Source organism: Saccharopolyspora sp. NPDC000359, from assembly GCF_040300525.1.
Taxonomy (GTDB): domain Bacteria; phylum Actinomycetota; class Actinomycetes; order Mycobacteriales; family Pseudonocardiaceae; genus Saccharopolyspora.
Genome location: NZ_JBEPDU010000005.1, coordinates 57,672 through 113,896 on the forward strand (window position 1 = coordinate 57,672; position 56,225 = coordinate 113,896).

Annotated in this window: 55 protein-coding genes, 3 tRNA genes and 1 other RNA gene (2 of these 59 cut by a window edge); 25 read left to right on the forward strand and 34 right to left on the reverse strand. The window is 70.4% G+C overall.

From position 1 onward, the window contains the following. On the reverse strand, window positions 1–223 hold the 5' portion of the coding sequence (locus ABT324_RS05290; RefSeq protein ID WP_351171967.1) for a MerR family transcriptional regulator. It extends 200 nt beyond the left edge of the window; only the first 223 of its 423 coding nucleotides appear in the window; its start codon is at window positions 221–223; the stop codon falls past the left edge of the window. A gap of 55 nt (window positions 224–278) precedes the next feature. Between ABT324_RS05290 and ABT324_RS05295 the strand changes: the two genes are divergently transcribed. Further along, complete coding sequence (locus ABT324_RS05295; protein ID WP_351171970.1) at window positions 279–1,238, forward strand: SDR family NAD(P)-dependent oxidoreductase; 960 nt, start codon at window positions 279–281, stop codon at window positions 1,236–1,238. 4 nt (window positions 1,239–1,242) lie between these two features. Here ABT324_RS05295 and ABT324_RS05300 read toward each other — a convergent pair whose 3' ends face one another. The 3 genes from ABT324_RS05300 to ABT324_RS05310 form a co-directional block, all read right to left on the reverse strand. Then, window positions 1,243–1,617: a hypothetical protein gene (locus ABT324_RS05300; protein ID WP_351171973.1), complete on the reverse strand. Its 375-nt coding sequence runs from the start codon at window positions 1,615–1,617 to the stop codon at window positions 1,243–1,245. A 45-nt stretch (window positions 1,618–1,662) separates the two neighbouring features. Further along, entirely contained in the window at window positions 1,663–2,091 is a 429-nt protein-coding gene (locus tag ABT324_RS05305; RefSeq protein ID WP_502949698.1) for a hypothetical protein, read from the reverse strand. A 110-nt stretch (window positions 2,092–2,201) separates the two neighbouring features. Further along, window positions 2,202–2,444: a hypothetical protein gene (locus ABT324_RS05310; RefSeq protein WP_351171975.1), complete on the reverse strand. Its 243-nt coding sequence runs from the start codon at window positions 2,442–2,444 to the stop codon at window positions 2,202–2,204. A gap of 149 nt (window positions 2,445–2,593) precedes the next feature. On the opposite strand from ABT324_RS05310, the gene ABT324_RS05315 reads away from it, so the two are divergent. Both ABT324_RS05315 and ABT324_RS05320 read left to right on the forward strand, forming a co-directional pair. Beyond that, window positions 2,594–3,508 (forward strand): AurF N-oxygenase family protein, encoded by a 915-nt coding sequence (locus tag ABT324_RS05315; RefSeq protein WP_351171978.1) that lies wholly within the window; start codon window positions 2,594–2,596, stop codon window positions 3,506–3,508. A gap of 128 nt (window positions 3,509–3,636) precedes the next feature. Next, window positions 3,637–5,079: an FAD-dependent oxidoreductase gene (locus tag ABT324_RS05320; protein WP_351171981.1), complete on the forward strand. Its 1,443-nt coding sequence runs from the start codon at window positions 3,637–3,639 to the stop codon at window positions 5,077–5,079. Window positions 5,080–5,081: 2 nt separating this feature from the next. Here ABT324_RS05320 and ABT324_RS05325 read toward each other — a convergent pair whose 3' ends face one another. From ABT324_RS05325 to ABT324_RS05350, 6 genes are all read right to left on the reverse strand, one after another. Further along, window positions 5,082–5,414 (reverse strand): glyoxalase superfamily protein, encoded by a 333-nt coding sequence (locus ABT324_RS05325; RefSeq protein ID WP_351171984.1) that lies wholly within the window; start codon window positions 5,412–5,414, stop codon window positions 5,082–5,084. 8 nt (window positions 5,415–5,422) lie between these two features. After that, window positions 5,423–5,923, reverse strand: coding sequence for a uridine kinase family protein (locus tag ABT324_RS05330; protein ID WP_351171987.1), 501 nt, complete (start codon window positions 5,921–5,923; stop codon window positions 5,423–5,425). A gap of 195 nt (window positions 5,924–6,118) precedes the next feature. Then, window positions 6,119–6,247 (reverse strand): hypothetical protein, encoded by a 129-nt coding sequence (locus ABT324_RS05335; RefSeq protein WP_351171990.1) that lies wholly within the window; start codon window positions 6,245–6,247, stop codon window positions 6,119–6,121. Between the two features lie 81 nt (window positions 6,248–6,328). Next, window positions 6,329–6,886 carry a DUF305 domain-containing protein gene (locus ABT324_RS05340; RefSeq protein ID WP_351171993.1) on the reverse strand — a complete coding sequence of 186 codons (558 nt, stop codon included), beginning with the start codon at window positions 6,884–6,886 and terminating at the stop codon, window positions 6,329–6,331. Window positions 6,887–6,942: 56 nt separating this feature from the next. Next, entirely contained in the window at window positions 6,943–8,313 is a 1,371-nt protein-coding gene (locus tag ABT324_RS05345; RefSeq protein ID WP_351171996.1) for an LVIVD repeat-containing protein, read from the reverse strand. A 184-nt stretch (window positions 8,314–8,497) separates the two neighbouring features. Then, window positions 8,498–9,085, reverse strand: a complete 588-nt coding sequence (locus ABT324_RS05350) for a TetR/AcrR family transcriptional regulator (RefSeq protein ID WP_351171998.1) — start codon at window positions 9,083–9,085, stop codon at window positions 8,498–8,500. A gap of 123 nt (window positions 9,086–9,208) precedes the next feature. On the opposite strand from ABT324_RS05350, the gene ABT324_RS05355 reads away from it, so the two are divergent. The 3 genes from ABT324_RS05355 (at window position 9,209) to ABT324_RS05365 (ending at window position 11,211) form a co-directional block, all read left to right on the forward strand. Beyond that, entirely contained in the window at window positions 9,209–9,970 is a 762-nt protein-coding gene (locus tag ABT324_RS05355) for an SDR family NAD(P)-dependent oxidoreductase (protein ID WP_351172001.1), read from the forward strand. A gap of 413 nt (window positions 9,971–10,383) precedes the next feature. Next, window positions 10,384–10,602 (forward strand): hypothetical protein, encoded by a 219-nt coding sequence (locus tag ABT324_RS05360; protein WP_351172004.1) that lies wholly within the window; start codon window positions 10,384–10,386, stop codon window positions 10,600–10,602. Window positions 10,603–10,674: 72 nt separating this feature from the next. After that, window positions 10,675–11,211, forward strand: a complete 537-nt coding sequence (locus ABT324_RS05365) for a GAF domain-containing protein (protein ID WP_351172007.1) — start codon at window positions 10,675–10,677, stop codon at window positions 11,209–11,211. Between the two features lie 64 nt (window positions 11,212–11,275). Here ABT324_RS05365 and ABT324_RS05370 read toward each other — a convergent pair whose 3' ends face one another. After that, the gene (locus ABT324_RS05370; RefSeq protein ID WP_351172010.1) at window positions 11,276–12,742 is read right to left on the reverse strand and encodes an acyl-CoA dehydrogenase family protein; all 1,467 of its coding nucleotides are present in this window, start codon (window positions 12,740–12,742) and stop codon (window positions 11,276–11,278) included. Between the two features lie 585 nt (window positions 12,743–13,327). After that, a tRNA-Ala gene (locus tag ABT324_RS05375) sits at window positions 13,328–13,400 on the reverse strand. A gap of 182 nt (window positions 13,401–13,582) precedes the next feature. On the opposite strand from ABT324_RS05375, the gene ABT324_RS05380 reads away from it, so the two are divergent. Beyond that, entirely contained in the window at window positions 13,583–14,890 is a 1,308-nt protein-coding gene (locus ABT324_RS05380) for a phenylacetate--CoA ligase family protein (protein ID WP_351172012.1), read from the forward strand. A 3-nt stretch (window positions 14,891–14,893) separates the two neighbouring features. On the opposite strand, the gene ABT324_RS05385 is transcribed toward ABT324_RS05380, so the two are convergent. The 4 genes from ABT324_RS05385 to ABT324_RS05400 form a co-directional block, all read right to left on the reverse strand. Next, the gene (locus tag ABT324_RS05385) at window positions 14,894–16,234 is read right to left on the reverse strand and encodes an NAD(P)/FAD-dependent oxidoreductase (RefSeq protein ID WP_351172015.1); all 1,341 of its coding nucleotides are present in this window, start codon (window positions 16,232–16,234) and stop codon (window positions 14,894–14,896) included. Next, window positions 16,227–16,466, reverse strand: coding sequence for a DUF6158 family protein (locus tag ABT324_RS05390; protein ID WP_351172018.1), 240 nt, complete (start codon window positions 16,464–16,466; stop codon window positions 16,227–16,229). The genes ABT324_RS05385 and ABT324_RS05390 overlap by 8 nt, the downstream gene beginning before the upstream one ends. 144 nt (window positions 16,467–16,610) lie before the next feature. Then, a complete protein-coding gene (locus ABT324_RS05395) occupies window positions 16,611–17,756 on the reverse strand; it encodes an MFS transporter (protein WP_351172021.1) in 1,146 nt (381 codons plus the stop codon). Window positions 17,757–18,447: 691 nt separating this feature from the next. After that, the gene (locus tag ABT324_RS05400) at window positions 18,448–19,269 is read right to left on the reverse strand and encodes a GNAT family N-acetyltransferase (protein WP_351172024.1); all 822 of its coding nucleotides are present in this window, start codon (window positions 19,267–19,269) and stop codon (window positions 18,448–18,450) included. A 112-nt stretch (window positions 19,270–19,381) separates the two neighbouring features. Here ABT324_RS05400 and ABT324_RS05405 point away from each other — a divergent pair, with 112 nt between their 5' ends. Both ABT324_RS05405 and ABT324_RS05410 read left to right on the forward strand, forming a co-directional pair. Beyond that, window positions 19,382–21,043 (forward strand): DUF885 domain-containing protein, encoded by a 1,662-nt coding sequence (locus ABT324_RS05405; RefSeq protein ID WP_351172027.1) that lies wholly within the window; start codon window positions 19,382–19,384, stop codon window positions 21,041–21,043. 127 nt (window positions 21,044–21,170) lie between these two features. Further along, window positions 21,171–23,126, forward strand: a complete 1,956-nt coding sequence (locus ABT324_RS05410; protein WP_351172029.1) for a UvrD-helicase domain-containing protein — start codon at window positions 21,171–21,173, stop codon at window positions 23,124–23,126. On the opposite strand, the gene ABT324_RS05415 is transcribed toward ABT324_RS05410, so the two are convergent. After that, window positions 23,116–23,766 carry a TetR/AcrR family transcriptional regulator C-terminal domain-containing protein gene (locus tag ABT324_RS05415; protein WP_351172032.1) on the reverse strand — a complete coding sequence of 217 codons (651 nt, stop codon included), beginning with the start codon at window positions 23,764–23,766 and terminating at the stop codon, window positions 23,116–23,118. The genes ABT324_RS05410 and ABT324_RS05415 overlap by 11 nt on opposite strands. An 85-nt stretch (window positions 23,767–23,851) precedes the next feature. Between ABT324_RS05415 and ABT324_RS05420 the strand changes: the two genes are divergently transcribed. From ABT324_RS05420 to ABT324_RS05435, 4 genes are all read left to right on the forward strand, one after another. Next, window positions 23,852–24,289: a hypothetical protein gene (locus ABT324_RS05420; RefSeq protein WP_351172035.1), complete on the forward strand. Its 438-nt coding sequence runs from the start codon at window positions 23,852–23,854 to the stop codon at window positions 24,287–24,289. 80 nt (window positions 24,290–24,369) lie between these two features. Beyond that, window positions 24,370–25,023: a hypothetical protein gene (locus ABT324_RS05425; protein ID WP_351172038.1), complete on the forward strand. Its 654-nt coding sequence runs from the start codon at window positions 24,370–24,372 to the stop codon at window positions 25,021–25,023. 93 nt (window positions 25,024–25,116) lie between these two features. Next, window positions 25,117–25,980, forward strand: a complete 864-nt coding sequence (locus ABT324_RS05430) for an AAA family ATPase (RefSeq protein WP_351172041.1) — start codon at window positions 25,117–25,119, stop codon at window positions 25,978–25,980. Beyond that, the gene (locus ABT324_RS05435; protein WP_351172044.1) at window positions 25,977–27,350 is read left to right on the forward strand and encodes a vWA domain-containing protein; all 1,374 of its coding nucleotides are present in this window, start codon (window positions 25,977–25,979) and stop codon (window positions 27,348–27,350) included. Before ABT324_RS05430 ends, ABT324_RS05435 begins: the two co-directional genes overlap by 4 nt. Window positions 27,351–27,365: 15 nt before the next feature. Here the strand turns inward: ABT324_RS05435 and ABT324_RS05440 are convergent, their stop codons facing one another. Continuing rightward, window positions 27,366–28,751: an amino acid permease gene (locus ABT324_RS05440; RefSeq protein ID WP_351172047.1), complete on the reverse strand. Its 1,386-nt coding sequence runs from the start codon at window positions 28,749–28,751 to the stop codon at window positions 27,366–27,368. A 181-nt stretch (window positions 28,752–28,932) separates the two neighbouring features. Here ABT324_RS05440 and ABT324_RS05445 point away from each other — a divergent pair, with 181 nt between their 5' ends. Continuing rightward, window positions 28,933–29,631, forward strand: a complete 699-nt coding sequence (locus ABT324_RS05445) for a TetR/AcrR family transcriptional regulator (protein WP_351172050.1) — start codon at window positions 28,933–28,935, stop codon at window positions 29,629–29,631. A gap of 444 nt (window positions 29,632–30,075) precedes the next feature. Here ABT324_RS05445 and ABT324_RS05450 read toward each other — a convergent pair whose 3' ends face one another. After that, window positions 30,076–31,722 (reverse strand): amidohydrolase, encoded by a 1,647-nt coding sequence (locus ABT324_RS05450; RefSeq protein ID WP_351172053.1) that lies wholly within the window; start codon window positions 31,720–31,722, stop codon window positions 30,076–30,078. A gap of 120 nt (window positions 31,723–31,842) precedes the next feature. On the opposite strand from ABT324_RS05450, the gene ABT324_RS05455 reads away from it, so the two are divergent. Genes ABT324_RS05455 through ABT324_RS05465 form a run of 3 tightly spaced genes read left to right on the forward strand, consistent with a single transcriptional unit; the run spans window position 31,843 to window position 34,522 of the window. Then, window positions 31,843–32,235, forward strand: coding sequence for an acyl-CoA thioesterase (locus tag ABT324_RS05455; protein WP_351172056.1), 393 nt, complete (start codon window positions 31,843–31,845; stop codon window positions 32,233–32,235). Window positions 32,236–32,258: 23 nt separating this feature from the next. Beyond that, window positions 32,259–32,996: an enoyl-CoA hydratase/isomerase family protein gene (locus tag ABT324_RS05460; RefSeq protein ID WP_351172059.1), complete on the forward strand. Its 738-nt coding sequence runs from the start codon at window positions 32,259–32,261 to the stop codon at window positions 32,994–32,996. Continuing rightward, a complete protein-coding gene (locus ABT324_RS05465) occupies window positions 32,993–34,522 on the forward strand; it encodes an AMP-binding protein (RefSeq protein ID WP_351172062.1) in 1,530 nt (509 codons plus the stop codon). Before ABT324_RS05460 ends, ABT324_RS05465 begins: the two co-directional genes overlap by 4 nt. Window positions 34,523–34,528: 6 nt before the next feature. On the opposite strand, the gene ABT324_RS05470 is transcribed toward ABT324_RS05465, so the two are convergent. Beyond that, window positions 34,529–35,341 carry a DUF899 family protein gene (locus ABT324_RS05470; protein ID WP_502949699.1) on the reverse strand — a complete coding sequence of 271 codons (813 nt, stop codon included), beginning with the start codon at window positions 35,339–35,341 and terminating at the stop codon, window positions 34,529–34,531. A gap of 305 nt (window positions 35,342–35,646) precedes the next feature. Between ABT324_RS05470 and ABT324_RS05475 the strand changes: the two genes are divergently transcribed. The 3 genes from ABT324_RS05475 to ABT324_RS05485 are packed head-to-tail and all read left to right on the forward strand — an operon-like array spanning window position 35,647 to window position 38,720. After that, on the forward strand, window positions 35,647–36,588 hold the full coding sequence (locus tag ABT324_RS05475) for a ParA family protein (RefSeq protein ID WP_351172309.1): 942 nt from the start codon (window positions 35,647–35,649) through the stop codon (window positions 36,586–36,588). After that, window positions 36,588–37,313: a hypothetical protein gene (locus tag ABT324_RS05480; protein ID WP_351172068.1), complete on the forward strand. Its 726-nt coding sequence runs from the start codon at window positions 36,588–36,590 to the stop codon at window positions 37,311–37,313. Before ABT324_RS05475 ends, ABT324_RS05480 begins: the two co-directional genes overlap by 1 nt. Window positions 37,314–37,319: 6 nt before the next feature. After that, entirely contained in the window at window positions 37,320–38,720 is a 1,401-nt protein-coding gene (locus ABT324_RS05485) for a CBS domain-containing anti-phage protein (protein WP_351172071.1), read from the forward strand. A 538-nt stretch (window positions 38,721–39,258) separates the two neighbouring features. Here ABT324_RS05485 and ssrA read toward each other — a convergent pair. The 7 genes from ssrA to ABT324_RS05520 all read right to left on the reverse strand — a co-directional run bounded on the left by ssrA (window position 39,259) and on the right by ABT324_RS05520 (window position 44,729). Next, window positions 39,259–39,629: a transfer-messenger RNA gene (gene ssrA, locus ABT324_RS05490) on the reverse strand. 83 nt (window positions 39,630–39,712) lie between these two features. Further along, window positions 39,713–40,615, reverse strand: coding sequence for an amidohydrolase family protein (locus tag ABT324_RS05495; protein ID WP_351172074.1), 903 nt, complete (start codon window positions 40,613–40,615; stop codon window positions 39,713–39,715). Beyond that, entirely contained in the window at window positions 40,612–41,088 is a 477-nt protein-coding gene (gene smpB / locus ABT324_RS05500) for an SsrA-binding protein SmpB (protein WP_351172077.1), read from the reverse strand. The genes ABT324_RS05495 and smpB overlap by 4 nt, the downstream gene beginning before the upstream one ends. A gap of 71 nt (window positions 41,089–41,159) precedes the next feature. Next, window positions 41,160–42,062, reverse strand: coding sequence for a permease-like cell division protein FtsX (gene ftsX, locus ABT324_RS05505; RefSeq protein WP_351172080.1), 903 nt, complete (start codon window positions 42,060–42,062; stop codon window positions 41,160–41,162). A gap of 61 nt (window positions 42,063–42,123) precedes the next feature. Beyond that, window positions 42,124–42,813, reverse strand: coding sequence for a cell division ATP-binding protein FtsE (gene ftsE, locus ABT324_RS05510; protein ID WP_150065356.1), 690 nt, complete (start codon window positions 42,811–42,813; stop codon window positions 42,124–42,126). A 204-nt stretch (window positions 42,814–43,017) separates the two neighbouring features. Further along, window positions 43,018–44,124, reverse strand: coding sequence for a peptide chain release factor 2 (prfB, locus tag ABT324_RS05515; protein WP_351172084.1), 1,107 nt, complete (start codon window positions 44,122–44,124; stop codon window positions 43,018–43,020). 107 nt (window positions 44,125–44,231) lie between these two features. Next, complete coding sequence (locus tag ABT324_RS05520; protein WP_351172087.1) at window positions 44,232–44,729, reverse strand: PadR family transcriptional regulator; 498 nt, start codon at window positions 44,727–44,729, stop codon at window positions 44,232–44,234. A 390-nt stretch (window positions 44,730–45,119) separates the two neighbouring features. Here ABT324_RS05520 and ABT324_RS05525 point away from each other — a divergent pair, with 390 nt between their 5' ends. Continuing rightward, window positions 45,120–45,290 carry a hypothetical protein gene (locus tag ABT324_RS05525; protein ID WP_351172090.1) on the forward strand — a complete coding sequence of 57 codons (171 nt, stop codon included), beginning with the start codon at window positions 45,120–45,122 and terminating at the stop codon, window positions 45,288–45,290. A gap of 138 nt (window positions 45,291–45,428) precedes the next feature. Here ABT324_RS05525 and ABT324_RS05530 read toward each other — a convergent pair. The 3 genes from ABT324_RS05530 to ABT324_RS05540 form a co-directional block, all read right to left on the reverse strand. Beyond that, window positions 45,429–45,502, reverse strand: a tRNA-Met gene (locus ABT324_RS05530). A 401-nt stretch (window positions 45,503–45,903) separates the two neighbouring features. After that, window positions 45,904–45,977 (reverse strand) — tRNA-Met (locus ABT324_RS05535). A 153-nt stretch (window positions 45,978–46,130) separates the two neighbouring features. After that, complete coding sequence (locus ABT324_RS05540) at window positions 46,131–49,031, reverse strand: UPF0182 family protein (protein ID WP_351172093.1); 2,901 nt, start codon at window positions 49,029–49,031, stop codon at window positions 46,131–46,133. A 193-nt stretch (window positions 49,032–49,224) separates the two neighbouring features. Here ABT324_RS05540 and ABT324_RS05545 point away from each other — a divergent pair, with 193 nt between their 5' ends. Further along, window positions 49,225–49,752, forward strand: a complete 528-nt coding sequence (locus tag ABT324_RS05545) for a PPA1309 family protein (RefSeq protein WP_351172096.1) — start codon at window positions 49,225–49,227, stop codon at window positions 49,750–49,752. Between the two features lie 77 nt (window positions 49,753–49,829). On the opposite strand, the gene ABT324_RS05550 is transcribed toward ABT324_RS05545, so the two are convergent. Continuing rightward, window positions 49,830–50,855, reverse strand: a complete 1,026-nt coding sequence (locus tag ABT324_RS05550) for a YlbL family protein (protein ID WP_351172099.1) — start codon at window positions 50,853–50,855, stop codon at window positions 49,830–49,832. Between the two features lie 105 nt (window positions 50,856–50,960). Here ABT324_RS05550 and ABT324_RS05555 point away from each other — a divergent pair, with 105 nt between their 5' ends. After that, window positions 50,961–52,376, forward strand: coding sequence for a zinc-dependent metalloprotease (locus tag ABT324_RS05555; protein WP_351172102.1), 1,416 nt, complete (start codon window positions 50,961–50,963; stop codon window positions 52,374–52,376). A 152-nt stretch (window positions 52,377–52,528) separates the two neighbouring features. Here the strand turns inward: ABT324_RS05555 and ABT324_RS05560 are convergent, their stop codons facing one another. Next, window positions 52,529–53,083 carry a M48 metallopeptidase family protein gene (locus tag ABT324_RS05560; protein WP_351172105.1) on the reverse strand — a complete coding sequence of 185 codons (555 nt, stop codon included), beginning with the start codon at window positions 53,081–53,083 and terminating at the stop codon, window positions 52,529–52,531. Window positions 53,084–53,311: 228 nt separating this feature from the next. On the opposite strand from ABT324_RS05560, the gene ABT324_RS05565 reads away from it, so the two are divergent. Both ABT324_RS05565 and ABT324_RS05570 read left to right on the forward strand, forming a co-directional pair. Then, window positions 53,312–53,461 (forward strand): DUF5679 domain-containing protein, encoded by a 150-nt coding sequence (locus ABT324_RS05565; RefSeq protein ID WP_010693945.1) that lies wholly within the window; start codon window positions 53,312–53,314, stop codon window positions 53,459–53,461. A 395-nt stretch (window positions 53,462–53,856) separates the two neighbouring features. Continuing rightward, window positions 53,857–55,167 (forward strand): ABC1 kinase family protein, encoded by a 1,311-nt coding sequence (locus tag ABT324_RS05570; RefSeq protein ID WP_351172108.1) that lies wholly within the window; start codon window positions 53,857–53,859, stop codon window positions 55,165–55,167. A gap of 10 nt (window positions 55,168–55,177) precedes the next feature. Here ABT324_RS05570 and ABT324_RS05575 read toward each other — a convergent pair whose 3' ends face one another. Continuing rightward, window positions 55,178–56,053, reverse strand: coding sequence for a class I SAM-dependent methyltransferase (locus tag ABT324_RS05575; RefSeq protein WP_351172111.1), 876 nt, complete (start codon window positions 56,051–56,053; stop codon window positions 55,178–55,180). 120 nt (window positions 56,054–56,173) lie between these two features. Further along, window positions 56,174–56,225, reverse strand: partial view of a hypothetical protein gene (locus ABT324_RS05580; protein ID WP_351172114.1) — the 3' portion only. It continues 104 nt past the right edge of the window; only the last 52 of its 156 coding nucleotides appear in the window; its start codon lies beyond the right edge, outside the window; the stop codon is at window positions 56,174–56,176.

Consider the following 56,225-nt stretch of genomic DNA (forward strand, 5'->3'; position numbering starts at 1 on the left):
CGGCGAACCGCTTGAGGTCGGCCAGCGGCATCCCGGACTCCCGGAGCTTGACGCAGATCTGCAGCCAGTCCACGTCGGAAGCGGTGTATCGGCGCCGCCCACCCGCGGTGCGGTGGACCGGCCCGACCAGCAGGCCTTCGCGCTCGTAGAAGCGCAGCGCGTGCACGCTGAGCCCGGTCCGCTCGGCCACGTCACCGATGCTCAAGGACTCGGCAGTCGTCATACCCGCCAGCCTAGGACTTGATCTAGAGCGTGCTCTAGCTCGTAGCTTCGGCGGCATGACTGATCAGCAGCCGCTCGGCTCCCCCTTCACCGCCGCCAGCACCGCCGAGGAGGTCGTGGCCGGGCTCGACCTCACCGGCAGGACGGCTGTCGTGACCGGCGGATACTCCGGGCTCGGCCTGGAGACCACCCGGAACCTGGCGGCCGCCGGTGCCCGGGTCATCGTCCCGGCACGCCGCCCGGACACCGCCCGCGCCGCCCTCGCGGACACCGCGGGCTGCGAGGTCGTCCCGCTGGACCTGACCGACCTCGGCAGCGTGCGCGCCGCCGCCGCGCTGATCCGCGAGTCCGTCGACCGGCTCGACCTCCTGATGGCCATCGCGGGTGTGATGGCCACCCCGGAGCGGCGCGTCGGCCCCGGCTGGGAGGGCCAGCTCGCCGCCAACCACTTCGGGCACTTCGCCCTCACCTGCGAGCTCTACCCGCTCCTGGCGGCCGGAGGTGCGCGCGTCGTCGTCAACAGCTCCGCCGGGCACACCCTGACCGGCATCCGCTGGCACGACCCGCACTTCCGCACCGGCTACGACAAGTGGCTGGCCTACGGCCAGGCCAAGACCGCGAACGCCCTGTTCGTGGTGCACCTGGACGCCCTCGGCCGTGGCGACGGCGTGCGGGCGTTCGCCCTGCACCCGGGCAAGATCATCACCGGTCTCCAGCGGGACATGACGCTCCAGGAGCAGGTCGACCGGGGCTGGGTGGACGAGCACGGCACCGTGGTCGGCGCCGACTTCAAAACGCCCTCCCAAGGCGCCGCCACCGGCCTGTGGGCAGCAACCTCCCCGCTCCTGGCCGACCGCGGCGGCCTCTACCTCGAAGACTGCGAAGTCGCCCGCACCTCCACCCCCGACCAACCGATGGACGAGGGCGGCGTGCGCGAGCACGCCACCAACCCCGACTCGGCCGCCCGCCTCTGGGGCGTGACCCTCGCAGCAACCGGGGCCACACCCCTGCCCTGAAGGATCAGGCGCTTCCGCCCAGGCGGTGGAAGCCGACGAGGTGCGGTGTGAACTTCGTCTCCGGGCGCAGTCCGGAGCGCACGCGGTCGTCCGGATCGCCGAAGACCTCGAAGTCCTGGACGACGCAGTGCTCCATCACGCCCTGGATGTAGGGGTCGGCGAGCTCCCAGTGGCGCAGGACCGCGTCGGAGTCGGCGTAGAGCTGGAAGCTGGTGCACTCCATGCGGTCCTCGTCGATGAAGACCTCCACCGCCAGCTGCGGCCCGTGCTCGGTGGCGAAGTCCAGCGCCTTGCCGATCGCGGCCTTGTACTCCTCGAGGTGGCCGTCGGTGATCCGCATGGTGTTCCGGAACAGGATCGGCGCGTTCGTGCTCGTCATGCGCCCATCCTGAAACCTCCACCAATGTGGAGGTCAACACCTCCGTCAGTGGTCGTCGTCGCGGAAGAACATCTCCTCGAGGTGGTCGGCTGTTTCGGCGACGAAGTTCAGCGGGTCGGTGAACTCGTTGATGTCCAGGTTCAGCAGCGGGACCGAGTGGCGGAGCAGGACGTGCTCGCCGACGATCACCGCGCCGCACACCACCGAGACCTGGCCCAGCTCCCACAGCAGCTTCTGCAGGTCCACCTCCGCCGCGCGGCCGATCACTGAGACGACCTGGACCCAGTCCTCGCGGCCGTCGAGCTCCTCGCGGCAGATGATGACGATCTGGCTGCGGTCGTCCTCGTACTCGACGAGCACCCGGATCTCGTCGTCGCTGTCCTCGATGATGCGGTACTCGGTCTCGGTCTCCAGGTCCTCGGCCACGGCGTACTCGGCCCGGACGAACGCGGCGAGATCTTCCCAGGTCGCCAACGCAACCTCCCCAGTCGCAAAGCGCGCTCCCGCGCGATTTCCGCCCGCGATCGTGCCACGGCTCCCGGTGGCGCGGGGCCGTTTTCCGCCCATGCGGTGACGGCGGCGGATCAGACCCGGGCGAACAGGACGTAAGCCTCCACGCAGCCCTTGTCGTTGGCGGCGGTGGAGAAGTGCTCAACCCGCCAGCCGGCCGCCTCGATCGCCTCGATCCGCTCCGCCCACGGGTCGACCGCGTCGTCCTTGCCGCTGCTCAGCGCGATCAACCGCGCCACGAACCTGACCCGCCCCTTGGCGCGGGCCTCGACCGCCATCTCGACCAGCTCGGCCGCGCTGTTCTTGAAGAGCCCCATGCCGACATCCAACCAGTCCCCGCCACCCCACCGAACTTGCCAATGGCCATTGACACGATCGCTGATGTCATCGATCCTGGGAGCCGTTACTTCGAGTAACACCTACCCACCGGGTGGGGATGCCGTCGTCACCCCGCAGGGAGCACCCCATGACCAGCACCACCAAGGACGAGCCGACCCCGCAGCAGGAGGACCGCCACGAGATGGCGGACCGGCTGCTCCGCTCCTCGGAGACCCTGTCCTACGACCCGATCAAGGAAGTGGACTGGGAAACCCCGCTCGACACCGACTACCACGGCACCAGTCCCGAGTGGAGCACGCTGTACGGGACCGCGTACTGGGCGGAGATGACGCCGGAGCAGCAGCGCGAGCTGACCCGCCAGGAGGCGGCGTCGGTGGCCAGCACCGGCATCTGGTTCGAAATGATCCTGCAGCAGATGGTGCTGCGGGACTTCTACGCCAAGGACCCGACCGACCCGGCCTTCCAGTGGGCGCTGACCGAGATCGCCGACGAGTGCCGCCACTCCATCATGTTCGCCCGCGGCGCCGCCAAGCTGCGCGCCCCCGCCTACCGGCCGCCCCGCCCGGTGGTGGAGCTGGGCCGCATCTTCAAGACGGTCGCCTCCGGCGAGGCCGCCTACGCCGCGATCCTGGTCGCCGAGGAGGTCCTCGACGTCATGCAGCGCGACTGGATGCGCGACGAGCGGGTGGTGCCGTTCGTGCGGACGGTGAACAACATCCACGTCGTGGAGGAGTCGCGGCACATGAAGTTCGCCCGCGAGGAGACCAAGGCCCGGCTCGCGGGGGCGGGCTGGTTGCGGCGGCAGGCCCAGGCCGTGGTGGTCGCCGGGGCGTCCTACTTCATCGTCACCAGCATGTGGAACAAGAAGGTGTACGAGAACGCGGGTCTGGACGTCAAGCGCGCCGTCCGCGAAGCCAAGGCCAACGAGCACCACAAGTCCATGCTGCGGTCCAGCTGCGCGGGCCTGATGGAGTTCCTCAACTCGGCCGGGCTGCTCACCAAGGCCTCGCACTGGTTCTACAAGCGCGCCAACCTGATCTGACCTCGCGTGGTCGCGCGGACCTCAGGCGTCGCCCGGCATCCCGCCAGCGGGGTTGCCCCGCCGGGCGGCGCCTGAACCCGCAGCAGCGCGTGCGGTGCGCGCTGCATCCCGAAAGGACTCCCGACCCCATGCCGTACGCGATCACCCAGACCTGCTGCAACGACGCGACCTGCGTGAAGGTCTGCCCGGTCAACTGCATCCACCCCACCCCGGACGAACCGGACTTCGGGACCACCGAGATGCTGCACATCGACCCGGCCACCTGCATCGACTGCGGCGCGTGCGCCGACGCGTGCCCGGTGGAGGCGATCTTCCCGGTGGAGCGGTTGACCAAGCAGCTGCGGCCGTACGCCGAGGTCAACGCCGCTTACTTCGCGGACCGCAGCCCGCAGCAGCCCGATCCGGCGCCGAACTTCCACCGCTGGGCTCCGCCGGTGTTCCACCGCAACATCCCCAGCGACTTCGCGCCGCTGGACGTCGCGGTGGTCGGCACCGGCCCGGCGGGCATGTACGCGGTGGAGGACCTGCTGCTGCACACCAACTCCCGCGTCACGCTGATCGACCGGCTGCCGGTCGCCGGTGGCCTGGTGCGCTACGGGGTCGCACCGGACCACCCGTCCACGAAGAAGATCGGCGAGACCTTCAGCCGCTTCCACAGCCACCCGCGGTTGCGCATGCGGCTGGGCGTCGAGGTCGGCAAGGACGTCAGCACCGACGAGCTCGCGGCCAAGCACGACGCGGTGATCTACGCCGTCGGCGCCTCCGCCGCCCGCAGCCTCGGCATCCCCGGCGAGGACCTTCCCGGCAGCGTCCCGGCGACCGAGGTGGTGGCCTGGTACAACGGCCACCCCGACGTCCCGGCCGAGGCCCTGGACCTCGCCGCGGAGCGGGTCGTGGTCGTCGGCAACGGCAACGTCGCGCTCGACGTGGCCCGCATCCTCACCTCCGACCCGGAGGCCCTGGCGGGCACCGCGATCTCCCCCGCCGCCCTGGCGCAGCTGCGCTCCAGCAAGGTTCGCGAAGTGGTGCTGCTGGCCCGCCGCGGACCGGACGCGGCCGCCTGCACCTCGCCCGAACTGCTCGCCCTGACCCAGCGCGACGACGTCGACCTGGTCGTGGACGACCACGACCCGCAGGTCGCGGCGACCATCGAGTCCGCCGACCGTGGCGGGAAAGCGGCCCTGTTCCAGGGAATCCGGCGCGAAGCCATCGACTGGTCCGCGCCCCCGCAGCACGGCGGGCGCCGCATCGTGCTCCGCTTCAACTCCGCCCCGCTGGAAGTCCTCGGCGACACGCAGGTCCGCGCGCTGCGGGTCACCGGCGACGTGGAGATCGCCGCGGGACGGGTGGTCCGCGCGGTCGGCTACCGGGGCACCGAGCTCCCCGGCCTGCCCTTCGACGCCGAGACCGGGACCGTCCCGCACGAGGGCGGCCGGGTCCGGCCGGGCACCTACGTGGTCGGCTGGATCAAGCGCGGACCGTCGGGCGGCATCGGCGCGAACCGGACCTGCGCGCAGGAAACCGTCGGCGCCCTGCTGGAGGACGCGGTCGCCGGCCGGTTGGCGAGGTGAGGTCAGTCTGCGGGCGTGCCGATCCGCAGCCGGTTCCCGTCCGGGTCGCGGAGCTCGACCTCCCGCGCCCAGGGCGCCTCCACCACTGTCGCGGAGAACTCCGCAGCAACCGCGTCGACATCGCGAACGCGCAGGTAGACGAGGGTGTCCGGGCGGGCGTCGCCGCTGTGCTCGGACAGGAACAACCGCACCCGCCCGCGCGCGACCTCGACGAACGCGGGGAATCCGGGCTCGAACCGGTGCACCTGCTGCGTGGCGAACCCCAGCCGCTGGTACCAGGTCGCGGCCGTCTCGGCATCCGCCACGTGCAAGATCGGGATGACTTCCTCGTCCACCGCGCCCCTCACAGACCTGCCGGGGGCCAGGTGACCGAGCCCCACCCGTCTAGCCGCACGTCCGCCCGGCGCGCCGTGTCCTCAGCCTGGTAGACGGCGCGCTCGGCGGCCATCCACGCGCGCAGGTGGTGCTCCGCGTCCGCGCCGTCACGCGCCAACGTGCGCTTCAGCCGCTCTTCGTCCGGGGCCTCGACCCACACCAGCAGCGTGCTCAGGTCGTCGAACCGCCGTGCTCCCGCACCGCAACCCTCGACGACCAGGTGCTCAGCACGTGGAACGTCGTGCCACTCGGCGTACTCGCCCGCGTACCAGTCGTAGCGCTGGTAGCGGCCGTCCCGCCCGGCGGCCAGCGGCTCGAGCACCTGCTGGCCGAGCCGGTCCACCCCGGTGAGCATCCCGTCCCACCCGTCGTAGAGGTCGTCCATGTGCACGACCTGCGCGGTCAACGCCCCGGCGAGCTGCTCGGCCAACGACGTCTTGCCTGACCCCGACGGCCCATCGATGATCACCAACCGCGTCCCACCGAGCCGCGGCGCCGCCCCCGCCCACCGAACGAGCCCACGCAGCACCTCAGGCCCAACGCTCACCGAGCACACCCACTCCGCACAACCACCTCACCACTGGACCAACAACCCCCACCATTCTCCGCCCCCACCCCCCACCAGGTCGTGAGTGCGAAACGGTGTTGGAACACTGTTACGCACTCACGACCCCCACCGGAGCCAGGTTCGGCGGTGGGGGTGGTGGCAGAGGACGTCGGTGTTGTCGAGGTGATGGACTGCTTCCCGGTAGAACCGCTCGGCGAGTTCCAGCCCGGGGACGAAGTCAGCCACGTCGAGCATGGTCGCGCAAGCACTGCGGGGGCGACGAGCGGATTACGCCCGGGCCGTCGGGGACGGCCCGGGCTCACCGGGTCACTGGGACTGCATGTCCCGCATGATCGCGAGTTGGGCCTTCTGGGAGGACATCATGTCCTGGGCCATCTGGTTCAACTCCTGGTCGCTGCCGTGCAGGATCACGTCCTGCAGCATCCGGACCGCGCCCTCGTGGTGCGGGATCATCAGGTCCAGGTACATCCGGTCGAAGTCGGGCCCGGACAGCGTCGCGAGCTGCTCCATCTCCTCCCGGGTGGCCATACCCATGTGCTCGATCATCTCCGGCATGCCGAGCATGTGCTCGTACGCCGCCGGCGCGTCGGTGACCGGCAGAGCGTTGCGCCCCTGCCAGCCCTGCATCATCTTGATCTCCAAGCCCTGCTCGGTGTGGATGCGGTCCGCCAGCGACTTCAGCGCGGGGTCCGCCGCGCGGTCCGGGGCCAGCTCGGACATCAGGATCGCCTGGTAGTGGTGCGGGATCATCATGGCGGTGAACTCGGCGTCGACGTCGTCAGCCGACTGCGCCACCGCGGTCCCCGCCCCGAACAAGCCCGCCAGCAGCACCACCAGCAGTGCGAGCTTCCGTGCGAACATCATCTGCCGTCCCTTCCGAACGGCCGGGCGCCGGGCCCGGAGGCCCGGCGACAGGCGGATCATTCGGGGTACGCGTACTGCGTCTGCGGGTTGAGGATGTCGAGCTGGACCTTCGCGGCCTCGTCCATGCCCGGGCCGGTCACCTCCATGACGTCCAAGCCGCGCGTGATGTCGCTGGAGTAGACGTAGCCGTTGTAGTAGTACGCCGACCAGGAACCACCCATGACCAGGGTGTTCTCGTCCACCGGGCCGCGGTCGAAGTAGCCGATCTCGGCCGGTGCCGTGGTGTCGCTGAAGTCGAAGAACGACACCCCGCCCTGGTACCAGGACTGCACGTAGACGTTGCGGCCCGGAATCGGGATCAGGTTCCCGTTGTGCGCCACGCAGTTCTCGGTGTCGGCCTGGTTGCGCGGAATCTTGTAGTAGCTCTGGAACTCCAGCCCGCGGTCGGCGGTGATGTTGTAGACCGCGTTCGCGCCGTGCGTCGGCCCGACCTCGTCGTTGCAGGTCGGCGCGCCGCCGCCACCCAGCTCGTCGGTGAACAGCACGCTCTTGCCGTCGTTGGTGAACGTCGCCGAGTGGTAGAACGCGAAGTTCGGGTCCTGCACGGTGGCGACGACCTGCGGGGCCACCGGGTCGGAGATGTCCATCAGCACCCCGTCACCCATGCAGGCGCCACCGGCCAGGTCCAGGTCCGGGTACACCGTGATGTCGTGGCAGCCCGCGGTTCCCGCCGCGCCGCCGTCCGGGAACAGCACCGGTTCGGCGACCACCTCCGCGCCAGCCGGGTCGCCCGCGGGCACCCCGATGATGGAGATGGAGTCGTGCGGCGGCTGGCAGTTCGGGAACGCCGGGTCCGGGTTGTAGGACGACACGTAGATGAACACCTCACCGGGGTTCTTGCCCGGCACCATGGTGTTGGTGTGCGAACCGCAGGAGGTCTTGATGCCCTTGACGTAGCGCGGGTTCGCCCGGTCGCTGATGTCGAAGATCCGCACGCCCTCCCAGGCGTTGGGGTCCTCGTAGGAGCCCTCCTCGCTCTGGCAGGTGTCGTTGGTGCGCGCGTAGTCCACCGACAGGAACAGCAGGTTGCCGTCCGGGCTCACCGACACGTCGCCCTGCCCGCCCGGGCAGTGGGTCTGGGAAACCGTCTTCGGGTTCCGCGGGTTGGAGATGTCGTAGATGGTGAAGCCGTCGTAGGCGCCCTGGATCGCGTAGTCCTGGAAGAACGCGAGGTCGGTGTGGGTCGACTCGGCGAGCGGGCCCTGCCTTGGCACGTTGGCCACCGGCCGGACGTTGTCGCTGTGCTGCACGTCGTCGCCCGGTGGCCGGGCCCCGGCGGACGGCACCGCCAACGCGAGTCCCGCCACCGCGGTGGCCACGCCGAGCACGAGCGGCCTGCGGAACCGCCGCCCACGTAACTCCAGCATTCGGTCAACCTCCCTGAACACACCGGGTGAACCGGAAACCCGGGATTTCGGCGGAGATCGTGACACGCCGGGGACCGAACCAACAGGGAGCGCTGCGCGGGTTACGCACAACGCCCACCCCCGACGAGCAACTGCCGCAACGCGCGCTCCCCCGAGTGGACCAGTCCCCGGGCGCGGAGGGTGATCAGGGCCGCGTGATGCCCGCCAGCACGTAGCTGACGATCTTGCCGAGGTAGTCGTCGTCCGGCAGGTCCATGTTGAGCACCAGCCGGTGGTAGATCGGCCCGTAGAACTGGTCCAGCACCACGTCGAGGTCGACGTCGGCGACGACCTGCCCCTCCTGCTGGGCCCGGCGCATCCGCTGGTTGAACCGCTCGATGCGGGAATCCACCAGGAGTTCGCGGATCTGCCCGGCCAGGCCCGGGTCCTGGTGGCTCTCGATCAGCAGCAGGGCCCGCAGCGGGCGACCGCTGCGCGGGTCGTCGAAGAGCCGGACCACCTGGGACAGCTGGGCGTGCAGGTCAGCCGCGATGTCCCCGGTGTCGGGGAAGTCCGTGCTGGCGTCGGCGGCGTCGACCACCGCTTCCAGGATCACGGCCCCCTTGGACTGCCACCACCGGTAGATCGTCTTCTTGCTCACCCCGGCGCGAGCGGCGATTCCCTCGACCGTCACCGCTGGGTAGCCCTTCTCGGTGCACAGCTCCAGCGCGGCGTCCAGGATCGCCCGCCGGCTCTTCTCGTTTCGACGCTGCTCGTTCGGCGGGTTGACCATGGGAGCCACCCTATCAAAGACACGACACGTGCCGTGTTGACGAAGTGCACCCGCCTACTGCAGGATGCCGAGAGGAAACGACACGTGTCGTGTGCTCGACACGTCCGATCAGGAGGAAGAGCAGTGAACTCACGTCTGCAGTCGAAGGTCATCGTGGTGACCGGCGGAAACTCGGGGATGGGCAAGGCGGTCGCCGAGCGGTTGACCGCCGAGGGCGCCGCCGTGGTCCTCGCCGCGCGCCGGAAGGACCTGGGTGAGCAGGTCGCGGAGGACCTCCGCTCAGCAGGCGGCCGGGCGCTGTTCGTGCCGGCCGACGTCACCGTCGAGGACGACGTGGCCCGCGTGGTCGACGCGGCGGTCACCGAGTTCGGCCGGTTGGACGGCGCGTTCAACAACGTCGGTGGGATGAACGCGTTCGGACCGGTGCAGGACATCGACGCGGCCAGCTGGCACGCCGACATCGACGTCAACCTGACCAGCGTCTTCTACGGCCTGAAGTACCAGGTCCCGGCGATACTGGCGGCCGGGGGCGGCGCGATCGTCAACAACGCCTCCAACCTCGGCGTCACCGGCTTCGGCACGGTCTCCCCGTACGTGGCGGCCAAGCACGGCGTGGTCGGGCTGACCCGCGCCGCCGCCCTCGAAGGCGCCGCCCAGGGCCTGCGGGTGAACGCACTGGTCACCGGCGGCGTGGACACCCCGCTGTTCGCCCAGACCATGGGCGCGACCCCGGAGGGCCGGGCGCAGGTGGAGGACATGCTGCCGGTCAAGCGCATCTCGCAGCCAGCGGAGATCGCGGCGTTCACGGCGTTCCTGCTCAGCGACGAGTCGAAGTTCATCACCGGTGCGGCCCTGGCCATCGACGGCGGGATCACCGCCCAGTAGCACCCCGAGGAGCGTGGTGGCCCCGGCCGAAACCCGGGGCCACCACCCCCGTGCCCAGGGGTGCAGGTGGTCTCGTTCGACGTCGTCCAGCGGCAGCGCCCGGGACATCGAGTCGAGGAACCTCCTCGAAGACCCCGGCGACCTCCCCGCGCTCCACCCGCGTGCAGTGCTCCGCGCTGATCCCGGCGAGGTGGGCGACCTCCTCGCGGCGCACCCCGGGGACCCGCCGAGCTCCGGTGAACACCGCCGCGACGACAGGAACCCGCGCAACTCCACGGTGCTTCGCCGCTCGCGCGCGATCGGTCCTGGTGCCGGGCGGCGGGTTCCACGACGTCCGGCGGATCCGCACCGGCCAGTGGAAGGCTTGACGGCAGGTACCGGGTCGGCGGGGGCCGGGGCGCATACTGATCGGCATGACCGACGATCGGACCCCGGGGAGCGACCCCACGAGGCTGGCCCGGGGTCGAGCGGCGGCGCACCACGTCGCCGAGGCGGTCGCGGTGCAGGCGATCCGGCGGCAGGTGCGCTGGAGCCGGGTCCCGTCGCGTCCAGGACCGACGACCAGCCCCCGCGCGCACCGCGGTCAGCGACTGGCCGACCACAACACCACGATCGGACGTCTGGAAGAGTAGGCCACCAGGTCAGGCGGAGGGTGGCCAGGCCGTGACGGCCTGCTACCCAGTCCGAAAGGGATGGATTTGAGCATGGACGAACCCCAGGGCAGGTTGGAACCCACCGACCCCGACGAGATCGCCAAGGCACGGGCGGCCCGTCTCGACGAGTACGGGTTGTTGGGGGTCGAACGCGACCAGGACCTCAACGCCTACGCCCAGGACATGGTGCAGGCGTTCGGCGCCCAGGCCGCGGTCGTGAACCTCTTCGACGAGGAGTACCAGAACTTCGTCGGGATCCACATGAAGGAGGGCGACCCCTCGGCGCTCACCAAGATGCCGAAGAGCGCTGGGTGGTGCCCGCACACCATGAAGCGCGAGGTCGCGTTCCCGCTGGAGAACGTCGCCGACCACCCGAGGTTCTTCGTCGGCAACGTGCTCGTCGAGAGCATGGCGGTGGAGAGCTACCTCGGGATGGCCCTGCGGGACCGCGACGGCACCGCGCTGGGCACGGTGTGCGTGGTGGACACCGAGCAGCGCAAGTGGGACGTCCCGCTGATCAAGGACTTTGCGAACCGCGTGATGGAGAACATCCAGCAGCGCGGGCAGCGGGGCGAAGCGCAGCGCTGAAGCCAGCCGGTGCGGTGCGGCGCGCGTGAGCTGTCCGGGGTGCAGCCCACGCGCGCCGCGCCCGTCACCTGGCGGGTCGGTGCAGCAGCGGGTCGAGGATGTGCTCCTCGCCGGGGCGGCGCTGGTCGGTGTCGCCGATGTCCGACTCGTAGCCCGCGATGTGCTGCAGCAACGCTTCCTTGCTCGGCAGGTCCAGTCCCATGTCGCGGCGCGCGTCCATGAGCCTGCGGCGCAGCCGGTGCGCGCACCACTCGGCGGTGAAGCCGTGCAGCTCGGAGCGGAACGCCTCCGCACTGGTCAACGCGGCCAGGACGGACCAGCACAGCAGGTCGCCGAGCACGTTGTACCGGATCTGCTCGGCCTGCTCGGTGGCGCCGCGGCGGGCCACGTACTCCTCGGCCTCGGAGATGAGGGAAACGACCTCCCGCGAGACGCCGGGGATGGCCGCGAGGAGGTCCTGGAAGGTGTTCGGGGACCGGGTGACCTTCAGCCCCGTGTAGAGGGTGACGGCCTCGGTCGCGCCCTCGAAGATTCGCATCAACCGGTAGTCGCGGTAGAACTGGCCGACGATGTTGGTCTCCAGGAAGCCCCGGCCGCCCAGCATCTGCACGGCCCGGTCCACGACCGTGAACATCTCCTCCGAAGCCATGATCTTCGTGACGAAGTACAGCAGCTCGTGCGGCTGCTGGCCCTGGTCGAGCATCGTGGTGATGTGGTTCAGCAGCAGCTCCACGGCCAGCGTCGCGGCCGCGGCCTCGGTGAGGACCTGTTGGGTCCGGCCGTTGTCGACCAGCATGCCGGTGGCCACCGGCCGCTTGCGCGCGTAGCGCGTGGCGATCTCCAGCGACCGCTTCATCGCGCCGAGGCTGCCCGCACCGATGACCAGCCGCGACAGCATGAACGCCGAGTTCGCGGCGACCAGCCCGTCACCCTCGGCGCCGAGCCGCCACTCCGCCGGGACCCGCATGTCGTCGAACATCAGGGTGACCTGCGGAACGGCCCGCAGCCCCAGGGTCCGCACCTCGGGCCCGACCGCGAAGCCGGGCGTGTGGCTGTCGATGGTGAAGCCGGTGAAGCCCTCCGGCGTGCCGTCCTCGCCGAAGAGCCGGGCGAAGACGTTCAGGTAGCGCGACGACCCGCCGAGGCTGATCCACCGCTTCATCCCGTTCAGGACGTAGCTGCCGTCGGCCTGCCGCACCGCCAGGGTGGTCATGCCCCGCAGGTCGGAACCCATGCCGGGTTCCGAGGCCGCGCTCGTCGTCAAGCTCTGGCCGCGCGCCAGGATCGGCAGGAGACGGGACCTGACCTCCTCCGTGGCGTGGTGCTGGATCGGCGGGATGCCGACCATGTTGTGCACCGCGGTCAGCACGAACAGGTTGCAGTCAATTGACCCGAGTTGTTCCATGATCCGGAACGTGTCCCGGTAGTTCAACTCCAGGCCACCGTATTTCCTGGGGACCTGAATGCCCCAGAGGCCGTGGCCCGCGAAGTCGGGAACAATGGATGGATCGAAAGAACGCCTGTTATCCATTCGCGGGGAATCGATGCGCTCCCTCGAATACCACCTCAGGAATTCCAGGATGTCCGCCGCGACCGGGGAGACGCCTGGCGGAGCGACAGAGGAGTCATCGTACAATCCGTCATTCGAGTTAGCGAGCTCTCTTAATGACGTCAACCCAGCTCCTTCTCCGGAGGGCACGATGGAACTTCCGGTGTGCATGGAGCGACACATTACGTCAGCACACGCGCCACGAGAACCAGATCAGGCGAGGATTTTCGGGAAGTTGATCACACGTCCGCGCCAACCCCGGTGACGGTACGCAGTCGAGCATCGCACCCGTTACCTTGTCAACCTCAATGATTACGATCTTCGGATTAAAAAACGCGGCCGTGGATTCCGGGGGGTATCCGCACCGACGACGTGAGCCAGCAACCTGAGGACCCATCACGCACCAGGTCACGAAGATCCAGTCGCCGGTCGAGCGGCGGCAGTGGTGGCGAGCGCGCTCTCCCGCCGCCCGCAGGGCCTCGCGGGGACCGGAGCCCCGGCGGGCGGACCCGCGCACAACGAAGGAGCGGGCTGGTTTGACATCTGTCAACCAGCCCGCTCCGTGCGTGGAGCTGACGGGATTCGAACCCGTGACCCCTTGACTGCCAGTCAAGTGCGCTACCAGCTGCGCCACAGCCCCTTGTTCTGTTCTCCGAGGCGCCCGGTCCGGTTTTCCGTCCCGCTCATCTCGTGTGCCAATACAGTACAACAGGCCTCCGGAGGCGTTTTCAGGGGGGTACCCCTGGTTGGATCTACCCCCGCTGACCTGCAGCTGGTACACCGAACGTCGTGGCGACAGCACAGGGGGTAGGGACTCCGCTGGTGGCTCCCGAGGTCGAGGGTGCCGCCCCGGAGCGACGTCGCGGGATGCAGGAGCAGCGGCTGCGCCGGTTGGTCGACCGGCTGCTGGGCGCGGGCGGGCTGCAGGGGGCGCGGTTGCGGGCGTGCGGGGTGGAGCGGGGGAAGGACGTCTCGCTCGACCAGCTGCACCTGCTGCCGATGGTCGACAAGGAGGACTTCTGGGACTCCTACCCGTTCGGCTTGCGCTCCGCGCCTGCGGAGGACGTGGTCTGCGTGCACGGGTCGTCGGGCACGCTGGGGCGGCAGACGCTGGTCGCCTACACCGCGCACGACGTGGACGTCTGGGCGCAGGTGATGGCCCGTGCACTGGGCGGGGCCGGTGTGACGCGGCAGAGCTTCGTGCACTGCGCCTACGGGTACGGGATGTTCACCGGCGGGCTCGGGGTGCACCACGGCGCCACGCGGCTCGGGGCGACCGTGCTGCCGGTGTCCAGCGGCGCCACCGACCGGCAGCTCCGGCTGCTGCTCGACCTGCGACCGGACGTGTTGTGCTGCACCCCGTCCTACGCCATCTACCTCGGGGAGGCGTTCGCCTCGACCGGCATCACCGCGGAGCAGCTGTCGCTGCGGGTCGGGGTGTTCGGTGCGGAGCCCTGGACCGAGGAGATGCGGCAGACCGTCGAGCGGCTGCTGGGGCTGCGGGCGCTCAACATCTACGGGCTCACCGAGGTCATCGGGCCCGGCGTGGCCTGCGAGTCGCTGGACTCCGGCGGGTTGTTGAACATCGCCGAGGACCACTTCTACCCCGAGGTGGTCGGGCCGGACGGGCAGCCGCTGGCGGACGGGCAGCCCGGCGAGCTGGTGTTCACCACGCTCACCAAGACCGGCACGCCGCTGCTGCGCTACCGGACCGGCGACGTCGCCGCGCTGCACGGGCCCGCCGCCGGGTCGGCGCGGACGCTGCGGCGGATGAGCCGGGTGCTCGGGCGCACCGACGACATGCTGGTCATCCGCGGGGTCAACGTGTTCCCGTCGGAGGTGGAGGCGGTGCTGCTGGCCGACACCCGGGTCGCGCCGCACTACCTGATCGTCGAGGACCGCCGGGACCGGTCGCGGCCCGAGCTGCGGATCGCCGTCGAGCCGCGGGACCCGCTCGGCGACTCCGCAGCCCTTGAGTACGACCTCGCGGCGGCGCTGCACGCCCGGCTCGGCCTCGGCTGCGTCGTGCGGGTGCTGCCACCCGACCACATCCCGCGCTCGGAGACCGGCAAGGCGAGGCGCCTGGTGCGCTGGGACCACGGCGTCGTGCCGGTCCCCGGGCTGGAGTGAGCGTCACCCGGCCGCGCGGCCGTTGGGGCCGGGCAGGCCGCGGGTGTTGGCCGCCTTGACGAACTCGGCGCGGGGGTCGTGCAGCTCGCCGAGGGCCACCACCTGGCGGCGGAACGGCATCTCCAGCAACCAGTCGCCGAGGATGCGCGCCTTGTGGGACGCGGTGGGCATCTTCGCCAGGTGGTAGACGCGGTGCAGCAGCCAGGCCGGGAAGCCCTTGAGCTTCACCCCGTACACCTCCGCCGCGCCCTGGAACAGCCCCAGCCCGGCGACCGATCCGGCGTGGCGGTGCTTGTAGTTGGTCAGCGGCTCGCCGCGCAGCAGCGCCACGATGTTGTCCGCCAGGACCTTGGCCTGGCGCACCGCGTGCTGCGCCGACGGGCTGCACAGGGCGTCCGGGTCACTGCTGGTCAGGTCCGGGACCGCCGCGCAGTCACCGGCCGAGAACACGTTGTGCGTGCCGCGGACCTGCAGCTTCGCCGTGCACTCCAGGCGGCCCTTGGTGTCCCGCGGCAGGTCGCTCTCCTCCAGCATCGGGTGCGGTTTGACACCCGCGGTCCACACCAAAGTGTCGGTGTCGAACTCGTCGCCGTCGGAGAGCACCACGTGCCCGCCCGCGAAGGACTTGGCCGTGGTGTTCAGCTTGACCTCGATGCCGCGCTCCTCCAACCGCTGCTTGGTGTACTCGCTCATCGGCGGGCTGACCTCGGGCATGATCCGGTCCATCGCCTCGACGAGCACCCAGCGCATCTCGCCCGGGTCGATCGGCGGGTAGCTGCGGATCGCGGTGCGGGCCATGCTCTCCAGCTCGGCCATCGCCTCGATGCCCGCGTAGCCGCCGCCGACGAACACGAACGTCAGCAGCCGCCGCCGCAGCTCCTCGTCGTGGGTGCTGGCCGCGATGTCCAACCTGGACAGCACGTGGTTGCGCAGGTAGATCGCCTCGCCGATGGTCTTGAACCCGACGCCGTGCTCGGCCAGCCCCGGGATGGGCAGCGCGCGGGAGATCGAGCCGGGCACCACGACCAGGATGTCGTAGCTGACGTGCTCGACCTTGCCGTCGCCCAGCGTCGCGGTCAGCTGCTGCTCGGCGTTGTTGATGCTGTTGACCTGGGCGGTCAGCACCTGGCAGCCGCGCAGTGCCTCGCGCAGCGGCACCACCACGTGCCGGGGCTCCAGCGAGCCCGCCGCCGCCTCCGGCAGGAACGGCTGGTAGGTCATGTGCGGCTGGGTGTCGATCACGGTGACCTGCGCTTCGCCGGCGCGCAGCTTGCGCCGCAGGCGCAGCGCCAGGGTCATCCCGACGTGGCCACCGCCGATGATCACGATGCGTGGTTCAGGCATGCTGCGGCTCTCCCCTCGCTCCGGACCGGGTGCGGCGCGGGTCGACCTCGCGTTCCGGGTGGCGCCGCAGGTACTCCTGTTCGAGTTCGAAGGTGCGCGCGGTGTGCTCGCGCAGCGCGTCGGGTGAGCCGTGCAGGAAGGTCTCGTGGCGGGTCCGGTGCAGGTGGCGCAGTTCCCGCAGCAGGAGTTCTTCGGTCAGCTCGTGGCCGGGGATTCCCGTCGTCGTGCTCATGCGTCCTCCCGCTTCGGCAGGCAGGCGTACCGGGCACGTCGTGGGGATCACGACGTCAACGCCGGAGTACCCGGCGGCCGGGGGCCGAACACCTGCTCGTCGGGTCCAGACTGCGGCCGGTCGCGCCGGGCGGCGACTCGAGCGTCAGGCGGCTTCCTCGACCGGCTGCGCGGCGGGCTTGCTGGCCGGGCGGGTTTCCGGGGCTCCGGCCCAGGCCAGCAGGCCGAGCACCGCGGTGAGCCCGGTGACGGCGAAGGCGGCCTGGTAGGAGATCACGTCGGCGAGCACCCCGGCGACCAGCGGGCCGAGGATCGCACCGAGGTCGGACGACATCTGGAACGACGCCAGCACCGGACCGCCCTTGCCCTGCGTGCCGATGATGTCGGCGACCGCGGCGTTCTGGGCGGGGTTGAGGATGCCCGCGCCCATGCCCGCGACCAGCGAGGCGGCGAGGAACCACGGGACCGAGTCGGTGAAGCCCAGCGACGCGGTGGCCAGGCCGGAGACCGCCAAGCCGATGAGCACCAGCGGCTTGCGGCCGCGCTGGTCGGCGATGCGGCCGGACACCAGCAGCACGGCGGCGTTGCCGACGGCGAACACCGACAGCGCCACGCCCGCCATCGACTGGGTGGAGCGCAGGACCTCGACCACGAACAGCGGGACCAGCGCGATCCGGACGCCGAAGATGGTCCAGCCGTTGCTGAAGTTGGACAGCAGCGCGGCCCGGTAGGTGCGGTGGTGGAGCGCCTGGCGCACCGTCAGCGACTGGGTGGTGCCGGTGTCGGCCTGCCGCGCGGCGAGCGTCGACCGGCGCAGCATCAGCCACCCGACGAAGGCGGCGACGAACAGCGCGACGCCGTAGGTGACGAACGGCAGCCGCAGCGAGTACCCGACCATGAGCCCGCCGATGATCGGCCCCGAGACGTTGCCCAGCAGGAAGCTCGTCGCCCACACGCCGGACGCCCGGCCACGCAGGTGCGGCGGCGACAGGCGGATCAGCAGCGCCACCGCGGACACGGTGAACATGGTGGAGCCGGTCCCACCCAGGGCCCGGAACACCAGCAGCTGCCAGTAGGAACCGGCGAACGCGCAGGCCGCGGTGCTCACCCCGACGATGGTGATGCCCCAGACGTAGATCGACCGCTCCCCGAACAACGACACGAGCCGACCGCTCACCGGCGCGAAGGCCAACCGCATCAGCGCGAAAGCGCTGATCACGAAGGAAGCAGCGGTCACCCCGACGTCGAAGCTGGTGGCGAACGTCGGCAGCGCGGGGGCGACGATCCCCATGCCCACGGCAACGATGAAGCTCCCGATGACGAGAACCCAGATCTCCCGAGGCAGAGCCCCCACCCCGTCACCCCCAGCACCCGAGCCCCGAGACACGACAACCCCTTCCCTGCTCAACCGAACGAACCAGAAGCCCCGAACCCAACCTCGAAGCCCTCACCAGCACCCCGAACCCCAACCCCCCACCCTTTATTCCCAACCCACCCCACCAGCCCAAACCCAACAACGAAGCCCCGGCCCAGCAACGAACCCCACACCAAGACCTAAAGACCAGCAGCGCACACACCAAAACACCGCACCACCCCCAAACACCCACCACAACCTAAGGATCAGCGGCGAACCTCACGCAATTTCGATTGAAATTGCCCAACCCCCCACCGCAGCCCCCACGCCAAAAGACGGCAATTTCGATTGAAATTGCTGCACACCACAAACCAACCACCCACCGCTTCGAACCCCACCAGCCCCGCACGCACCGAAACCCCTCCTCACCAGCCCCACCCCAGTACCACCACGGATCCCCCAAGCCGCCCCCAACTCGCCACCACCAACCCCGGGAAGAAACCAAACTCACCGCCACTCCCAAAGAAAACACCAAACCCACCACTGCTCCCCACAAAAAACCAAAACCACCACCAACCCCAACAAAAACCAAAAAAGCCCCCTGCCCCCCAGCAAAACCGAAAACCCCCTAAAGCAGGTCGTCCACCCGCCGCCCATACGCCGTCACCCCGTACACCACCTCGAACCCGCAGGCCTCCCCGAACCGCTCCGCGGTCCCACCTTCCTCGCTGTGCGCGGCGACCAGCAGGGCCCCCCGCTCCCGCAACTCCTCCACCACATCCGCGACCAGCTCGCCCCCGATGCCCCGGCGCCGCCGCCCGGGCCGCACCACCACCTGCTCCACCAGCCCAACCCCGCGTTCCACGAACCCCTGGACGAAGCCCGCGATGCGGTCGGCGTCCTGGTCGTCCACGACGCGCAGCACGCTGCGCGGTTCGTCGATCCGGTGGCCCAGGTTGCGCAGCAGCCGCCGCTCACCTTCGGCGGAGAGCCCGGCGTCGTCGGCGATCAGCTCGACGATCCCGGGCAGGTCGCGGTCCTCGGCCGGTCGCGCCCAGCCGCGCACGTGCTGCCGGGTGCGGTGCAGTAGCGCGACCAGTTCTTCGACCGCGCGCCACCCGGCGTCGTCGGCGATGCCTTCGATCTCGGCGACGGTGGTCGGCGAGGCGAACACGACCGCTTCCGACCGCCCGGCTTCGGCGAAGACCTGTTCCAGTTGCAGCAGGGTTCCGGCGACTTCGGCGAGGGTGCCCCACAGCGCGCAGGCGTGGTTGGCGGCGGGCAGCGGGTTGTCCTGGTTGAGCACCACCGTGGCGGCGCCGACCTGGGTGCGCATGCCGTAGCGCACGACGGCGGATGCGAGTCTCGCGGTTTCGACCAGCCCGGCGAGGTCGCGGGCCTGCCGCGGGTCGAGCAGTGCCTCGTCGTCCGGGTCGTGCAGTGGATCCACACCCCCATTGTCCCCGGCCGACCGGCTCGGTCACGCGGGGTCGTCCGGGTGGCGGCACCGCCGGTTTCCGCGCGCAGCGGCGGGTGGGTGTTCTGCGGCAGGATGGAGCGGTGTGAGCACTCCTGCTGAACTCGCAGACGAACTGCTGGCCGTGATGTTCCGGGCGGACCCGGTCAGCGCGTCGCTGTACGGCGTCCACGACCGGGACGACGAGCTGCCCGACATCTCCGCCGCGGGTGAGCTGGCGTTCCGGGAGCGGGCGGAGGACATCCGGGTGCGCGCGATGGCGGTGGACACCTCGCACGCCGACCTGGAGCAGCGGTTGACCGTCGCGGCGGTCGTGCACCACGCGCAGGCGCTGGTCGCCCAGTTCGACGCCCGGGCCCCGGAGTACACGGTGGTCGGTTCCCTGTTCGCGCCGGTGGCCGGTCTGCTGTTCCACCTCGCGCAGGTCTCGGTCGACGATGCCCGGCAGGGCGCGGACTTCGTGTCCCGCCTGCGCCGGGTCCCCGAGTTCGTCGCGTCCGCCGCGCAGCGGCACCGGGAGGGCGTGGCGACCGGTCTGGTGCCGGTGCGGGCGCTGGTCGACGACGCGATCCGCCACCTCGACGACCACTTGGCCGCTCCGGGCGCCGACCCGCTGCTGATCCCGGAGCTGCCCGACGCGGCGCTGGAGCAGGAGCGCAAGCGGGTGCTGGCCGAGCTGGTGCACCCGGCGCTGCGCGAGTACCGGCAGGTGCTCGCCACCGAGGTCGCGCCGCACGCGCGCCCGGTCCAGCAGCCCGGGCTGTGCTGGCTCCCCGGCGGCCACGAGACCTACCACCGGTTGGTGAGCGCGAACACCTGCACCGACCACACCCCGCGGGAGCTGCACGAGATCGGGCGGGAGCGGATCTCGGCACTGCGGGAGGAGCTCGCCGAGCTGGGCGCGAGGGTCTGGGGCGAGGGCGACCCGGACGCGGTGCTGCACCGGCTGCGCACCGACCCGGCGCTGCGCTGGCGGGACGGCGAGGAGCTGCTGGCGTCCGCGCGCGAGGCGGTCGCCCGAGCGGAGTTGGTTGCGCCGCAGTGGTTCGCGACGCTGCCCAGCCAGCCGTGCGAGGTCCGCGCGCTGCCGGGCCCGACCACGGACAGCACGCCGATCGGCGTCTACACCGCCCCGGCCGTGGACGGCTCGCGGCCGGGTGTCTTCTTCGCCAACACCGAGCGCGCCGAGCAGCGCCCGCGCTACAGCTCCGAGACGATCGCGTTCCACGAGGTCGTGCCCGGGCACCACCTGCAGTTCAGCCTGGCTCAGCTGCGCACCGAGTTGCCGCTGCTGCGTCGGTTGATCCCGATCACCGCCTACACCGAGGGCTGGGGCCTCTACACCGAGCGGCTGGCCGACGAGATGGGCCTGTACTCCGACGACGTCGCCCGGATGGGCATGGTCGCGCAGGACCTGGTGCGCGCCGCGCGGCTGGTGGTCGACACCGGTCTGCACGAGTTCGGTTGGAGCAGGCAGCGCGCGGTGGACCAGCTGGCCGAGCACACCACGCTGCCGCGGCTGGAGGTCGAGTCCGAGGTCGACCGCTACATCTCGCTGCCCGCGCAGGCGCTGTCGTACCTGGTGGGCAAGTTGGAGATCGACCGGGTCCGGGCCACCGCCCAGCGGCTCCTCGGCGCGGACTTCGACATCCGCCGCTTCCACGACGCCATCCTCCGCCACGGCGCCCTACCGATGTCCACATTGGACCTCCTGGTGGCCGAGGAGCTCCACCTCCCCCGCCGCTGAGGCAGCCGCGCTCGAAAGGGCCTGCGACATCCAGGTGATGCGCCGCGACCGGGCCCGAAATCGACATCGAACGCATTACTGTCGATGTCGAGCGCGTGACGGTTGTCCAGCGGCGACAGGAGGCACCGTGACCGGGACTTCCCACCACCGCCAGGAACGACTGCGCCGCGAGGCCGAGGCGGAGCTGCGGGACCGGCTGCTGCCGAGCTGGCACAACCGGGTGCTGCAGCGCTTCGCCGTCGAGCACGACAACGGCTGGTACGCGCTGCTCAACCAGTTCGCCCCGGGCACCCCGGCCGAGCGCCCGGACGCGGTGCTGGTCGGCCCGCAGGGCGTGCTGGTGGTCCTGCTGCGCGACGCCGCACCGGGGTGGGAGGACACCCGGAAGGCGTTCGTGTGGACCGCGGAGCTGCTGGCCGGGGCGTCGACCGAGGCGGGCGCGGTGACCGAGACGGTGGCCCGCGCGGTGGTGGTGCACCCGGCCGACCACCGCGGCCGCACGGGGCACAGCGGCGAGCACCTGGCCATCACCGAGGCCGAGCTGGACCGCGTGCTGCGGGACGGCGAGCGGCTGCTGGAACCGGCTGAAGTGCGCACCATCGCCCGCCACCTGGCCAGCAGGACCTTCGACCTGACCCCGCTCGGGTGGCACCCGCAGCACATCCCGCAGCAGCGCGGGCCGGGCAGGACCAGCGGTGCCGGACTGTTCGAAGTCCGCGACCTGCGCCGGGAGCGGATGGAGCGGGCGTTGGAGCGGCCGTTCCGCGACTGGCGAATCTTTCTGGACGACACGCAACTCGGCGCGGTGCGGCGGAGCCACTCGGGACCGGCCCGGATCACCGGTCCGGCGGGCACCGGCAAGACCGTGCTGGCCCTGCACCGGCTGGCCTACCTGGCCCGCCGCAAGCCGGGCAGGCTGCTGTTCACCACGCACCTGCGCACCCTGCCGCTGATCGCCGCCGAGCAGTTCCGCTCGCTGGCCCCGCACCTGGTGCAGCGCATCGAGTTCACCCACCTGCACGCCTGGGCGCGGGACTTCCTGGACCAGCGCGGACGCGCCGCCGACGTGGACGAGCAGCAGGTCGACCAGGCCTTCGAGGCGGTCTGGCAGCGCGCGGAGCTGACCGCACCGCTGCGCGCGTTCCGGGCTTCCCGCAGCTACTGGAAGGACGAGGTCGACCGGGTGATCAAGGGGCGCGGGATCGGCGCCTTGGAGGCCTACCGGACCGTGCCGCGCAAGGGCCGCGGCCGCCCGCTGCCGTCGGAGCTGCGCGCCCGGGTCTGGCAGTTCTACTGCGAGTACGAGCGCGAGCTGTCCGAGCGCAACGCCTTCGACCACAACGACGTGCTGAAGCGCGCGCTGTGCGAGCTCGACCGCCACCCGCTGCCCCGGCAGTACGCGGCGGTGGTGGTCGACGAGGTGCAGGACCTGACGCTGATCGGGCTGCGCCTGGTGCACGCGATCAGCGGGGATGGCCCCGACCAGCTGCTGCTCGTCGGCGACGGCCAGCAGCAGGTCTACCCGGGCGGGTGGCGGCTGTCCGAGGCCGGGATCTCGTTGCAGGGCAGGGGCGAGGTCCTGCGCCGCAACTACCGGAACCGGTCGGCGATCGTCCAGCACGCCGGGGAGCTCGACGCGATCAACCGCTTCGACGACCTCGACGGCGGCCCGACGACCACGCTGCGCACGGCGCTGCCGGTGCTGCGCGGCGGGCACGTGGTGCACTGGGCGGGCGAGGACCAGGAAGCGGCGCTGGTCGCGGCGCTGCGCGAACTCGACGACGACACCGACACAGCGGTGCTGACCCGCACCAACGGCGCGGCGCAGCACTGGGACCGGGTGCTGCGCGAAGCCGGTTTCCCGGTCCGCTCGCTGGACCGCTGGAACGGCCGCACGTCCGGCCCGATCCACGTCGGCACCGTCCACCGCGCCAAGGGGACGGAGTTCCGCGCGGTCTTCCTCCCCGACGAGCGCCCGCAGTCCCACGGCCACCGCGACGAGCTGGAAGCGGTGGACCGCCACCGCCTGGTGGCCTGCACCCGCGCCCGCGACCACCTCTGGATCGCCACCCTCACCCGCTGACCCTGGCCTGCTCGAACCCGGCGATCATCGCCTCCAGCGCGAAGTCGAAGCGCGACCGGGCCCCGGCCCGGTGGTTGGCCCGCGCCGCGGCCGCGGTCAACAGCGGGTGCTCCGCCGGGTCCACACCGGACAGGTTGCGGACCTGCTCGGCGGCGTCGGCGTGACCTGGCCCGGTGGCGGTGACCACCTGCCCGAGGACGAAACCGGCCAACGAGAACAGCACGTCCAACCCGACCTCCAGTGGGAACCCGGCGTCGTGCAAGGTCCCCAGCACACCCTCCACGAAGTCCAGGTTGCGCGCGGTCACCGCGGGTCGCGACGCCACCAGCGGGATGGTGTTCGGGTGCGCCAGCAGCGCCTCCCGCAGGTCGTGCGCGTAGTTGCGCAGGTCTGCCTGCCACGAACCGCTGCTGCCCCGCGGTGCGACTTCGGCCAGCAGCTGCTCGACCAGGCCGTCCAGCAGGGCGTCCTTGTTGGCGACGTGGTGGTAGAGGGTCATTGCCTCCACGCCGAGTTCCGCGCCCAGCCGCCGCATCGACAGCACCTTCAACCCTTCGCGGTCGACCAGCGCCAGGGCTGCGCCGAGCACGTCCTGCCGGGTCAACCCGGCGCGTTGGCCGCGGGTGCGACTGGTGGGCATGACCGCTCCCCTCCGTTGCGCTTCTTACGACGTAAGTCTACGGTGGGCACATAACTTACGATGTAAGAATGACGGAGTAGTAGCCATGCCCGCACCCGCCGCACCCCGCACAGCCACCCGCGCCCTGCACCTCGGACTGGCGCTCACCGCGATCGCCGCCGCGGCGCCGCTGATCGACGTGGCCACCGCGGACAGCATCGGCGACCACGTCCGCAACGCCTACCCGACCTGGCCCGACGACCTGGTCAACGCCGACCGCACCGCGATCGCCGGCTACCTGGCGGCCATCGGCGTGCTCGGCACCGCCGGCTGGCTGTGGGTGATCGTCGGAGCCCGCAAGCACGCCCGCTGGGTGCGCCCGGTCAGCGCGGTGCTGTTCGCCCTGGGCGCCTCGACCGCCCTGCTCAACCTGTCGCTCTCCGGCGACGCGTACACCACCGTCATCCCGCCGCTGTTCAGCACCCTCGGAGCACTCCCCGTGCTGGCGGGCTTGGCGGCCGTCGTCCTGCTCTGGAAGCGCTGACGCCCTCAGGGACGAAATCGGGGTCCTCCCCGGGAATGCACTGAAGCCGCCGCGGCCGCGCGAGGAGCACCCTCGTCGTCGTGGCGAGAACGAGTTCGCAGCGCTGGCGGCAGGCCGTCGTGTGGCTGCACGTGATCACATCGGTCGGTTGGATGGCCCACGCACTGGTGCTGTTCACCCTGCTGGCGACGAGCGCCACCAGCACCGACCCGGACACCCGCGTCGCCGCGACGTCGATGGCGCACGTGGTGGACGTGCGCCTGCTCGGCCCGTTCGCCAACGCCGCCGCGTTCACCGGCCTCCTGCTCGCGGCGGCCACGGCGTGGGGCTTCTTCCGCAACTGGTGGGTGCTGGTCAAGTTCGCGATCACCCTCATCCAGCTCTACGCCGGGATCTTCCTCCTCTCCGACGCACTGCAGGACTCGGTAGCGGCGGCCCGCACCGGCCACGCTCCCACCGCTGCGCTCCTGGTCGGCACGGCTCTGATGGCCTCAGCGATCGCCTTCCAGGCGTGGCTGTCGGTCGCCAAGCCCTGGCGCCGCACCCCGTGGACGACTTCCCGGAAACCCCCGTCGGCCGCGAACCGCGTCTTCGCCGCGGCGGTTGCCGCCGTGCTGGTCGACGTCACCACCGGCCTCGTCCTCGGCTTCCCGTCCCCGATCTGCCAACTCGTCGTCCTGACGGCCCAGATCATCAACCGCCAACGAGCCCTCCGCGCGCAGGCCGCGGCGTAGGTGGCGCTGCGCCCCTGGCGACCAACGGGTTCCGCCGGTCCGGAACAGCGGGCTAAGGTCGGTCGTCTTGGTGGACGAGGGAGGGACACGGGCGTGTTCGACACCGCTGACGACGTCCGGGCACGACTGTCCGCAGTGGACTACCTGGCCGAGCCCGCTACCGCCACGACGGTGTTCCTGGCCGACCGGCTCGGCAAGCCGCTGCTGGTCGAGGGGCCCGCCGGGGTGGGCAAGACCGGCCTGGCGCAGGCCGTCTCCGCCGCCACCGGCGCGGAGCTGATCCGGCTGCAGTGCTACGAGGGCCTGGACGAGGCCCGCGCCCTCTACGAGTGGAACTACGCCACGCAGCTGCTGCGGATCCAGGCCGGGCAGGACGCGGACTGGGAACGCACCCGCGCCGACATCTTCACCCCCGAGTTCCTGCTGGAACGCCCGCTGCTGGCGGCGATCCGCCGGGAGGCGCCGGCGGTGCTGCTGATCGACGAGGTGGACAAGGCCGACCTCGAGTTCGAGGCGCTGCTGCTGGAGGTGCTGTCGGACTTCCAGGTCACCGTGCCCGAGCTGGGCACCGTGCGGGCCCGGCACCGCCCGTTCGTGGTGCTGACCTCCAACGCCGCCCGCGAGCTCTCCGAAGCGCTCAAGCGGCGCTGCCTGTACCTGCACATGGACTACCCCACCCCGGCGCGGGAGCGCGCCATCGTGCTCACCCACGTCCCCGCGCTGGGCGAGCGGCTGGCGGGCCAGCTCACCGAGGTGGTGGCCGCGCTGCGGAACCTGGAGCTGACCAAGGCGCCGTCGATCGCCGAGACCGTCGACTGGGCCCGCGCGCTGCTGGCCCTGGGCATCGACGACCTGAACGACCCGGCGCTGGAGTCCACGCTCGGCGTGGTCCTCAAGCACCCCGGCGACCACGAGCGCGCCCTCGCCGGGCTCGAACTGCGCGGCCCGGCGCGATGAGCCTGCTGGACCGGCACACCGACTTCCTCGCCGCGCTGCGCGAGCGCGGCATCGCGGTCTCCACCGCCGAGGGCATCGACGCGGCCCGCGCGCTGACCGCCGTCGACCTCCTCGACCGCGAGGCGGTGCGGGTCGCCTACGCGGCCACGCTGGTCAAGCGCCACCACGACATCGCGGTCTTCAACGCCCTGTTCGACCTGTGGTTCCCGCCCGCGCTCGGCGACGCCAGCACCACCGACGGACCCGCCGTCGACATCGACGTCGAGGTCACCGGTGCCCATGGCACCTCCCCCGAGCTCCACTCCATGCGCACCGAACTCGCCCAAGCGCTGTACACCGGCAACGACTCCGCGCTGCTCCAGCTCGCCCGCCAGGCCCTCTCGCGCTACGGCAGCACCCCCGGCTCGTGGTCACCGCGCGCCGCTCTGGAACAGCTGGACCCGACCACGCTGCTGGCTGGTCTGATGCGCACCGCGGAGGGGCAGGCGCGACCGCGCACCACCACCGGCACCGCGACCCGGTCCCGCTTCACCCGCCGCATCGCCCGGTTCGAGCAGCTCGTCTCCGACGAGGCACGGCGGCGCATCGCCAAGCGCAAGGGCGAGCGGTACGCCGCCGACAACCTGACCGCGCCCGCGCTGGACCAGGTGCCGTTCCTGGCCGCCTCGCAGACCGAGCTGGCGGCGATCCGCCGGGCGATCCGCCCCCTCGCCCGACAGCTGGCCACCCGCATCCACCGCGAGCGCCGCCACGGCACCCGCAGCACGACCCTGGACTTCCGCCGCACCCTGCGGTCCGCGCTGGCCACCGGCGGCGTCCCGATCACGCCCCGGCACCGGCCGCACCGCCCGCACAAGCCGGAGCTCGTCGTCCTGTGCGACGTCTCCTCCTCGGTGGCGAACTTCGCCCACTTCGCCCTGCTGCTGGTGCACGCGCTGCACGAGGTGTTCTCCCGGACCCGGGTGTTCGCCTTCGTCCGCGAGGTCCACGAGGTGACCGACCACCTCCACCGGGGCCGGGACGCCGCCGAAGCCCTCGCCGAGGTCCGTCGCGCCACCCTCCAGCTTCCGGGCACCGGCACCGACCACGGGCGCGTGTTCACCGACTTCGCCGCCGACCACGCCCACCTGCTCACGCCCCGGACGGTCCTGGTCATCCTCGGCGACGCCCGCAACAACAACTACGACCCGGCCCCGGAAGTCCTGGCCAGCCTGACCCAGCGCTGTCGGCGGACCCTCTGGCTGAACCCGGAGCCCCGCGACCGGTGGGGCACCGGGGACTCCGCCACGCCCACCTACCAGGAGCTGGTGGAGATGGCCGAGTGCCGCAACCTCGCCCAGCTGAGCGACCTCGTCCAGTCCCTGCGTTGAGTCCACCGCGGACAGTCAGCGCCGCCGCTGCCGCAGCAGCCCGACGGTCACGGCGACCGCGGCCACGGACAGCGTCAGGAACAGCGAGTGCCGGGTGGACGGATCGGCGACCATGAGCGCGAGGAACGCCACCAGGGCGACGACCACCAGCCACGACAGGTACGGGTAGCCCCACATCCGCACCGGCAGGTGTTGACCGGCGCGCTCCGCGCGGGCCCGGCCGCGCAGCTGGGTGACCGCGATGGTCAGGTAGAGCAGGACGATCACCGACCCGCTGGAGTCCACCAGGAAGTCGAAGATCGCCGTGGTGCTGACGAAGTAGTTCGCCCCGACGGTCGTCAGCCCCGCCAGCGACACCACGAGCACCGCCGGGACCGGGACCCCGGCGCTGTTGGACCGGGCCAGCACCCGCGGCCCCTCGCCGTTGGAGGCGAGCGCGAACAGCATCCGGGACGCGGTGTAGATGCCCGAGTTGAGGCAGGACAGCACCGCGACGAGGACCACCAGGTCCATGATCAGCCCGGCGTGCGGGATCCCCAACCGGTTCAGCACCGCCGAGTACGGGCTCTCGGTGATCCCGGCGTCGTCGTAGGGCAGCAGCGTGGCGATCACCGCGATCGAACCGATGTAGAAGACCAGGATGCGCACCATCGTGGTGCGCACGGCCCGGCGCACCGCCTCCGCCGGGCGCACCGCCTCACCGGCCGCGATCGTGACGACCTCGGCGCCGCTGAACGCGAAGGACACCACGAGCAGCGCGGGCAGCACCGCGTACCAGCCGTTGGGCGCGAACCCGCCGTGCTCGAACAGGTTCGCCCCACCGGGCGCGGGCACACCGGGCAGCAGGCCGAAGATCGCCAGCAGGCCGAGCCCGATGAACGCGACGATCGCGACCACCTTGATCAGCGCGAACCAGAACTCCACCTCGCCGAAGGCGCGCACCGCCGCCAGGTTCGAGCCGGTCAGCACCAGCATGAACACCAGCGCGGCGGCCCAGTCCGGCACCGCTGGCACGAGCCCGTGCAGCAGCGCGCCCCCGATGACGGCTTCCACGCCGACGGTGACGCTCCACGAGTAGGCGTAGAGCCAGCCGATGGCCAACCCCGCCCAGCTGCCCAGCTCGCGCGAGGCGTAGGTGGCGAAGGAGCCGGTCCTCGGCGCGGCGACGGAGAGCTCGGCGAGCATCCGCATGATCAGGACGACCAGCAGACCGGCGACCGCGTAGGCCACCAGCGCCGCGGGCCCGGCCTTGTTGATGACGGCACCGCTGCCGACGAACAGCCCGGCACCGATCACGCCGCCGATCGCGATCATGCTCATCTGCCGGTCCCGCAGCGCTGGTCGCAGGCCGCGCTCACCGGTCGACTGGGCCGTGGGAGCGGATGTCGACTGATCGTTCATCTTGCCTCCAAGATGCCTCAACCGATCGATCGATCGAGAGATCCATGCACGATAGGTGCCGGAAATCAGGAGGTCAATAGCGGACTCGCGGCCCGAACTCGAAGTGCGCGCCCCGCCGCCGGTACCGTGGCGGGTGCTCGAATCGATCAGTCGACCGGTATTCCAGGGGGAGCGCGGAGCGATGAGCGCACGAGGACGCTCGGGGGACGACACGCAGCAGCAGGTGTGGGAGGCGGCCGTCCGGCTGTTCGCCGCGCAGGGCTTCCACGGCACCGGCATCCGCGAACTCGCCGACGCCGCGCAGCTCTCCCCGGCGACCCTCTACCACTACATGGGCACCAAGCAGGACCTGCTGTTCTCGATCATGCGGACCTGCCTGGACCGCCTGGTGTTGGCGGCCGAACGGGTGGCCGCGGACGCCGCCCAGCCGCAGGCGGTCATCGCCAGCCTGGTCCACGTCCACGTGCTCACGCACGCGCTGCACCGCGACGAGACGACGGTGGTGGACAACGAGCTCGGGGTCCTCGACGCCGAGCGCCGGGCGACGGTCGTGCAGATCCGCGACCGCTACGAGGAGTTCTGGCGCCGCGCGGTCGCGGACGGCTGCGAGCGCGGCGCCTTCGCGGTCCCCGACCAGCGCTTCGCCCGCATGGCGGTCCTGGAGATGTGCTCCGGCGTGGCCAAGTGGTACTCCCCCGAAGGCGAGGAGGATCTGGACGCGATCGCCACGGCCCACGCGCAACTGGCGCTGCAACTCCTCGGCGTCCCAGCCCCCCGCCTCGCCGCGACAGCCCTCCCCGAAGCGGCCGACGTCCACGGCCTGGTCGAGGAGATCTGGCACATCCAACTACCGTCCATGCGCGCCCGAACCCCCCGCTGACCACCCCACCCCCGTGATTCCGATGGCAACCGCACATCGGATCCCAATGAGGTGATCCCACCGGACCCGCACAGGCGAGTCGCCGGATGATTCACAGTTTCAACTGAAACTGTAACCCCTGGTGAGCGCCGAAACCGCTTCCACCAGCACCCAACGCCGATCGCGGGCGCTGATGAAGGGCGCCCTTCTCCGGCTGGCCGGTGAAGGGTGCCTCCACTTCGGGCGCGCAAGAGTGGTGACGCGTCGCCGGAGGGGCGGGGGACGGTTACAGTTTCAATTGAAACTGTAACCACCGGTGTGTCGGGCCCCGACACACCGGTGATGCGTCGGGCGCCCTCACTGAGATCACCGCATTGGACTCGCGGGAGGCCGTCGGGCAGCGGCAGCGTGGAGCCGTCCTCGGTGCACCGTCCACAGGTCCAGTTGGAACTGTGGTCCCGCACCTCAGCCGGACAGGCCCATCCGGTCGTGCTTGACCTCGCCGCCGACGACGGTGGCCGTGACCTCGATGTCCTTGATCGCTCGGGGGTCGACGCGGGTGAGGTCGTCGGAAAGCACCGTGAAGTCCGCGAGCATGCCGCGCGCGAGCCGCCCCTTGCGGTGCTCCTGGTGGTCGGCGTACGCCGAACCGCGGGTGTAGGCGCGGAGGGCTTGCAGCGGGGTCAGCCGTTCGTCGGCGTTCAGCACCTGCCCGGCCGCGGTTTCCCGGTTGACCAACGCGTGGATCCCCCGCAGCGGGGCGCCTTCCACGACCGGGCAGTCCGAGCTGCCCGGCACTTCGACGCCCGCGCGCAGGAAGCTGAGCTGCCGGTAGGCGAGCCGCGCCCGGTCCGCGCCGAGCGCGGCGATGATCCCGTCCCCGAGCTCGTCGACGAACTTGGCCTGCGGCACCGGGACCACGCCCAGCCGGGCGATCTCGGCGATCTGGGCGACGCTGGTCACCCCGCAGTGCTCGATCCGGTGCCGAGCGTTGGCGCGGGGCAGCTGCCGCTGGGCCCGGGCGTAGGCGTCCAGGACCAGCTGCACGGCCGCGTCGCCGATGGCGTGCGTGGCGATCTGCCAACCCGCCCGGTGCGCCCGCAGGATCTGCTCGCGCAGCCGCTCCGGTTCGTCCTGGGTGAACCCGCGGTTGCCCGTGGCGTCGGCGTAGTCGCAGCACATCGAGGCTGTCCGGCCGATCAGCGACCCGTCGGAGAACAGCTTGACCGCGCCGACGCGCAGGGTGTCATCGCCCAGTCCGGTGCGCAGCCCCAGGTCGAGCCCGAAGCCAGCGGACCCCGGTTCGCCGTCGATGTCGTGTAGCGCGGCCATCTCCGGCATCACGGTGGCGCGCACGCCGAGCAGGCCGCGCTCCCGCGCGACGAGGAAGGCGTGCAGGTCGGCTGGACCGTTGCCGGTGAGCCGTCCGGCGATGCCGGGCTCGGTGATGCTGGTCAGCCCCTCGGCCAGGGCGGCCTGCGAGCCGAGTTCGATGGCGCGCACGTAGTCCTCGACCGGTTGCGGCCGGATCAGCCCGTAGACCAGGGCCTGCGCCTGCTCGGTGAGCAGCCCGGTGGGCGCGCCGGTGGCGTCGCGCTCGACCGTGCCGCCCGGGACGTCGGGCAGGTCGCGGGGATCGGCGAACCCCATGAGCCGGATCGCCGCGGTGTTGACCACGCCCATGTGCGCGGAGTTGTGCGCGAGCCACACCGGCCGACCGCCGGTCAGCGCGTCCAGCTCCTGCCGGGTCGGGTGCGCGCCACCGAGGCGGTTCTGGTCGTAGCCGTGGCCGCGCACCCAAGCATCCTCCGGCAACCGCTCGGCGTGCTCGCGCACTGCGGCGTGCAGCGCGTCCATGCTGGTCACCGCGCTCGGGCGCAGGTCGAGCTGGGTGAGTCGCTGCCCGCGCATGCTCAGGTGGTGGTGGGCGTCGTGGAAGCCCGGGACCACGGGTGCGCCGCCGAGGTCGATCACCTCGGCGGCGGTGCAGCCATCGAGGTCGTCGTCCAGGCCGACGAGCACACCGCCGAGCACGCCCATCCTGCGCGCGGTGGGCCGCTCGGGGTCCAGGGTCGTGATGTCGCCGTGGGTGAACAGGACGTCCAGGTGCATGAGTGATCCTTCGACTGCCGGTGCAGGCGGTGGGCCGGGACGGCTCTTGCGCCCCGGACGACCGCGACCCTACTCTGTCGATCGATCGATCGAACACCTCAGTCCGGGGGCGAACCGCAAATGATCGACTTCTGGTCGCCGGTCCACTTCGACGAACTGGACCCCAACGGCCACCTGCACAACGCGCGCTTCGCACTGCACGTCGAACGCGCCCAGACCGCGGCGTTCGCGGCAGCCGGATTCGACACCGCGGCCGTGCTGGACCGGCACCCCGACCTGCACTACGTGGTGCGCCGGTTCGAGATCGAGTTCCACTCCCCCGTTGACGAAGTCGGAAACCTGCTGGTGTCGCTGCACCTGGCCAAGCTCGGCCGGACCAGCGCGACCTGGACGTTCCGCTGCGGCCCGGCCGAGGCGCCGAACGCCACCGGGACGCGCACGATCGTCAAGGTCGACGCCGCGGGCCGACCACAGCCCTGGTCCCCGCGGATGTCCGAGCAGCACCAGGGATGAGCACCAGCCCCGAGGAGGCAAGCATGTCCGCACCCCAGACCGGGTCGCTGGTCGAAACCGAGTTCACCGACGACATCGGCGTGATCCGGCTGAACCGACCGAAGTCCCTGAACGCGGTGAACACCGCGCTGGTGGAGCAGCTGGTCGACGCGTTCGACGCCGTGCGCGCGGCGCGGGCCGTGCTGCTCACCGGTCGCGGCCGCACGTTCTGCGCCGGTCACGACCTGAAGGCACCGCCCGAGGACCCCGCGACCGTGCGGGCCCGGCTGGACCGCATCCAGGACGTCACGCGCCGGATCCGCAGCTGCCCGGCACCGGTGATCGCGGTGGTGCAGGGCCACGCCATCGGCGCGGGCGCGGAGTTCGCCCTGGGCTGCGACCTGGTGCTCGCCGCCGAGGACGCGCAGTTCCGCTTCCCGGAGGTGGGCCTCGGGCTCAGCGCCACCGGCGGGCTGTCGGCGCTGCTGCCGAGGCTGGTCGGCCCGATCCGGGCGAAGGAGCTGGTGATGTTCGGCGAACCCCTCGATGCCGCGGCCGCGCACCGACTCGGCTTGGTCAACCGGGTCCTGCCCGCCGACGAGCTGCTGCCGACCGCGATGAGCTGGGCACGGCGGCTGGCCGACCTCCCCCCGGCACCGCTGGCGATGGCCAAGGAGGGCATCGACGCCAGCACCGACCGGGAGCTGGAATCGGCGCTGTCGCTGGAGGTCCGGCACGCGATCCGCACCGACGAGCTGAGCACCGCAAGGAGCGACCGATGAGCGAGCAGTCCCTGGCCGACCTCGTCCGCCGGGCCGCCGAACAGTGGCCGCAGCGGGTGGCGTGGACGTTCGACGCGCTCGACCAGGAACTCACCTTCGCCGACGTCGACCGGCGCAGCGACGCCTTCGCCGCGCTGCTCGCCGAGCACGGGGTCACCGCGGGCGACCGCGTGGCGGTGATGCTGGACAACCGGCCGGAGTTCCCGCTCGCGTGGCTGGGCGCGGCCAAGCTGGGCGCGGCGGTGGTCCCGGTCAACGTCCGCTACCAGGACTACGACGCCAAGCACGTGCTCGCCCACTCCGGCGCACGCGTCGTGCTGACCTCTGCGGAGCACACCGACCTGCTCGGCCGGATCAGGAGTTCCACGTCGCTGCAGCACGTCCTGGACGTCGACGCGGTCCCGACCCCCAGCTCACCAGCGCCGGAGTGCCCCGCACCAGTACCCGAGACGGTCGCCAACATCCAGTACACGTCGGGCACCACCGGCGCCCCGAAGGGGTGCGTGCTGCCCCACCGCTACTGGGTTTCGCTGGCCACCGGGCTGGTCGAGGGCTTCCCGCGGATCAGCGACCAGGACACGATCCTGACCGCACAGCCGTTCCACTACGTCGATCCGCAGTGGAACACCGCGCTCGGCCTGGCCTCCGGCGCGCGGCTGGTGGTGCTGGACCGCTTCCACCCCACCACGTTCTGGTCCAAGGTCCACGAGCACCAGGTCACCTGGCTCTACTGCCTCGGGCTGATGCCGAAGCTGCTGCTGGACATGCCGCCGTCGCCGCACGATCGGGACCACCGCGTCCGCGCGATCAGCGCGTCGGCGATCCCACCTGACCTGCACGCGGCGCTGGAGGAGCGCTGGGGCGTCCCGTGGTTCGAGGCCTTCGGCATGACCGAGACCGGCAGCGACATCCGGATGACGCCCGCGGACCACGACGACACCGTGGGGACCGGCTGCCTCGGCCGAGCCATCGCCGGGCGGGAGGTCGCGATCCTCGACACCACCGGTGCACCGCTGCCCCGGGGCGAGACCGGTGAGCTGGCGATCCGGGGCGTCGGCCTGATGCACGGCTACTTCCGCGACGCGGAGGCCACCGAGCGCGCGTTCCGCTCCGGCTGGTTCCACACCGGAGACCTGGCCAGGATGGACGAGCGCGGCCGCATCTACTACGCGGGCCGCACCAAGGACATGATCCGCCGCAGCGGTGAGAACATCACCGCGGGCGAGGTGGAACGGGTCCTGCAGCTGCACCCCGCGGTCGACGTGGCCGCGGTCCTCCCCGAACCGGACGACCTGCGCGGCGAGGAGGTGCACGCGGTCCTGGTCCTCCGGGAGGACTGCACCCCGGACGACCTGGCGGAATTCTGCGGGCAACAGCTGGCGTACTTCAAGGTCCCCCGCTACTGGACCTTCCGAACCGCGGTGCCCCTGACCCCCTCGGAACGCGTGGCCAAGGCAGCCCTGCGCACCGAGCTGGCAGCGGACCGGCCACCCCGCTACGACCGCAAGACCCAGCAGTGGAGCTGACTCCCCTCAGTGGCACTCCCCCTGCCGCCCGAGGGTTTCCTCGGGAGTCACGCCGGGGCGGGTCCACTGCGGCACGGGGCGGCTGGTCGGCCCCCAGGTGGCGTTCCCGTCCACGTCCGTGCGCCAGTACCAGCAGATCGGCGCCCCACGCCCGCCGAGCGGCGAACCCACCTGGGGCGCCTCGGGCCACCCCTCGGGGTTGTCCTCCCACGCCTCCCGACGGCCGTAGGGCGTCATGTCGAGCAACCCGAAGAAGGGGCTGGCCACCTCGTTGCCGCGACTGGTCGTGGAGTAGGTGAGGAACGTCCGGTCCCCGTCGCGCAGGAAGCAGGTGAGGTACCCCATGCTCCCCCCAACGGGCTCGTCCAACCCCCGCACCGAGTACCAGGGCTGGGTGTACCCCATGAACTCGAGGTACGGAGCGACCTCGTCCCACGGCCCCTCGGTCAGGATGGCGAACGAAACGCCCCGGGCGTTGAGGTAGGCGGAGTCCCGCAGGTGCCAAGCGGTGGTGGTGCACCCCTCGCACTGCCCCTGGTGCGGCGCCCCGTCGTGCCACATGTGCTTGTAGACGACGAGCTCCTCCCGCCCCTGGAACAACTCCAGGAACGCAACGGCCCCATCGGCCCCGACGACCTCAACGGTCCCGTCGAACTCAACCATCGGCAACCGCCGCCGAGCAGCGGCAATGGCATCCCCCTCCCGAGTGTGGGCCTTCTCCCGAGCCAAGAGCTCATCCCGAGCAACCTGCCAAGCCCCCATGTCCACCACAACAGGCCGCCCCGCTCCATCACCAGAAGTGCTCAAGACACCCTCCACCGTCCAAGTACTGGAACCTGCACCAGAAACAGACAAGCCGCCCGCCCAGAACTAGTCGCCAACCCCGAAAGGATCCGGCTCCCGCTGCGGTGGTCCTGCTCAGCCGCAGCTCGCTTTGACCAGTTCGCCAATCAAGGACGATTGGATGCGGCAAACGGGTTATCGCGCTGCGTACGTTCGTGTCGATGCAGCCCCTCTTCGGTTGCCTTCGGCACACGGCTTCTGCAAGGGTCGTCGAGCCGAGATCGATGATCAATCCCGAGGTTTGCTCGCCGTCCCGGCGGGCGCGCGAGCGTGGGGGATCCATGCGGGTTGTGGCCGTGATGAACTACAAGGGCGGCGTGGGAAAGACGACCCTCACCGCGAACCTGGGCGCGGTCGCCGCCAGCCGCGGCCTACGCGTGCTCCTCATCGACCTCGATCCGCAAACGAATTTGACCTTCTCCTTCTTCTCGATCGATGAGTGGCACGACCGGATCAAGGACGATCACACGATCAAGCAGTGGTACGACGGTGAAATGCCAGGCCGGGACGTCCCGCTGGCGGACTTGGTCCTCACCCCGGAGCCGGTCAACAGGGCGCTCAACAACGCTGCGGGCAGGCTTGACGTGATCTGCTCCCATCTGGGACTGATCGACATCGATCTCGAGCTCGCCGCCCGGCTCGGTGGGACCACCACCCTGGCCGGATCGAAGCGGAAGTTCCTCGACCTGCACAGCTGCCTTCGGCACGCACTGCGCGACACCCGTTTCAGCGAGTACGACCTGGTGCTCATCGACTGCGCGCCGAACTTCGGCCTGGTGACCAAGACCGCGATCGTGGCCAGCGAGCAGATCCTCGTACCAGCCAAGGCGGACTACCTCTCCACGCTGGGCTTGGACTACCTCGTGGGCAACTGCGATGGCTTGGTCCAGCAGTTCAACGAGTTTGTCAACCACAAGGGCGGGATCGGCGACCACCGCCCGATCAACCCCAGCGTCCTCGGCGTGGTGTTCACCATGGTGCAGATCTACTCGCAGCAGGTGACCGCTGCTCAGCACGCCTACATCCAAGAGGTCCAGTTGAACTCGCGAGTACCCGTGCTGAAGAGCAGCGTTCGCAACAGCCCTCGCCACTTCGGTTCCTCAGGGGAGAGCGGTGTCCCCGCAATGCTGCGCGCCAGCAGCAAGGACGAAGTCGTGAAGGAATTCAACCAACTGGTCGACGAGGTTCTGAGCTCGCTCGCGATTTCCCCAGGAGATGACTGATGAACCCGCTGAGGAGCTTCGCGGCCTTGCAGGCCCGGGTCTACCAGTTCCTGGAAGAGCAGGACGAGCGCACCCTGCGAGCGATTTCCGACGGAACAGCTCGGTTGACCGTTGTTCACGGCGACAACACACCTGCCGTCCCCGCACGCGCAGACGCCCGCACCCCTTCCCCGCGTGGGACGGCTGCTCCCGGAACTCCTCTCCACGCCCCTTCGTCGGCTCTCCAGCACCTCTCAGGACTGACGTCGGCAGATGAACGCCGGACCTACCTGAACACAGCCGGGTTCACGGTGAAGAAGCTGCGGGAAGCAGCAAAGCTGCGCGGTCTGACCGGGTACAGCAGACTCACCCGGGAAGAGCTCGTGGATCTCCTCGTCCGCCACATCTCGGAGCAGGCAGCAAGTACAACGTCCTCGCATCCCACCGACGACTCCGAACCCGTCGCCCACGACGCTCCTCCACCGCCCCCGACTCCCTCAACCGGTGCGCCGCCCCCTGACGTCGACGCGGCAGCCATCGCCTTGCGACTTCGCGAGACGGACACCGTTGAGCAGGGCGACGCCTACCTCGATTCCCTGCACCTCGCCCGGGGTGGTCTGCTCGCGGTCGCAGCCGAGTTGCAGCTCACCCGCGTGGACCGCTTGAGCCAGAAGGAGCTGAAGCGAAGGGTGCTCCAACAAGCGATCGGTGCTCGTCGCAAGTTCGCCGGCCTGCGGAAGTGGTGAGCTCCGATGTCTGAGCAGGCGCCGGCGAAGAACGGTGGTCGCTCGATGTACCTGATCGGCGGTCGCCGGGTCACGGTGTCGGACCTGCTGGACGCGGGTCTGATTGAAGCTGGCACGAAGCTGAAGTTCGCTCGGAGCCGCATCGGTGTCACCTTCTACGCCACAGTGACCGACAACGGGCGCATCCGACTCGAACCCAGCGGCGAGGAGTTCCGTTCGCCCTCACGAGCAGCCATGGTCGCAGCAGGTATGCGGGCTGTTGACGGCTGGCGGGCTTGGCTGGTGGTCGGTCAGGAGCGGCTGCTGGACGCGGTCCGCCAGCAATTGCTCGACCAAGCTGTGTCGAAAGCGGCTGCCGAAGCTCCCCAGCAGGACGAGGACACAGCACGCCAGCGCGTGCATGAACGATTGCGCCAAGCGCGCAGCCGTGCCGATGCTCGCAACCCCGACCGCATCACCGTCCGCGAACTCCTCCGGTTCTGGGGAGCGGAGGAACGTGGTGATCAGGTCAGTCAGATCGAAGCGGACCTGGCGAACCACGGGTTGGTGACGCGGCCCAGCTTCCGAGCAGTGACGCTCGACTCGGTGGTTTCGTTGACCATTCCCCCCGACGACGGGGAAGGGGCGGGGGCAGCGCAGGAGACCGAGGCCGGTGACCTCCAAGTCGTCGAGAACGACGAGGGGGACGACGACCTGAACGTCCGCCTCACAGTGGGGAACCTGTCACCTCTCAATGGCGTGGAGTCCGTCGGCCCCAACAGCACTCTCGAAGAAGCGACCACGAAGATGCTTCTCAACGACTTCTCCCAACTCGCCGTCCTCAGCGGGCCACGCAACTTGCGCGGCGCCGTGACGTGGCGCTCGATCGCGCAAGCGCTTCAGCAGAAAGCTGCCGCGAGCGTTGCCGACGCGATCAGCCCGCACGTGGAGGTCGTGCCCTACGATCGCGACCTCTTCGAAGTCCTACCCGTTCTGCAGCAGCGCGACTTCGTCTTCGTCCTGGACCACAGCAAGGCGATCAAGGGAATCGTCACGACAGCGGATGTGGCACATCACTTCGGCGCGATGGCCACTCCCTACTTCCAGCTGGGCGAGCTGGATCAGACGCTCCGCTGGATCCTGCGCCGCACCTTCCACATCGAAGCCGTCCAGTCCCTCTGCGCCAGGCCGGTCGCCAGCTTCGACAAGCTCTCGATGGGCGACTACCAGCGCATCCTGGAGAACAAGGACTTCTGGGGGAAGTTGGGTTGGCCACTGGACCGGTCATCCTTCATCGCCCGCCTGGAGGAGATCCGGCACATCCGCAACAAGGTCATGCACTTCCACCCTGACCCGGTACCCGCAGACGCCGTCGAAAAGCTGCGAAGGTTCACCAACCTACTGCACCAGTACCGCGACCAAGCCTGACAGAAAAGGCGAGAACCCCCGCACCGTGGGGGCCCGCGGGGGCTCGGCCCCCGCGACAAACACCCCGAAACGAAAAAAGGCGAGTGCCCAAACCACGAACACCCGCCACCAACCAACCCCACGACAGACCGCAACCACCCGACCCCGCACCACCAAGACACCCACACCAAAGCTGGTCCACGAGCAGGCCGACAACACCACCCACGCAAGGAGCCAACGAAACACAACCCCCGCACCGTGGGGGCCCGCGGGGGCTCGGCCCCCGCGACAAACACCCCGAAACGAGAAAAGGCGAGTGCCCAAACCACGAACACCCGCCACCAACCAACCCCACGACAGACCGCAACCACCCGACCCCGCACCACCAAGACACCCACACCAAAGCTGGTCCACGAGCAGGCCGACAACACCACCCACGCAAGGAGCCAACGAAACACAACCCCCGCACCGTGGGGGCCCGCGGGGGCTCGGCCCCCGCGACAAACACCCCGAAACGAGAAAAGGCGAGTGCCCAAAGCACGAGCACTCGCCACCCATCTCGTGGAGGTGCCGGGAATCGAACCCGGGTCCTCCGTCGCCTCACCGAGACTTCTCCGTGCGCAGTTCGCTATGCCTCTACTCGGCTCCACCGGTCACGCGAACCAGCCGGTGTGACGAGCCCAGTCGCTGTTCGATGTCCCACCAGGCCCCGCGACCGGGCCTGGCGGTGAGAGCCTCCTAGCTGATGCCGGATTCCGGGTCGGAGGCTGTCCCGGTCCGACAGAGTCGCTCCTCGCTCAGGCGGCGAGGGCGAACTCGCGCTGACTCTTGTCGGCGCTTATTGGTTTGCAGCGACGCTTGCGGTGGTCTCCTGCCTGCACCGGCACGCTTCCCTCGGATCAACGTACGGAGTCGAAACCGTTCACCCCCTTGCTCCCGGCTCGACCTTCGAACCGGTGTACCCCAGCATAACGCGTGCCGTCCCGGCGATCATTCCCATATCCCTGGAACGATCACGACGAGCCGTCCAGCAGGCGCACCGGGGTGTCGTGCAGCACCGCTCGCAGGAACTCCGACCCCAGCCGGTCGTCGGCCGCCGCCCACCCCGCGATCGCCGCCAGCTGCTCGGCGTACGGGTACGGGATGTTCGGGAAGTCGGTTCCCAGCACCACCCGGTCGGCGTGCTCGGCCAGCCGGGCCGACCAGTCCGCGGGCAGCGCCGCGAAGTTCTCGCTGAACGCGACCCCGACCATGGTGGTGTCGATGTGCACGCCCGGGTACTTGCCCACCAGGTCCAACGCGGCGCCGTGGTCGGGCATTCCGGCGTGCGCCAGCACCGCGACCAGCGCGGGGTGGCGGCGCAGCACCTCCTCGAACACGTCCAGACCGGTGTACGGGCCCGGACGCGGTCGGTGGCCGCAGTGCACGACGACCGGCACCCCGGCCTCGGCGAGCAGCCCCCACGCCGGGTCGAGCAGGTCGTCGCGCGGGTCGAAGGCGCCGACCTGGACGTGCACCTTCACGCACCGGGCGCCCGCGTCGAGCGCCTTGGTGAGATAGGTGGTGACCTCGGGCTCCGGGAAGATCGTCGCCGTCGGCACCGCGCCCGGGGTGCGCCGACCGAAGTCCACCGCCCAGTCCGTCAGCCACTCCGCCATGCCCGGCTTGTGCGCGTATACCAGCGGGGCGAACGTCGTCACGCCGAGCTCGCGCAGCACCCGCAAGCGCTCTTCCTCGGGATGCCGGTAGAAGATCGGCCACTCCACGCCGTAGTGCGCGCCAGCCTGGTCGAAGTAGGCCCACACCTTGCGCAGCACGCGCTCGGGCAGGAAGTGGGTGTGGATGTCGACCAGGCCGGGCAGCCCCAGGTCGGCCAGCCAGGCCGGGACCTCGGCGTCGCTGCTCGGCGCCGTCAACGCATGCCCTTGCGGGCTCGGCCGATGGCGCGCTGCATCTCCCGCTGGGCGTCCCGCTTGGCCAGGTCCTGCCGCTTGTCGTGGGCCTTCTTGCCGCGGGCCAGCGCGAGCTCGACCTTCGCCCGGCCGTCGCTGAAGTACAGCGACATCGGGATCAGGCTCAACCCGCTCTCCTTGATCTTGCCGACCAGCCGGATGATCTCGTGCTTGTGCAGCAGCAGCTTGCGGGAACGACGCGGCTCGTGGTTGGTCCACGTCCCCTCGGTGTACTCGGGGATGTGCACGTTGCGCAGCCAGACTTCACCGTCGTCGACGGTGGCGAAGCCGTCGACCAGCTGGGCCTTGCCCTGCCGGAGGCTCTTCACCTCGGTGCCGGTCAGCGCGATGCCGGCCTCGTAGGTGTCCAGCACCGCCCAGTCGTGCCGCGCCCTGCGGTTCTGCGCGATGACCTTGCGGCCGCGTTCCTTCACCATGTCATCAACTCTAGCTGCCGTGTCACCCGGGTTTCGCGGGCTGCGACCCGCCTGGAGCCGCAGCCCGGACCTCACAGCCGCACGTAGAGGCGGAGCGTGACGTAACCCGTGATCGCCGAGACGGCCGCCGCCACCAGCAGCAGGATCGGCGAGACCACGGCGATGTCACCCCACTCGATGTTCGGGATGATGCCGGTGCCGAACACCGGGGCCATCACCCGGTCGATGAAGGCCGCCTTCGCGATCAGCAGACCACCGATCGCCAGCACCGCGCCGATCAGACCGGAGACCACCGCCTCCAGCAGGAACGGCAGCTGGGTGTACCAGCGGGTGGCGCCGACCAGGCGCATGATGCCGGTCTCGGTGCGCCGGGTGAACGCCGAGAGCTGGATGGTGTTGGAGATCAGCAGCAGGGCGGCCAGCGCCTGCACCAGCGCGATGGCGAAGGTGGCGTTCCGGAAGCCGTTGAGCACGTCGAACATCCGGTCGAGGTACTCGGCCTGGTTGACCACGTTGTCCACGCCGGGGCGGCCGGTGAACTCCTGCTGGACCACGCCGAAGCGTTCCGGGTCGCTCAGCTTGACGCGCAGCGAGGCGGGCATCGCCTCGGCGCGGGCGACGTCGCGCAGCTCGGGCTGGGACTCGAAGACCTTGTTGAAGCTCTCGAACGCCTGCTGGCGGTTCTCGTACTTGACCGTCTCGACGCCGGGCACGCGCTTGAGCTCGGACATGATGCTCGCGCAGGGCTGCTGGGAGCAGTCGTCGTCGTTGGCGCTGACGTCGTCGGTCATGAACACCACGACCTCGACGCGGTCCTGGTAGGTCTCCTGCATCTTGTCGATCATCCGGACCACGAGGAGACCGCCGCCGAGCAGACCGACCGAAATGGCGGTCGTCAGGATCATCGCGATGGTCATCGTCACGTTGCGCCGAAGGCCGTTGACGACCTCGCTGAATACGAAGCTCGCGCGCATCTTGTGTCAGCTTTCCTAGCCGGTCGGGGGTGGTGTGCTCAGGGCCGCGGGGGTTCGGGGGTCAGCGGCCGACGCCGTAGACGCCGCGGGCGTCGTCGCGGATGACGCGCCCGAGGCTCAGCTCGACCACGCGGCGCCGCATCGAGTCGACGATCGAGTGGTCGTGGGTCGCCATCACCACGGTGGTGCCGGTGCGGTTGATGCGCTCCAGCAGCAGCATGATGTCCTGGCTGGTGTCCGGGTCGAGGTTCCCGGTCGGCTCGTCGCAGAGCAGCACCAGCGGGCGGTTGACGAAGGCCCGGGCGATCGCGACGCGCTGCTGCTCACCACCGGAGAGCTCGTGGGGCATCCGGTCGGCCTTGCCGTCCAGCCCGACCAGCTGCAGCACCTGGGGCACCACGCGGCGGATGTCGTTGCGGGGCTTGCCGATCACTTCCAGCGCGAATGCGACGTTCTCCGCGACGGTCTTGTTGTTCAGCAGCCGGAAGTCCTGGAAGACGCAGCCGATGCGCTGGCGCAGCCGGGGGACGCGGCGGCGCGGCAGCTTGGCGACGTTCCAGTCGGCGACGAAGACCCGACCGCGGCTGGGCACGTCCTCGCGCAGCAGCAAGCGCATGAACGTCGACTTGCCGGACCCGGACGGCCCGATGAGGAAGACGAACTCGCCCTTCTCGATGCCCACCGAGACATCGTCGAGAGCGGGCCTGGTCGACGTCTTGTACGTCTTGGACACGTGCTCAAGGCGGATCACGGGGCGTGAGTTTACCTGCGTCCATCAGGGGGATAACGACTCACCCGGACCGGCGGTGGTACCCCAGATCACCGTGACGCCAGTCCAGCGGGCACGACTCGCCCAGCGACTCCGGTGGCCGCCACGTGGACCTCAGGAGGGCACTCCTGCCGCAGGCGGTGACCGGCGGCTGAGCGGGAGCCGAGCCCGGACCCGGTGTGCTCGTCAGGACACGGTCTGCTGCTGGCGGCGCCAGCGGATGCCCGCCTCCAGGAAGCCGTCGATGTCACCGTCGAGGACCGCGTCCGGGTTGCCGACCTCGTGCTCGGTGCGCAGGTCCTTGACCATCTGGTACGGGTGCAGGACGTAGGAGCGCATCTGGTTGCCCCAGCTGGAGCCGCTGTCCTTGAGGGCGTCCAGCTCGGCGCGCTCCTCCTCCTTCTTGCGGGCCAGCAGCTTGGCCTGCAGCACCCGCATCGCGGCCGCCTTGTTCTGCAGCTGCGACTTCTCGTTCTGGCAGGACACCACGATGCCGGTCGGGATGTGCGTGATGCGCACCGCCGAGTCGGTGGTGTTGACGCTCTGCCCGCCGGGGCCGGAGGACCGGAAGACGTCGACCCGGATGTCCTTCTCCGGGATCTCGACGTGGTCGGTCTCCTCCACCACCGGCAGCACCTCGACCCCGACGAAGGAGGTCTGGCGGCGCCCCTGGTTGTCGAACGGCGAGATGCGCACCAGGCGGTGCGTGCCCTGCTCGACCGAGAGGGTGCCGTAGGCGTAGGGGGCGTCGATCCGGAAGGTGGCGGACTTCAGGCCCGCCTCCTCGGCGTAGGAGGTGTCGTAGACCTCGGCCGGGTAGGAGTGCCGCTCGGCCCAGCGCAGGTACATCCGCATGAGCATCTCGGCGAAGTCGGCGGCGTCGACGCCACCGGCCTCGGCGCGGATGGTGACCATCGCCCCGCGCGGGTCGTACTCGCCCGACAGCAGGGTGCGCACCTCGAGCGCTTCGAGGTCCTTCTTGAGCGACTCGCGCTCCTCGTCGGCCTCCTCCAGCCCGGAGGAGTCGCCCTCGTCCTCGCTGAGCTCGTAGAGCACCTCGAGGTCCTCGAGCCGCTGCCGCAGCTCGGTGATCCTGCGCAGCTCCGCCTGCCGGTGCACGAGCTGGCTGCTGACCCGCTGCGCGTGCTCGACGTCGTCCCAGAGGTCGGGCTTGGCGGCCTCGGTCTCCAGCTCCGCGATGTTCGCGCGCAGAGCATCCAAATCCATCACGCTCTCGATGCCCTCGAGGGTGTTGGACAGTTCCTTCAGCGAAGCTGCGACGTCGGGATTCACAGTGCTCAGCGTACTTCACCGGGCACGGGCCGCCCACGAGGACGGCCCGTTGACCGGTTCTGCCCGGCCACCCGCGCCGCAGCGCGGCGCGGACCGGTGGCCGGGGGTCAGTCCGGGATGGCGTCGAGCAGCTTGATGATCGCCCGGTTGTAGGCCACGGTGAAGTCGGCGGCGGCCTTCTCGTACGGGTCGCCCGCGGTCTTGGCGGCGTTCTTCGCCTCGTCCATCTTCACCGCGTACTGCGCGCGGGCCGAGTCGACCAGGTTGGCCCGCTGCTTCGGCGTCAGCGAGCCGGAGTAGACCAGCCGCAGGATCAGCGGGCTGCGGACGTTGTCCGGACCCGGCTCGGTGTTCAGCCAGGACTTGAAGGCGCGCTTGCCGGCCGCGGTGATCGCGTACTGCTGGCTGGAGCGCGGCCCCTGCTTGCCGAGGCGGAGCAGGCCCGCGTCGGTCAGCGCGGGCAGCTCGCGGTAAACCTGGCTACGGGTCACGCTGAAGAACCCTCCGAAGCGCTCGGTGGCGGCAGCAACCAGCTGGCCACCGGTCTTCGGACCTTCGTGCAGTAGTCCCAACAGGGCAGCGGATGTCGCATTCAGCTCGGTCACACTGCCACGGTGCCATGCCCGCGCGACGCTGTCCACAATGGTCGCCAGTTCTGTCCACTGTGGTTGCAGTGGACTGGTCCAAGTGGACGAACGGTTGCGCCATCGGCGCAGCGCCGGACGACTGCCGTCCGGCGGCACCGGGCACGGTGCGCAGCCGGATCCCGGCCGCTGCCTGCACGCATTGCGACGAGCACGACGCCGGTTCGCCTGGATGGGGGTTCTTGGCGGCGCAATGAGGTGTTATCACGTTCTGGAGCTGCCCAACTACGTCTGGTCACCAGCACTGTGGCTCTGGGCCGACCAGCCGGCGGCCGTCAGCGACCGAGCAGGAGGTGCGGGGAAGTGCATCGCAGTTGGTTGCGAACCAAGGTCAACGAGAGCAGGACGAAGGTGACCACCAAGGTCGCGGAGCGGGCGAAGTCGCTGGTGCCCAGGCCACGCGACGGCGAACCCGACTCCTGCATGATCTGCGGCCGGTCGATGCGCCCGACAGGCGTGGTCCGGGGCGAGGGCAGGGTCTGCTCCCCCACCTGCGCCCGTCAGTGGGCCCAAGGCCTCTGAGCCCGGAGCACCACAAGGAACCGACGAAAACGCCACCACCGCACCGTGGGGGTCTACGGGGGCTCGGCCCCCGTATTGGAATAAGAACCACGGGAAAGGGCCCCCGACAAAGTCGGGGGCCCTGAAACATCCGGATCGTAGCGGGGACAGGATTTGAACCTGCGACCTCTGGGTTATGAGCCCAGCGAGCTACCGAACTGCTCCACCCCGCGCCAGCAACCGAATATCCGGCTGCGTTCTTCTGTTGTGCCTGTAACTCTACACCCCCGAAACACCCCTCTCGAAGGGGGGTCCCCAAACCAAAACGCAACCCGCTGACCAGCCAAAACACCACACACAACCCGACCCCAGCAAAAATCCACACCACCCCGACCAACACCCCACAGGCCCCGGCCAGGAGCCACCCAGCACCGCCAAGCCAAGCCGTCCCCGCCACGGACGACAAAACGACGAGCTGGTCAACACCCAGGCCGGGAACACACCCCACGCGAGGAGCCGACGCAAAAGAAACCACCGCACCCTGGGGGCTTACGGGGGCTCGGCTCCCGTAGAGGAATGATGACAACGGGAAAGGGCCCCCGACAAAGTCGGGGGCCCTGAAACATCCGAATCGTAGCGGGGACAGGATTTGAACCTGCGACCTCTGGGTTATGAGCCCAGCGAGCTACCGAACTGCTCCACCCCGCGTCGTGTGTCCCCAACCTTACGGACCGGCGAAGCTTAGTGCAAATCGCGAGGCCGGAAAAGTGACGCAGGCCATCCTGCACCCGATCGGGGGCCGGAAAGCACCGCGGGGCGAGGACCGTTGCCAGTCCTCGCCCCGCGGTGCTCCTGTGCTGGTCAGCCGCCGTTGCCCTGCGCCTGCTCGAAGCGCTTGATCGCGTCGTCGAGCTCCTGGTACGCCGTGCCCAGGTCACCGAAGTTGCCGGACTGCTGGGCCTGCCGGACGTGCTCCAGGGCGTTCCGGATGTCGGTGACGGCCTTGCCCATCTCCGGGCTGGCGGTGTTGTCCTGCCCGGACGGCGGCTGCTGGCCCTCGGCCGGTGGCCGCTGGGGCTCCTGCTCGCCGGTCTGGGTGGCCTGGCCCGCGCCGGAGCCGAACACCTGGTCCAGCGCGCCCTGCAGCGTCTCGGAGAAGCCGACCTTGCCGCCGAAGGACACCAGGACCCTGGCCAGCTGCGGGTAGGACTCCTGCTCGTTGCGCTGGATGTAGATCGGTTCGATGTAGAGCAGACCGCCCGCGACCGGCAGCGTCAGCAGGTTGCCGAAGATCGCGTTCACGTTCGGGTTGTTGAACAGGGTGCGGTTCTCGGTGACCTCAGGAGTGGACTCCATCTGGTTCTGCACCTGGTTCGGGCCCGGGGTGAGCGTGTTGGTCGGCAGCCTCAGGACGCGCAGCTTCCCGTAGTCCTGCGGGTCCGAGGACGCCGACACCCAGGCCGACATGTTCTGCCGCCGCAGCGCGGTGAGCGCGCTGGTCAGCTGGAAGGTCGGTGCGTCCTGGTCGCCGACCTGCGCCAGCACGTAGTACGGGGGCTGCTGCCCCTCGTTGCCCGCGACGTTGCCGCGGCTGGTCGGGTCCGACGGCACCTCCCAGAACGTCTGGGTGGAGAAGAAGTCGCCGGGGTTGTCCACGTGGTACTCGGTGAGCAGCTTGCGCTGGACCTTGAAGATGTCCTCCGGGTACCGGAAGTGCTCGCGCAGCTCGGGGCTGATCTCGCTGGACGGCTTGACCACGCCCGGGAACACGCTTTCCCAGGCCTTGAGCACCGGGTCCTGCTCGTCGACGGAGTAGAGCTCGACGTTGCCGTCGTAGGCGTCGACGGTGGCCTTGACCGAGTTGCGGATGTAGTTGATCTGCTGGTTGGGCTGCCGCTCGACGCCGTTGAGGGTGTCGTTGGTGGCCTCGCCCAGCTCGGTCAGCTGCGAGTACGGGTAGTTGTTCAGCGTGGTGTAGCCGTCGACGATCCACTTGATGCGGCCGTCGACCACCGCCGGGTACGGGTCGCCGTCGAGCTTGAGCCAGGGCGCGACCTTCTGCACGCGGTCCCGCGGGTTCCGCTCGTAGATGATCTTCGACTCGCTGCCGATCACGCCGCTGAACAGGAAGTTCCGCTCACCGTAGTAGGCCGCGAAGACCATCCGCTGGAACAGGTTCCCGACCGGGACGCCACCCATGCCGGTGTAGGTGTACTGCTGCTGGTCGGTGTCGTACTCGCGCGGCGGCTCGCCCGGGTTGCCGCCGACGATCACGTAGTCGTTGCGGCCCACCAGCTCGCCGTAGTAGACGCGCGGTTGCTCGACCGGGATGCCGCCCTTGCCGTCGTTGGCCACGTCGCTGATCTGGAAGACCGGGTAGCCGCCCTGGGTGGCACCCTCGCGGAAGGTCGAGTCGACCCGGTCGGCGGGCGCGGCGACGAAGCCGTTGCCGTGCGTGTAGACGGTGTGCCGGTTGATCCAGTTCTGCTGGTTGACCGCCAGGCCGTCGGTGTTGAGCTCGCGCAGCGCCACCAGGTAGTCGCGGAGCTTGCCGTCCTCGTCCCGGTAGCGGTCGACGTCCAGCTTGTCGGTGAAGCCGTAGAAGTTGTACTGCTGGGTCAGCTGGGTGAACGTCGGGGCGAGCACGTTCGGGTCCAGCAGCCGGATGTTGGGGATGGTGCCCTTGTCCTCGGCCACCTCGCGGGGCTGCAGCTGGGTGCGGCCGGGGTAGTCGGTGATCTCGACGTTGTCCGGGCCGATGCCGAACGCCGCCTTGGTGGCCGCCAGGTTGCGCTCGATGGACTGCGCCTCGCGCTGGTTGGCGTTCGGGCGGACCGAGAACTGCTCCAGCAGGGCGGGCCACACCGCCCCGACCACCACGCTGGACAGCACCAGCAGCACCGCGGCCAGCGCCGGGATCTGCAGGTTCTTCAGGAAGATCACCGCGAAGAACGCCAGCGCGCAGAACACCGCGATGCACATCAGGATCAGCTTGGCGGGCATCACCGCGTTCAGGTCGGTGTAGCTGGCACCGGTGAACAGCGAGTTGCGCTGGGACAGCAGCAGGTCGTAGCGGTCCAGGAAGTAGTCGACCGCCTTGAGCAGCACGAACAGCCCGGCCAGCACCGCGAGCTGGACCCGCGCCGGCATGGACAGCTGTCCGGAGCGACCGGCCAGCCGGATGCCGCCGAAGATGTAGTGCGTGATCAGCGCGCCGATGAACGACACGGTGACCGCGATGAACGCCCACGACAGCAGGAGCCGCCAGAACGGCAGCTCGAAGGTGTAGAAGCTGATGTCGTTGCCGAACTCCGGGTCGACCTGGCCGAACGGCACGCTGTGCAGGAACAGCTGGAGGGTCTGCCAGTCGGCCTGCGCGGCCAGCCCGCCGATCACCCCGACCACGATCGGGATGCCCAGTCCGAACAGCCGCGACCGCTCGGAGGCCACCGTCCGGTACCGCGCCAGCGGGTCGTCCGGGCCGCTGACCGGGACGAACACCGGCCGGTTGCGGTAGGCCAGCCACAGGTTCAGGCCGAGCACGACCCCGAGGAAGACCGCGGCGGCCACGCCGAGCCCGGCGCGGGAGAACAGCTGGGTGGTGAAGACGCCCCGGTAGCCGACCTCGCCGTACCAGAGCCAGTCCACGTAGGTGCCCAGCACCCGCGATCCAGCGATCAGGGCGACCAGCACGATGCCGCCCAGGATCAGCAGTATCCGGCTTCGCCGGGACAGTTTCGGCATTCCAACCGGGGGCCGCATGGCCACAGCGCACGCTCCTGGTGACGATCAGCAGGCAGGTGGGACGGCGCCGGTGTCCACCACCGACCGCCCTCGTGATGTTCAACTCTACGACCCCGGTGTGAAGTTCCTGGAAGGGCCTTCGCGAATTGGACCTATCCGACATCCTGCCCGGTCGGGTGAGGGGTGGTCCGGCGGTGCGACCATGAGCGGCATGCCGCAGACCCCCGAGCAGGACCTGACCGCAGCGCTGCCCCCGGCCGCCCGCGAGATCGAGGAGTTCGTCGCCGCCGCCGGGTGGGACCAGCCCACCCAGGTGTTCGCCCTGGTGCCCACCCAGCTCCTGCTGGCGGCCGAGCCGGGGCTGGCCGACCAGCTCGACCCGGGTTCGGCGCTCACCCCGATCGCCCAGGAGTCGCTGCCCGCCGAGGACCTCGCCGAAGCGCTCGGGCAGATCGAGTGGCCGGAGCAGGTGGCCGGGTGCGCACTGGTGCAGGAGATCGTGGTGTTGCCGCCGGAGGCGGAGGCCGGGTTGCCGAGCGACGTGGAGGCGGCGCGGAAGGCGGCCGCCGAGCACCCGGAGCGCCAGGAGGCGCGACTGGTCGCGGCGGTGCTGCGCGACGGGGGCGAGGCGTGCGTGATGCGCCTACGCGCCGGAGGCGACGAGCAGGGCGAGTTGATCGAGGACCGGACGCTCGCCCCGAACCTGGTCACCGCGTTGCACGCCACCTTCGCGGACTGACCTCCGCGAGCGCCACACTTTCGGGTGAATTCGAGGGCCGCCCCCGGGTCAGCAGGTGGTCTCGCACCCCGGGCGGGTCAGCAGCTGGCCGGGGCCTTGCCCGCGCGGAGGTCGTCGAGCGCCTTGGTGGCTTCCTGGAGGTTGCCCACCTTGGCCAGCTGCAAGCCCTCCGGGGCCTGCGCCTTCGCCTCCGCGCAGTTGTCGGCGGGCACCAGGAAGGTGGTCGCGCCCGCCTCGCGCGCCTTCACCATCTTGAACGGGATGCCGCCGATCGGGTTGACCTCGCCCTGCGGGGTGATCTCGCCGGTCCCGGCCACGAACTGGCCGCCGTTGAGCTCGCCCGGGGTGAGCTTGTCGATGATCGCCAGGGTGAACATCAGCCCCGCCGACGGGCCGCCCACGTCCGCCAGGCTGATCTTGATGTCGAAGTCGACGTCCGGCCGCTCGATCGCGGCCACCCCGAGGAAGCCCTGCGGCTGGTCGGCGGGGCCCGCGGCGAGCTGCACGGCGGCGACCTGCTCCGGCTCGTCGCCGCGCTGGAACCGGATCTCCACCCGGTCACCGGGCTTGGTGCCGGTCAGCGCCGCCCGCAGCGACTGCGGATCGGTCACCGGCTGGCCGTTGGCCGCCCGCAGCCGGTCCCCCGGCTCCAGGACGCCGTCCGCCGGGCTGCCCTTGACGATCTGCCCGACCAGCACCTTCATCGGGTAGCCGAGGTAGCGCAGGGCCGCGGTCTCCGCGGTGGTCTGCGAGTCGTTGAACGCCTCGGTGTTCTCCTGCTCGATCTCCTGCTCGCTCTTGTCCGGCGGGAAGTACAGGTCGCGCGGCGCCAGCGCGTAGCGCCCGCTGGCCCACAGGCCGAGCGCGCCGAACATGGACAGCTGGTCGGTCACCGACACCGTTGTCATGTTCAGGTGACCGCCGGTGGGGAACGTCTGCTGGCCCTCGATGCTGATGACGGGCTGGTCCCCGTCCAGGCCGAGGGTGTCGTACGTCGGCCCCGGGCCGAGCGCCACGTACGGCACCCGGACGAACGCACCGAGCAGGCCGAAGGCGACAACCAGCACGACGCTCGTCAGCAGCGTCCAGGTACGGCGGTTCACGAGGCGACAGCGTACGTGTTCGCTGTTGGCGATGTGAGCGGTCCTCACGCCCGGCGAGCGCCGGACGGCTTCTACCCGGTGGCGCAGGCCGCGTACCGTGGAACTATGACCAACTTGCCGTTCGGGTTCGGCTCGCAGGACCCAGACGACCCCGACAAGGGCGACTCGTCGAAAGGCCGCTCTGAGGGTGGCGCCGGGAACCAGGGGGACAACCCCTTCGGGTTCGCCGGCATGCCCGGTCCGGGCGGCATGCCCAACTTCGACATCGGCCAGCTCGGCCAGATGTTGACCCAGCTCGGCCAGGCGCTGAGCCACTCCGGTGGTGGCAGCTCCGGGCCGGTCAACTACGACCTCGCCAAGCAGCTCGCGGTGCAGCAGCTGCACAACAACCAGCGCACCGAACGCCCCAGCCAGGAGCAGGTCAAGGCGATCGACGACGCGGTGCGGTTGGCCGAGCTCTGGCTCGACGCCGCCACCTCGCTGCCCGCCGGGGTGCTCTCGGTGCAGACCTGGTCGTCGGTGGACTGGGTGGAGAAGACGCTGCCCACCTGGCAGCGGCTGTGCGATCCGGTGGCGCAGCGGATGTCCAGCGCCTGGCTGGAGGCGCTGCCGGAGGAGGCCAAGCAGGCCGCGGGCCCGCTGCTGTCCATGCTCGGCCAGATGGGCGGCATGACCTTCGGCTCGCAGCTCGGCAACGGCCTGGCCCAGCTCGGTGGCGAGGTGCTGACCTCCACCGACGTCGGCCTGCCGCTCGCCCCGACGGGCACCGCCGCGCTGCTGCCGGCCAACATCCAGCGCTTCGTGGAGGGCCTGGACCGGCCGATCAGCGAGGCGACCGTCTTCCTGGCCGCCCGCGAGGCCGCGCACCACCGCCTGTTCAGCCACGTGCCGTGGCTGGCGCAGCGGCTGCTGGCCACCGTCGAGGAGTACGCGCGGGGCATCCACATCGACACCTCGGCGCTGGAGGACCTGGCCGGGAAGATCGACCCGTCCAACCCGAGCTCGATGCAGGAGCTGATGGGCTCCGGGATGCTCGAGCCCAAGACCACCCCGGAGCAGGAAGCCGCCCTGAAGCGGTTGGAGACCCTGCTCGCGCTCGTCGAGGGCTGGGTCGACGTGGTCGTCGCCGAGGCGGTCGGCGAGCGGCTGCCGGGCGCCGACGCGCTGGGCGAGATGGTGCGGCGCCGCCGGGCGACCGGTGGTCCCGCCGAGCAGACCTTCGCCACCCTGATCGGCCTGGAGCTCCGGCCGCGCCGGATGCGCGACGCGGCGAACCTGTGGCGGTTGCTGACCGAGCGGCACGGCGCCGAGAGCCGGGACCAGGTGTGGGACCACCCCGACCTGCTGCCGGACAGCTCCGACCTGGACGAGCCGCTGGACTTCGCCGACCGCTGGGGCGCCGCCCCGGCCGACCTGGACGACCCGATCGCCGCGATCCGCCGGGCCGAGGCCGACGAGGCCGCAAAGGCCGAGCAGGACGGCACCGACGAGGACGACCAGAAGCGGGACGACCAGTCCTGACCTGGGCCTACCGGTCCCACCTCGCGAGGCGGGACCGGTAGCCGAGCGCAGCGCCTGCCGCAGGCGGACCTGACAGCACGAGGTCGGGACCGTCCGCGGCAGGCACACGCACCAGCCCTGCCGTTCCCCGGTCGGGCCAGCAGCGGTACTCCTCAGCCCGCCTGGCCCTCCTCGGCGTCGTCGTCCTGGCTGATGCCGAGCTGCGCGGCCGCGGACAGCCCCTCCAGGAAGCCGATGGCCCGCTCGGTCTTCGGGTAGCGCCGCACCCACTTCCAGAAGTCGGCGCCGTGCCCCGGCACCAGCAGGTGCGCCAGCTCGTGGACGAGCACGTAATCGAGCACCCATCCGGGTACATCTCGGAGGCGTCGACTCACCCGGATGGTGGCCTCGCTCGGGGTGCAGGAGGCCCATCGGGTGCGCATCGGCGGGACCCACCGGACACCGCTCGGTTCGGCCCGCCCGTCCAGGTACCGCTCGGACAGCTCGCGGCAGCGCTGGAGCAGCGCCTCGTCCGACTCGCGCGCGGGCGAGCGCCGCCGCGTCTCGCTCCGCTGCAGGCGGCTGAGCATGTCCGCCACCCAGCGCTTTTCCTCCGCGCGGCTCATCCGCGCAGGGAGCAGCACCACGATCTTGTCGCCGTCGCGATAGGCGCTCACCGTCTGTCGGCGGCGCTTGCTGCGGCGCACCTCGACCTGGGGTTCAGCCACGAATCTGGACCCTAGCGAGAAGAGCCGACAATCGGTTCCCCCGGTGAGCCGCACCACAGCCCGCACCCGCCGCGTCCGCTAGAGGGATTACTCATTTGAGTCGAACATGCGATGCTCCTAATGCATGCATGTTGAATAGCCCACATGTACCGTTCCCCCAGCCGCCCGGAGGAAGGGCCGCACACGATCCAGCCGGTGGGCTGGGTCATGACACGAAGGAGGGGAGCCGTGGCCGAGACGTACAACGGCTACTGCGTCAAGTGCCGGGAGAAGCGCGACTTCTCCGGCGAGGTCTCGGAGACCAACGGTCGCCGGATGGCCAAGGGCACATGCCCGGTCTGCGGCACCAAGATGACCCGGATCCTCGGCAAGGCGTGACCGGTCCCGGGTGGGCCGCCGCTGGCCCACCCGCCAGTCCGCCAGCGCGTCGGACACCGCAGCGGCCGCGCGCCGGTGCGCAGGGGGGAACTCACGCGCCTCCCCGCCCCGCAGTGGTCCGCACCAGGCGGAATGCGCGGACCGCGCCCGCCGCCCCGACCGCTTTCCGGCACGTTTCCCCGCCACGCGGCGGAAAGTGCGATTCGCCCCGCTTTCGGCGGTTCGGCGGAGTAGCGCAATCCGCCTGGCGGTGCAATGTCCGTGCCATCCTCGCCAACGCTGCCCAAGGCACGCCTGGAAACCTCTAGCATGGGATTGGGTTCCCCGATTTCGAATGCGTCTTCGGACGCGTCCGAACGCCGAGTGGGTTTTCCTGCGCGTACCAAGGAGAATTCGTGGCCGACATCCCCCGCCGGGCAGCGCACCGCACCGCCAAGCTCGCCAGCCTGCCGCTCGGCGTCGCCGGTCGGCTGGCGGCCGGTTGGGGCAAGCGGCTCACCGGTCAGGACGCGGCCGAGATCAGCGCCGAGATGTCGGCCAGGACCGCGGAGCAGCTGTTCTCCGTGCTGGGGCAGCTCAAGGGCGGCGCGATGAAGTTCGGCCAGGCGCTGAGCGTCTTCGAGGCCGCCGTGCCCGACGAGATGGCCGGTCCCTACCGCGAGGCGCTCACCAAGCTGCAGGCCGCCGCCCCGCCGATGGCCGCGAGCAGCGTGCACCGGGTGCTCGACGAGCAGCTGGGCCGGGCGTGGCGCACGCGGTTCAGCGAGTTCGACGACACCCCCGCCGCCGCGGCCAGCATCGGCCAGGTGCACCGGGCCACCTGGCACGACGGCCGCGAGGTCGCGGTGAAGGTGCAGTACCCCGGCGCGGACGAGGCCCTGCGCTCCGACCTGCGCCAGCTGACGCGGTTCTCCCGGCTGTTCCAGTCGCTGGCCCCCGGCGCCGAGGTCAAGCCGCTGCTCGCCGAGCTGCAGGACCGGATGGTCGAGGAGCTGGACTACCGCACCGAGGCGGACAACCAGCGGGCCTTCGCCAAGGTCTTCCAGGACGACGCGGGGGTCCGGGTGCCCGCGGTGGTGGCCAGCGCCCCCAAGGTGGTCGTCACGGAGTGGGTCTCCGGCACCCCGTACTCGCAGATCATCGCCGACGGCGACCGCGAGCAGCGCAACACCGCCGGTCAGCTGCTCGCGGAGTTCCACTACTCCGCCCCGGCCCGGGTCGGCCTGCTGCACGCCGACCCGCACCCCGGCAACTTCATGCTGCTGCCGGACGGGCGGCTCGCCGTGATCGACTTCGGCGCAGTGGCCCGGCTGCCCCACGGCCTGCCCGCCACCTTCGGCCGGATGATCCGGCTGGCGCTGGAGGACAAGCCCGCCGAGCTGCTGGAGCTGCTGCGCGCCGAGCGGTTCGTGCAGGTCGACCGGGAGGTACAGGCCGAGGACGTGCTGGCCTACCTGGCGCCGTTCGTCGACCCGATCCGCAGCTCGCCGTTCCACTTCACCCGGCGCTGGTTGCAGCAGCAGGCCGAGCGGGTCGGCGACCTGCGCAGCCCCGACTTCCGCACCGGCCGCTCGCTGAACCTGCCCCCGGACTACCTGCTGATCCACCGGGTGACGCTGGGCGCGACCGGGATCCTGTGCCAGCTCGACGCGGAGGTCGACGCCCACGACGTCCTCACCCGGTGGCAGCCCGGCTTCACCGGGTGACTGTCCGGCGTCACCGGGTTGCGACGTGCACCGTGTTGGCGGTGAGGAAGTAGACGTCGTCGCGGTTGCCGACGTAGTGCTCGCCGGTCTCGTCCAGCAGCTGGTCGAGCGCCGCCACGTCAGCCTGGGCCAGGAACTCCTCGGCGTGCCTGCGCAGCAGTTCCAGGCGCCGCAGCACCGCGCGGCGGCCGGTGTCGGCCAGCGGCGCCGGTCGGTCCACCAGGTAGCTCCACGAGCGCACGTCGGTCAACCCCGCCTCGGCCAGCGCCGCGCCCCAGCCCATCCGGAGCCGGGTCGTCCCGGTCATCTCCGCGCGCATCCGCTGGAACCACTGCTCCCGCCCGGCGATCAGCCGCCCCTCCAGGCCCGGGTCGCCCACCCCGACGTCATCGGGCAGCACCTTGGTCTGCAGCCCGAACTCGACGATGGCCAACCGGCCGCCCGGGCGCACCAGCTCCGCGAGCCGCCGCAACCCGGCCAGCTGGTCCGGGAGGTGGTGCACCACGAACGCGGCGAAGACCAGGTCGACCGGCGTCGGCGCACCGGCCCGCGCCACCGCCCCGACCAGCCCGTCCTCCGCGGCGTCGGCCTGGACCGCGTGCACGGTCACCCGGTCCGACACCGTTCCGGCCCGGTCGGCGGCCGCCGTGAGCAGCTCCTGCGCGGTGTCCACCACGACCACCTCGCCGCCGGGCTCCGCCAGCGCCGCGGCGAAGGCCGCTGCCGTGCCGCCCGCGCCGGAACCGACCTCCAGCACGGTGCGGTCGTCCGGGCCCAGCAGGCGGGCGACCAGCTCCGCGGTCTCCGGCGCGGTCAGCTCGTCGGCCTCCCGCAACCGGTTCAGGTGCGCGTCCCAGTCGATGTTGTCGTGCGAATGCGTAGCCACGAACGACCAGCTTACGGCGCGTTTTTACGCTGGAGTTGTCAAGGTGCGCGCGGCCCGGTCGCCGCCGGGGACTGCCCGGCGGCGACCGGAACCCGTTGCAGGGCAACGTGTTTCAAGAGCTCAACAACATCGGGAGGCGGCCGAGGCCCGCCGCGTCGCGTAGGCGGCCAGC

Coding starts and splice junctions, on each gene's coding strand:
- ABT324_RS05310 (WP_351171975.1), bottom strand. CDS start 2,444: ATGGGGCTCTTCAAGAACAGCGCGGCCGAGCTGGTCGAGATGGCGGTC.
- ABT324_RS05295 (WP_351171970.1), top strand. CDS start 279: ATGACTGATCAGCAGCCGCTCGGCTCCCCCTTCACCGCCGCCAGCACC.
- ABT324_RS05385 (WP_351172015.1), bottom strand. CDS start 16,234: ATGCCTGAACCACGCATCGTGATCATCGGCGGTGGCCACGTCGGGATG.
- ABT324_RS05480 (WP_351172068.1), top strand. CDS start 36,588: ATGAACCCGCTGAGGAGCTTCGCGGCCTTGCAGGCCCGGGTCTACCAG.
- ABT324_RS05450 (WP_351172053.1), bottom strand. CDS start 31,722: ATGCACCTGGACGTCCTGTTCACCCACGGCGACATCACGACCCTGGAC.
- ABT324_RS05360 (WP_351172004.1), top strand. CDS start 10,384: ATGACCGACGATCGGACCCCGGGGAGCGACCCCACGAGGCTGGCCCGG.
- ABT324_RS05545 (WP_351172096.1), top strand. CDS start 49,225: ATGCCGCAGACCCCCGAGCAGGACCTGACCGCAGCGCTGCCCCCGGCC.
- ABT324_RS05350 (WP_351171998.1), bottom strand. CDS start 9,085: ATGGTCAACCCGCCGAACGAGCAGCGTCGAAACGAGAAGAGCCGGCGG.
- ABT324_RS05435 (WP_351172044.1), top strand. CDS start 25,977: ATGAGCCTGCTGGACCGGCACACCGACTTCCTCGCCGCGCTGCGCGAG.
- ABT324_RS05460 (WP_351172059.1), top strand. CDS start 32,259: ATGTCCGCACCCCAGACCGGGTCGCTGGTCGAAACCGAGTTCACCGAC.
- ABT324_RS05340 (WP_351171993.1), bottom strand. CDS start 6,886: ATGATGTTCGCACGGAAGCTCGCACTGCTGGTGGTGCTGCTGGCGGGC.
- ABT324_RS05420 (WP_351172035.1), top strand. CDS start 23,852: ATGCCCGCACCCGCCGCACCCCGCACAGCCACCCGCGCCCTGCACCTC.
- ABT324_RS05465 (WP_351172062.1), top strand. CDS start 32,993: ATGAGCGAGCAGTCCCTGGCCGACCTCGTCCGCCGGGCCGCCGAACAG.
- ABT324_RS05440 (WP_351172047.1), bottom strand. CDS start 28,751: ATGAACGATCAGTCGACATCCGCTCCCACGGCCCAGTCGACCGGTGAG.
- ABT324_RS05540 (WP_351172093.1), bottom strand. CDS start 49,031: ATGCGGCCCCCGGTTGGAATGCCGAAACTGTCCCGGCGAAGCCGGATA.
- ABT324_RS05370 (WP_351172010.1), bottom strand. CDS start 12,742: ATGGATAACAGGCGTTCTTTCGATCCATCCATTGTTCCCGACTTCGCG.
- smpB (WP_351172077.1), bottom strand. CDS start 41,088: ATGGTGAAGGAACGCGGCCGCAAGGTCATCGCGCAGAACCGCAGGGCG.
- ABT324_RS05395 (WP_351172021.1), bottom strand. CDS start 17,756: ATGGGGATCGTCGCCCCCGCGCTGCCGACGTTCGCCACCAGCTTCGAC.
- ABT324_RS05320 (WP_351171981.1), top strand. CDS start 3,637: ATGCCGTACGCGATCACCCAGACCTGCTGCAACGACGCGACCTGCGTG.
- ABT324_RS05300 (WP_351171973.1), bottom strand. CDS start 1,617: ATGACGAGCACGAACGCGCCGATCCTGTTCCGGAACACCATGCGGATC.
- ABT324_RS05485 (WP_351172071.1), top strand. CDS start 37,320: ATGTCTGAGCAGGCGCCGGCGAAGAACGGTGGTCGCTCGATGTACCTG.
- ABT324_RS05345 (WP_351171996.1), bottom strand. CDS start 8,313: ATGCTGGAGTTACGTGGGCGGCGGTTCCGCAGGCCGCTCGTGCTCGGC.
- ABT324_RS05555 (WP_351172102.1), top strand. CDS start 50,961: ATGACCAACTTGCCGTTCGGGTTCGGCTCGCAGGACCCAGACGACCCC.
- ftsX (WP_351172080.1), bottom strand. CDS start 42,062: ATGCGCGCGAGCTTCGTATTCAGCGAGGTCGTCAACGGCCTTCGGCGC.
- ABT324_RS05315 (WP_351171978.1), top strand. CDS start 2,594: ATGACCAGCACCACCAAGGACGAGCCGACCCCGCAGCAGGAGGACCGC.
- ABT324_RS05415 (WP_351172032.1), bottom strand. CDS start 23,766: ATGCCCACCAGTCGCACCCGCGGCCAACGCGCCGGGTTGACCCGGCAG.
- ABT324_RS05365 (WP_351172007.1), top strand. CDS start 10,675: ATGGACGAACCCCAGGGCAGGTTGGAACCCACCGACCCCGACGAGATC.
- ABT324_RS05445 (WP_351172050.1), top strand. CDS start 28,933: ATGAGCGCACGAGGACGCTCGGGGGACGACACGCAGCAGCAGGTGTGG.
- ABT324_RS05455 (WP_351172056.1), top strand. CDS start 31,843: ATGATCGACTTCTGGTCGCCGGTCCACTTCGACGAACTGGACCCCAAC.
- ABT324_RS05475 (WP_351172309.1), top strand. CDS start 35,647: ATGCGGGTTGTGGCCGTGATGAACTACAAGGGCGGCGTGGGAAAGACG.
- ABT324_RS05390 (WP_351172018.1), bottom strand. CDS start 16,466: ATGAGCACGACGACGGGAATCCCCGGCCACGAGCTGACCGAAGAACTC.